Source organism: Mycobacterium colombiense, from assembly GCF_001665835.1.
In the GTDB taxonomy this organism is placed as follows: Bacteria; Actinomycetota; Actinomycetes; order Mycobacteriales; family Mycobacteriaceae; genus Mycobacterium; species Mycobacterium colombiense_A.
Map to the genome: position 1 here is coordinate 57,672 of NZ_LZSX01000025.1, position 57,671 is coordinate 115,342.

41 protein-coding genes and 1 pseudogene (2 of these 42 cut by a window edge) are annotated in these 57,671 nt (G+C 68.0%); 11 read left to right on the plus strand and 31 right to left on the minus strand.

Annotated elements, in window-relative coordinates; all coding sequences use genetic code 11:
* On the minus strand, positions 1-907 hold the 5' portion of the coding sequence (locus A5760_RS04765) for a deoxyguanosinetriphosphate triphosphohydrolase (RefSeq protein WP_064878174.1). The gene continues 359 nt to the left of window position 1, outside the view; the window shows 907 of its 1,266 coding nt (coding positions 1-907); the start codon lies at positions 905-907; the stop codon falls past the left edge of the window.
* An 88-nt stretch (positions 908-995) separates the two neighbouring features.
* Between A5760_RS04765 and A5760_RS04770 the strand changes: the two genes are divergently transcribed.
* The gene (locus tag A5760_RS04770; RefSeq protein ID WP_064878175.1) at positions 996-2,987 is read left to right on the plus strand and encodes a TPM domain-containing protein; all 1,992 of its coding nucleotides are present in this window, start codon (positions 996-998) and stop codon (positions 2,985-2,987) included.
* 187 nt (positions 2,988-3,174) lie between these two features.
* Here the strand turns inward: A5760_RS04770 and A5760_RS27750 are convergent.
* The 3 genes and pseudogenes from A5760_RS27750 to A5760_RS04780 all read right to left on the minus strand — a co-directional run.
* Positions 3,175-3,319, minus strand: a pseudogene (locus A5760_RS27750) (hypothetical protein); the annotation flags it as partial.
* A 515-nt stretch (positions 3,320-3,834) separates the two neighbouring features.
* Positions 3,835-5,064 carry a PPE family protein gene (locus A5760_RS04775; RefSeq protein WP_064878176.1) on the minus strand — a complete coding sequence of 410 codons (1,230 nt, stop codon included), beginning with the start codon at positions 5,062-5,064 and terminating at the stop codon, positions 3,835-3,837.
* A 251-nt stretch (positions 5,065-5,315) separates the two neighbouring features.
* On the minus strand, positions 5,316-6,707 hold the full coding sequence (locus A5760_RS04780; RefSeq protein WP_064878177.1) for a glycine--tRNA ligase: 1,392 nt from the start codon (positions 6,705-6,707) through the stop codon (positions 5,316-5,318).
* Positions 6,708-6,898: 191 nt separating this feature from the next.
* On the opposite strand from A5760_RS04780, the gene A5760_RS04785 reads away from it, so the two are divergent.
* Both A5760_RS04785 and A5760_RS04790 read left to right on the plus strand, forming a co-directional pair.
* A complete protein-coding gene (locus A5760_RS04785) occupies positions 6,899-7,327 on the plus strand; it encodes an ArsR/SmtB family transcription factor (protein WP_196771989.1) in 429 nt (142 codons plus the stop codon).
* Positions 7,324-7,719, plus strand: a complete 396-nt coding sequence (locus tag A5760_RS04790; RefSeq protein ID WP_064878178.1) for a Fur family transcriptional regulator — start codon at positions 7,324-7,326, stop codon at positions 7,717-7,719. The genes A5760_RS04785 and A5760_RS04790 overlap by 4 nt, the downstream gene beginning before the upstream one ends.
* 4 nt (positions 7,720-7,723) lie before the next feature.
* On the opposite strand, the gene A5760_RS04795 is transcribed toward A5760_RS04790, so the two are convergent.
* The 3 genes from A5760_RS04795 to recO are packed head-to-tail and all read right to left on the minus strand — an operon-like array spanning position 7,724 to position 9,859.
* Positions 7,724-8,152, minus strand: a complete 429-nt coding sequence (locus A5760_RS04795) for a hypothetical protein (RefSeq protein WP_064878180.1) — start codon at positions 8,150-8,152, stop codon at positions 7,724-7,726.
* Positions 8,152-9,069, minus strand: a complete 918-nt coding sequence (locus A5760_RS04800) for a decaprenyl diphosphate synthase (RefSeq protein ID WP_082279336.1) — start codon at positions 9,067-9,069, stop codon at positions 8,152-8,154. Before A5760_RS04800 ends, A5760_RS04795 begins: the two co-directional genes overlap by 1 nt.
* Positions 9,062-9,859: a DNA repair protein RecO gene (recO, locus tag A5760_RS04805; RefSeq protein WP_064878182.1), complete on the minus strand. Its 798-nt coding sequence runs from the start codon at positions 9,857-9,859 to the stop codon at positions 9,062-9,064. The genes A5760_RS04800 and recO overlap by 8 nt, the downstream gene beginning before the upstream one ends.
* 61 nt (positions 9,860-9,920) lie before the next feature.
* On the opposite strand from recO, the gene A5760_RS04810 reads away from it, so the two are divergent.
* Together A5760_RS04810 and A5760_RS04815 are read left to right on the plus strand one after the other, a co-directional pair.
* Positions 9,921-11,399, plus strand: coding sequence for an amidase (locus A5760_RS04810; protein ID WP_064878184.1), 1,479 nt, complete (start codon positions 9,921-9,923; stop codon positions 11,397-11,399).
* A 28-nt stretch (positions 11,400-11,427) separates the two neighbouring features.
* A complete protein-coding gene (locus A5760_RS04815; protein WP_064878186.1) occupies positions 11,428-12,885 on the plus strand; it encodes an aminotransferase class I/II-fold pyridoxal phosphate-dependent enzyme in 1,458 nt (485 codons plus the stop codon).
* Between the two features lie 153 nt (positions 12,886-13,038).
* On the opposite strand, the gene era is transcribed toward A5760_RS04815, so the two are convergent.
* The 8 genes from era to hrcA are packed head-to-tail and all read right to left on the minus strand — an operon-like array spanning position 13,039 to position 21,297.
* Positions 13,039-13,938: a GTPase Era gene (gene era, locus A5760_RS04820; RefSeq protein WP_064878190.1), complete on the minus strand. Its 900-nt coding sequence runs from the start codon at positions 13,936-13,938 to the stop codon at positions 13,039-13,041.
* Positions 13,931-15,241, minus strand: a complete 1,311-nt coding sequence (locus tag A5760_RS04825; RefSeq protein ID WP_064878192.1) for a hemolysin family protein — start codon at positions 15,239-15,241, stop codon at positions 13,931-13,933. Before A5760_RS04825 ends, era begins: the two co-directional genes overlap by 8 nt.
* 12 nt (positions 15,242-15,253) lie before the next feature.
* Positions 15,254-16,522, minus strand: coding sequence for a hypothetical protein (locus A5760_RS04830; RefSeq protein ID WP_064878193.1), 1,269 nt, complete (start codon positions 16,520-16,522; stop codon positions 15,254-15,256).
* Positions 16,519-17,052 (minus strand): rRNA maturation RNase YbeY, encoded by a 534-nt coding sequence (gene ybeY, locus A5760_RS04835; protein ID WP_064878195.1) that lies wholly within the window; start codon positions 17,050-17,052, stop codon positions 16,519-16,521. The genes A5760_RS04830 and ybeY overlap by 4 nt, the downstream gene beginning before the upstream one ends.
* 19 nt (positions 17,053-17,071) lie before the next feature.
* Complete coding sequence (locus A5760_RS04840; protein WP_064878197.1) at positions 17,072-18,130, minus strand: PhoH family protein; 1,059 nt, start codon at positions 18,128-18,130, stop codon at positions 17,072-17,074.
* A gap of 56 nt (positions 18,131-18,186) precedes the next feature.
* Positions 18,187-19,035, minus strand: coding sequence for a 16S rRNA (uracil(1498)-N(3))-methyltransferase (locus tag A5760_RS04845; RefSeq protein ID WP_064878199.1), 849 nt, complete (start codon positions 19,033-19,035; stop codon positions 18,187-18,189).
* A 23-nt stretch (positions 19,036-19,058) separates the two neighbouring features.
* On the minus strand, positions 19,059-20,207 hold the full coding sequence (gene dnaJ / locus A5760_RS04850; RefSeq protein ID WP_064878201.1) for a molecular chaperone DnaJ: 1,149 nt from the start codon (positions 20,205-20,207) through the stop codon (positions 19,059-19,061).
* 58 nt (positions 20,208-20,265) lie between these two features.
* Positions 20,266-21,297, minus strand: a complete 1,032-nt coding sequence (gene hrcA / locus A5760_RS04855; RefSeq protein ID WP_064878203.1) for a heat-inducible transcriptional repressor HrcA — start codon at positions 21,295-21,297, stop codon at positions 20,266-20,268.
* A gap of 248 nt (positions 21,298-21,545) precedes the next feature.
* Between hrcA and A5760_RS04860 the strand changes: the two genes are divergently transcribed.
* From A5760_RS04860 to A5760_RS04870, 3 genes are all read left to right on the plus strand, one after another.
* Entirely contained in the window at positions 21,546-21,860 is a 315-nt protein-coding gene (locus A5760_RS04860) for a type II toxin-antitoxin system VapB family antitoxin (protein WP_064878205.1), read from the plus strand.
* Between the two features lie 77 nt (positions 21,861-21,937).
* A complete protein-coding gene (locus A5760_RS04865) occupies positions 21,938-22,534 on the plus strand; it encodes a carboxymuconolactone decarboxylase family protein (RefSeq protein ID WP_064878207.1) in 597 nt (198 codons plus the stop codon).
* Positions 22,531-23,427 carry a sigma-70 family RNA polymerase sigma factor gene (locus A5760_RS04870; protein WP_064878208.1) on the plus strand — a complete coding sequence of 299 codons (897 nt, stop codon included), beginning with the start codon at positions 22,531-22,533 and terminating at the stop codon, positions 23,425-23,427. Before A5760_RS04865 ends, A5760_RS04870 begins: the two co-directional genes overlap by 4 nt.
* Here A5760_RS04870 and A5760_RS04875 read toward each other — a convergent pair.
* The 10 genes from A5760_RS04875 to A5760_RS04920 all read right to left on the minus strand — a co-directional run bounded on the left by A5760_RS04875 (position 23,421) and on the right by A5760_RS04920 (position 46,167).
* Positions 23,421-23,942, minus strand: coding sequence for a hypothetical protein (locus tag A5760_RS04875; RefSeq protein WP_064878209.1), 522 nt, complete (start codon positions 23,940-23,942; stop codon positions 23,421-23,423). The two genes, A5760_RS04870 and A5760_RS04875, sit on opposite strands and share 7 nt — an antisense overlap.
* Positions 23,943-24,261: 319 nt before the next feature.
* Complete coding sequence (locus tag A5760_RS04880) at positions 24,262-24,801, minus strand: hypothetical protein (RefSeq protein ID WP_064878211.1); 540 nt, start codon at positions 24,799-24,801, stop codon at positions 24,262-24,264.
* Between the two features lie 228 nt (positions 24,802-25,029).
* A complete protein-coding gene (locus A5760_RS04885) occupies positions 25,030-25,245 on the minus strand; it encodes an MbtH family protein (RefSeq protein WP_064878212.1) in 216 nt (71 codons plus the stop codon).
* A complete protein-coding gene (gene mbtG / locus A5760_RS04890; RefSeq protein ID WP_064878214.1) occupies positions 25,226-26,512 on the minus strand; it encodes an NADPH-dependent L-lysine N(6)-monooxygenase MbtG in 1,287 nt (428 codons plus the stop codon). The genes A5760_RS04885 and mbtG overlap by 20 nt, the downstream gene beginning before the upstream one ends.
* Positions 26,509-30,951, minus strand: a complete 4,443-nt coding sequence (locus A5760_RS04895) for a non-ribosomal peptide synthetase (protein WP_064878216.1) — start codon at positions 30,949-30,951, stop codon at positions 26,509-26,511. The genes mbtG and A5760_RS04895 overlap by 4 nt, the downstream gene beginning before the upstream one ends.
* The gene (locus tag A5760_RS04900) at positions 30,948-37,529 is read right to left on the minus strand and encodes a non-ribosomal peptide synthetase (RefSeq protein WP_064878218.1); all 6,582 of its coding nucleotides are present in this window, start codon (positions 37,527-37,529) and stop codon (positions 30,948-30,950) included. The genes A5760_RS04895 and A5760_RS04900 overlap by 4 nt, the downstream gene beginning before the upstream one ends.
* 1 nt (position 37,530) lies before the next feature.
* Positions 37,531-40,575: a mycobactin polyketide synthase MbtD gene (gene mbtD, locus A5760_RS04905; protein WP_064878428.1), complete on the minus strand. Its 3,045-nt coding sequence runs from the start codon at positions 40,573-40,575 to the stop codon at positions 37,531-37,533.
* Positions 40,575-41,894: a polyketide synthase gene (locus tag A5760_RS04910; RefSeq protein ID WP_196771990.1), complete on the minus strand. Its 1,320-nt coding sequence runs from the start codon at positions 41,892-41,894 to the stop codon at positions 40,575-40,577. Before A5760_RS04910 ends, mbtD begins: the two co-directional genes overlap by 1 nt.
* A gap of 5 nt (positions 41,895-41,899) precedes the next feature.
* Entirely contained in the window at positions 41,900-42,655 is a 756-nt protein-coding gene (locus A5760_RS04915; RefSeq protein ID WP_064878222.1) for a thioesterase II family protein, read from the minus strand.
* A gap of 8 nt (positions 42,656-42,663) precedes the next feature.
* On the minus strand, positions 42,664-46,167 hold the full coding sequence (locus A5760_RS04920) for a non-ribosomal peptide synthetase (RefSeq protein WP_064878224.1): 3,504 nt from the start codon (positions 46,165-46,167) through the stop codon (positions 42,664-42,666).
* A 107-nt stretch (positions 46,168-46,274) separates the two neighbouring features.
* Between A5760_RS04920 and A5760_RS04925 the strand changes: the two genes are divergently transcribed.
* Positions 46,275-47,942, plus strand: a complete 1,668-nt coding sequence (locus A5760_RS04925) for a (2,3-dihydroxybenzoyl)adenylate synthase (protein WP_064878226.1) — start codon at positions 46,275-46,277, stop codon at positions 47,940-47,942.
* A gap of 330 nt (positions 47,943-48,272) precedes the next feature.
* Here A5760_RS04925 and A5760_RS04930 read toward each other — a convergent pair whose 3' ends face one another.
* Positions 48,273-49,334: a 3-deoxy-7-phosphoheptulonate synthase gene (locus tag A5760_RS04930; RefSeq protein ID WP_064878228.1), complete on the minus strand. Its 1,062-nt coding sequence runs from the start codon at positions 49,332-49,334 to the stop codon at positions 48,273-48,275.
* A gap of 303 nt (positions 49,335-49,637) precedes the next feature.
* On the minus strand, positions 49,638-50,498 hold the full coding sequence (locus A5760_RS04935; RefSeq protein WP_064878230.1) for a LysR family transcriptional regulator: 861 nt from the start codon (positions 50,496-50,498) through the stop codon (positions 49,638-49,640).
* Between the two features lie 106 nt (positions 50,499-50,604).
* Here A5760_RS04935 and A5760_RS04940 point away from each other — a divergent pair, with 106 nt between their 5' ends.
* The gene (locus A5760_RS04940; RefSeq protein ID WP_064878430.1) at positions 50,605-51,315 is read left to right on the plus strand and encodes an SDR family oxidoreductase; all 711 of its coding nucleotides are present in this window, start codon (positions 50,605-50,607) and stop codon (positions 51,313-51,315) included.
* Positions 51,316-51,346: 31 nt separating this feature from the next.
* Here the strand turns inward: A5760_RS04940 and A5760_RS04945 are convergent, their stop codons facing one another.
* From A5760_RS04945 to A5760_RS04960, 4 genes are all read right to left on the minus strand, one after another.
* The gene (locus A5760_RS04945; protein ID WP_064878232.1) at positions 51,347-51,964 is read right to left on the minus strand and encodes a TetR/AcrR family transcriptional regulator; all 618 of its coding nucleotides are present in this window, start codon (positions 51,962-51,964) and stop codon (positions 51,347-51,349) included.
* 98 nt (positions 51,965-52,062) lie between these two features.
* The gene (locus A5760_RS04950; protein ID WP_082279337.1) at positions 52,063-52,809 is read right to left on the minus strand and encodes a maleylpyruvate isomerase family mycothiol-dependent enzyme; all 747 of its coding nucleotides are present in this window, start codon (positions 52,807-52,809) and stop codon (positions 52,063-52,065) included.
* Positions 52,810-52,982: 173 nt separating this feature from the next.
* Positions 52,983-54,311 (minus strand): PPE family protein, SVP subgroup, encoded by a 1,329-nt coding sequence (locus A5760_RS04955; RefSeq protein ID WP_064878236.1) that lies wholly within the window; start codon positions 54,309-54,311, stop codon positions 52,983-52,985.
* Between the two features lie 358 nt (positions 54,312-54,669).
* Positions 54,670-56,346: an NAD-dependent malic enzyme gene (locus A5760_RS04960; protein ID WP_064878432.1), complete on the minus strand. Its 1,677-nt coding sequence runs from the start codon at positions 56,344-56,346 to the stop codon at positions 54,670-54,672.
* An 820-nt stretch (positions 56,347-57,166) separates the two neighbouring features.
* Here A5760_RS04960 and A5760_RS04965 point away from each other — a divergent pair.
* Positions 57,167-57,671, plus strand: partial view of a condensation domain-containing protein gene (locus tag A5760_RS04965; protein WP_064878238.1) — the beginning only. Its footprint extends 887 nt past the window's final position; the window shows 505 of its 1,392 coding nt (coding positions 1-505); it begins with the start codon at positions 57,167-57,169; its stop codon lies off the right edge, out of view.

A 57,671-nucleotide genomic window follows, 5' to 3' on the forward strand; every position in this document is an offset into this window, starting at 1 on the left:
AGGCGAACCTGCCGACCAGCTCACTGGTCAACCGCTTCAGCGCGACCGAAGCGGCGAGCGTGGCGTCGTACTTGCCGACGGCGGCGACCACCGGCAGGGCGGCGAGCCGTCGCGCGGCCGCCATGAAGTCATCGGCACGCACCCGGGAGAATTCGGTCTCGCCCAGTTTGGCCAACGCGGCGGCCTCGTCGTCGTCGGCGAGCACCCGCAGGTCGATGCGTTGGGACACCACACCGTCCTCGACGTCGTGCACCGAATACGCCACGTCGTCGGCCCAGTCCATGACCTGCGCCTCCAGGCACATCCGGCCCTCCGGCGCGCCCGCCCGAACCCAGGCGGCCGGCTCGCGGTCGTCGTCGTAGAACCCGAACTTGCGTTGCCCTTCGCCGCGCGGCCACGGATACTTGGTGACCGCGTCCAGCGACGCGCGAGTCAGATTCAGTCCCGCGCTATTGCCTTGTTCGTCAAGGACTTTGGGCTCGAGACTGGTCAGGATTCGGAAGTTCTGGGCGTTGCCCTCGAAGCCGCCATAATCCGTTGCGACCTCATCGAGCGCACGTTCACCGTTGTGGCCATAGGGCGGGTGGCCGATGTCGTGGGCCAGTCCCGCCAGCTCGACCAGCTCGAGGTCGCAGCCCAGCCCGATCGCCATCCCCCGCCCGATCTGGGCGACCTCGAGCGAGTGCGTCAGCCGGGTGCGCGGCGTGTCCCCTTCGCGGGGCCCGACCACCTGGGTCTTGTCGGCCAACCGGCGCAGCGCGGCGCTGTGCAGAACGCGCGCGCGATCGCGGGCGAAGTCGGTGCGGTGCTGACCCTCGGTACCCGGCAGACCCGCAGTCTTCGGCGCTTCGGCCACCCGTCGCTGACGGTCGAAGTCGTCGTATGGGTCGTGCTGATTCCCGGTCACCGACGCACAGTCTGCCAGGGAATGCCCGCCGAAGTCTGGCTCGACTCAGGGCTACTGGCGTGTGTCGTCACGGGGCTAGATTGGCCCTATGCGTTGCACCGCTCGCATAATCGCCATGATCGCGACGATCCTCACGGTCGGCTTCGGCGGCAGCCTGCTCCTGGCACCGTCCGCCGGCGCGCAACCACCATTCCGGTTGGCCGACTACATCACTGATCCCGCGGGAGCCTTATCGAATTCCGGGCACAGCGCGGTCAACTCCGCCCTCAACAAGCTGTACACCGACCGCCACATCCGGCTGTGGGTGGTTTACGTCGACAACTTCTCCGGGCAGACCGCGGCCGAATGGGCACAACGCACCGTGAGCAGCAGCGACCTGGGCGACTACGACGCGCTGCTGGCCGTCGGCACCACCAGCCGCGAATACGCGTTCCTGGTGCCCTCCACGATCAAGAGCATCAACGCAAACCAGGTCGACAAGTTGCGGCGCAACAAGATCGAGCCCGCCCTGCACAACGGGGATTGGAGCGGAGCCGCCGTCGCGGCGGCCAACGGGCTCGACGCCTCCCCCGGTTCGTCGGGCCGGGCGGCACTGCTGGCCGTGCTGGCGGGCATCGTCGTCTCGTTGGCAGTCCTATTGCTGGTCATGCGTTATCGGGGCCGGCGCCGCCGCGCCGCGGCGTTGGCCGCGGCACGCCGGGTCGACCCCACCGACGCCGATGCGCTGGCCGCGGTGCCGCCGCAGGCGCTCGACGACCTGTCCCGCGCGCTGGTGGTGGACGTCGACAACGCGGTACGCACCAGCGCCAACGAATTGGACCTGGCGGTCAGCGAATTCGGCGAAGACCGCACCCAGCCATTCACCCAGGCCGTGACCAATGCGAAAGCTGCTCTGTCCCAGGCATTCACGATCCGCCAGCAGCTCGACGACGCGACGCCCGAGACGCCGGCGCAGCGCCGCGAGTTGCTCACCCAGGTGATCGTCTCGGCGGCGCGAGCCGACCGCGAACTGGAGTCACAGACCGAGGCATTCGAGAAGTTGCGCGATTTGGTGATCAACGCCCCCACCCGGCTGGACTCGCTGACGCAGCAGTACGTGGAACTCACCACCCGCATCGCCCCGGCCGAGGAACGACTTGCCGCGCTGCACAAGGACTTCAGTGCCGCGGCGTTGACTTCGGTGGCCGGCAATGTCACGGCGGCCAAGGAGCGCCTGGCGTTCGCCGACCGCAACATCGGCAGCGCCCGTGAGCTTGCCGCCCAAGCCGTCAGCGGGCAGCAAGCCGGTCTGGTCGATGCGGTCCGCGCCGCCGAGTCGGCGCTGGGCCAGGCGCGCGCGCTGCTCGACGCGGTGGACAACGGCGCCAGCGACATTCAGCACGCCATTGACCGGTTGCCGTCGGTGATGACCGACATCCAAAACGACATCGAGCGCGCAGACGAACTGCTGAAGAAGACACCGAACGCCAAAACCGCGCACCGCGGTGATCTGGTCGCGGCGCGCGACGCGGCCGTCCGGGCCGTCGAGAGCGCACGAGCCGGCGCATCCGACGATCCGTTGGGCGAGTTCAGTCAGCTGACCAAGGCCGACGCGGGCCTCAACGGGCGACTGGCCACGCTGGCCCAGGAGCAGGCCGCCGCCGAACAGCTGAACCGGTCATTGGAGCAGGCGTTGTTCACCGCGCAGTCGAGGGCGCGCGCGGTGTCGGACTACGTCGACACGCGTCGGGGCAGCATCGGCTCCGAGGCGCGCACCCGGCTGGCCGAGGCCAGGCGGCATCTCCAAGCCGCGGAGGATAAACGGTCGACGCTGCCGACCGAGGCGATCGCCCACGCCAATGCGGCGTCGACGCTGGCCGCCACGGCTCAGTCCCTGGCCAACGACGACGTGCAACTGGCGCAGCGTGCCTATATGGGTCGCGGCGGCGGCGACATGGGCGCGATGCTCGGCGGGATCATCATCGGCAACGTCCTCAGCGGAGGCATACGGGGCGGATTCGGCGGCTGGAGCCCGACCTCTTTCGGCGGCAGCCCGAGTTCGTCCGGCGGCGGATTCATGGGCGGCGGCGGCCGATTCTGAGCAGCGCTTGACGCCGGCGATCAGCTTTTGGCTTTGCTCCGGTCTCAGCCCGCTGCCGGGGAATGCGGTATCACGCCCGGGGCCCGCGGGACGGTGTCACCTTCCCACCCGCTCCACACACCGTCCGCAACGGCTGTCGGGCGGGGAACGTCGGCCATCTCTTCGGAAGCTTCGGCACTGACGTCCGACTTCGGCGCCCAGTGGTCATAGTCATCTGGTGGGACAACCACGCCCCACTTGAGTGGAACCGACAGGCCACCGAGCATGCCGGACTCACCTCGAACTGCCGACACCGTGTCATCCGGCAACGGCGAACCGAGAGGCAAAAGCACCCCTGCCCCCTTCCACAGCCGATAGAGCGTTCGGGCGCTGTGGCGAATCTATTTACACCAACCGGTCACATCGTAAGACAAAATGAAGAAAATATGCGGGAATTGCCAATGTTCATTTTTTGGGCACGCGCTCAACCGCGGGTGATCCGTCGCCGGGTCCACGACGGCAGCCGCCGATCACCGTCGCCCGCATCGACGGCGTCGTGTGCCGATGCCCGACTCGAGGCGCCATGCGGCGGATTGCCGAACCTATATCCGTTGGCGCGCAATATTTTAGGGCTATCATCGAAGTCGCACCCCGACGGCCGGACGAGGTTTTGCGGCGAGTCGCGGTAGTCGGTCTCGCCCGATTCGTCCCCTGAACGAGTAGACGGGCTGCGAATTTTTACAAGGCGCAACAGATGAATTCCGCCGCGCCATACAACGCTCATTGCCGCGTATGCCCGCATAACCAAAGTGTTGAATTCGCGCCCCATTGCACAACATTCACGACTGCAACAGCGGCACCGTCGCCGCTATCCCGGGCGGTTGCGCGGAACCACCTTGGGGCGAGACCTCACCACCTGAGCCCGGGTTCCGCGGTCCTCGCCCTCGGGGCCCTTCTCGCCGACCGGCATGGCGGCCATCGGCACGCCACTGCCCGACCCGGTAGTCGCCGCGGCGGCCGGCGCGCCAGAGCCCACGCCCGACATTGCCGGAGTGGCGATGTAGGCCGGCATCGACCCTTCCCACGCGGCGGGCACCGACATCGAGCCGATGAACCGCGCGCCACCCAGGCCCGCCGTGGCAACGCCCAAGGCGCCCAACCCCCCACCGGCCAACGGCTGCAGGTCGGATAGCGCGCTACCCGAACTGTGTGACGCACCGAGGGGCGCGCTGGTCGCGCCGACCAACGACGGCGCCAGTAACGGCGCAGCCGCGGGCGCCGCGGTGGGGCCGGCAGGACCCGCACTGTGGGCGAGCGTCGCCATGGGCGTCATCAACGCGGTGGCCGGGTACATCCCGGCCTGCGCCACCGTCGTCAACGTGGCCACCGGCGTCGACGTAAGCAACGAGACCGCCGGCGAGAGCGCCCCGAACACCGACTGCAGCTCGGAGGCGAACGCGGTCCCCAGCGAGGACAGGCCCTGGAAGAACTGCGACGCGAAACTCAGGGGCGCCGTCACCAATCCGGCCAGGCCCGCCAGGTCCGCGGATGGTGCGGCACCACCCCCCAGCGCCGCGGGCGGCACGCTGAACTCCGGCAATGCCTGCGCCATCGATTGAGCCCCGGCGTGATAGCCCAACATCGCGGCTACATCCTGCGCCCACATCTCGACGTATTCGAGCTCGGTCTGTGCGATGGCCGCCGTGTTGATGCCGAAGAAGTTGGTCGCGATCAGCACGAGCAGCCGGGCCCGGTTCGCGAGCACCTGCGGCAGCGGCACGGTCGCCACCAGAGCGCCCTCGAAAGCCAGCGCCGCAATCCGGGCCTGCAGGGCAGCCACCTCTGCTTGCGCCGCGGCGATAATCAGCCATTCCACGTAGGGCGCCGCGGCAGCGGTCATCGACATCGACGACGGCCCCGTCCAGGCGCCGCCGGCCAAATCGGAAACCGTGGTGTGAAACGACGACGCCGAGGATGACAGCTCAACCGCCAGACCATCCCAGGCCGAGGCCGCCTCGAACAGAGGTCCGGCCCCCGGGCCGCCAAATATCAAGGCCGAGTTGATCTCAGGAGGGAAGAACACAAACGCGGGAATCATTTGCAACCCCAACCGACCGAGTCAACGGCACCTACCCCGGACAGCCCGAAGTCCGCCCGCGGCCATTAGCTATCTACTTATGCCCCAGAGGGGATCCTAAGGCACCGGCACCACGAAAGGCCGAACTTTAAACAAACCTTATTTCGCAAATCCCGCGTCAATGATGGCGCATCGCCACCCGCGCGGGGCCTTCAGACGTGCGGCGGCGCAACGGGACAGACAATATACAAGACCGCGCCACAACTGGCCGATTAACAGCCCTTCAGGCGCGCCGCCAGATAATCCGCCACGGCATTCATCGGGACGCGGTCCTGGGACATGTCGTCGCGCCGGCGCACCGTCACGGCGTTGTCCTCGAGTGAGTCGAAATCGACCGTGACGCAGAACGGCGTACCAATCTCGTCCTGGCGCCGATAACGTCGCCCGATCGCACCGGCATCGTCGAAATCGATATTCCAGAACTTGCGCAACTCGGCGGCCAAGTCCCGCGCCTTGGGACTCAGGTCGGCATGACGGGACAGCGGAAGCACCGCAGCCTTGACCGGAGCCAGGCGCGGGTCCAGACGCAGCACCGTTCGTTTTTCCATCTTGCCCTTGGCGTTCGGGGCTTCGTCCTCCACGTAGGCGTCGACCAAGAACGCCATGAACGACCGCGTCAGGCCGGCGGCCGGCTCGATGACATAGGGCGTGTACCGGGTGTCGGTGACCTGGTCGTAGAAGGACAGGTCGACGCCGGAATGCTTTGCATGCGTCGACAAGTCGAAATCCGTGCGGTTGGCGACGCCTTCCAACTCGCCCCACGGATTACCGGCGAAGCCGAACTTGTACTCGATGTCGACGGTGCGATCGGAGTAGTGCGACAGCTTGTCGGCGGGGTGTTCGAATAACCGTAAGTTCTCCTGATCGATGCCCAGGTCGACATACCATTGCAGCCTGGTGTCAATCCAGTACTGATGCCATTCCTTCGCGGTCGACGGCTCGACGAAGAACTCCATTTCCATTTGTTCGAACTCGCGGGTCCGGAAAATGAAGTTGCCCGGGGTGATCTCGTTGCGAAAACTCTTGCCGATCTGGCCGATACCGAACGGCGGCTTCTTACGGGCGGTCGTCACCACGTTGGCAAAGTTGACGAAGATGCCCTGCGCCGTCTCGGGGCGCAGATAGTGCAGGCCCTCCTCGGTCTCGATCGGACCCAGGTAGGTCTTGAGCATCATGTTGAACTCGCGCGGCTCGGTCCACTGGCCCGGCTCGCCGGTCTCCGGGTCGCGGATGTCGGCCAGCCCGTTGGGCGGCGGGTGTCCGTGCTTGGCTTCGTAGGCCTCGATGAGATGGTCGGCGCGATAGCGCTTGTGGGTGATCAACGACTCGACCAGCGGGTCATGGAACACCTCCACGTGGCCGGAGGCCACCCACACCTGGCGCGGCAGGATGATCGACGAATCCAGGCCCACGACGTCGTCGCGACCGCTGACCACCGAGCGCCACCACTGCCGTTTGATGTTCTCTTTGAACTCCACGCCCAGCGGGCCGTAGTCCCACGCCGACCGGGTGCCACCGTAGATCTCCCCCGAGGGAAAGACGAAGCCGCGCCGTTTGGCCAGGTTCACTACGGTGTCGATGACGGACGCCACGGGGCGGTGCACTCCCTTTCCGGGTTCGGGCGGGCACGCGCGGCGGTCAACCGCGGTGCGCAGAGCATCAGTCATGGTAGCGATCGACGCAGCGCTCTTTGACATGCGTCATCATGCATGTGACAGTGGAGGGCAGCCGACAACGATATTCAACGGCGGATACTTTCCCACTACCTGGCAATTTTCGAGGTGATGCCGCTCCCATGATGACGTCCCCGTCACCATCCGCATCGATGCCGACCGCCGACGACGGCGACTCGGACCCCGGCGTGGTCGCCCACGACCACGACGCGCTCGGCGCCGCCGGGCACTCCGGCGTCTCCGCCTATCCGGTCCCGCCGCCGCGTGACATCCTCGATGCCGCAGGCGAGTTGTTGCGCGCGCTGGCCGCGCCCGTGCGGATCGCCATCGTGCTGCAGCTGCGCGAGTCCCACCGCTGCGTGCACGAGTTGGTGGATGCGTTGGGCGTCCCCCAGCCGCTGGTCAGCCAGCACCTGAAGATTCTGAAGGCGGCCGGGGTGGTCACCGGGGAGCGGTCCGGTCGCGAGGTGCTCTACCGGCTCGCCGATCACCACCTCGCGCATATCGTGGTGGACGCCGTCGCGCACGCCGGTGAGGAGCCGCGCCAATGACCGGAACCAGCGTCCGCTCCACCCGGCAGCGTGCAGCGATCTCCACGTTGCTGGAGACGCTCGACGAGTTCCGCTCGGCCCAAGAGCTGCATGACGAGCTGCGGCGCCGCGGCGAGAACATCGGCCTGACGACCGTCTACCGGACGCTGCAGTCGATGGCCGCGGCGGGGATGATCGACACGCTGCGCACCGACACCGGTGAATCGGTGTACCGCAGGTGTTCCGAGCACCATCACCACCACCTGGTGTGCCGCACCTGCGGCGCCACCATCGAGGTGGGCGATCACGAGGTCGAGGAGTGGGCGGCGGAAGTGGCTGCCAAACATGGCTTCTCCGACGTCAGCCACACCATCGAGATCTTCGGCACCTGTTCGGACTGCGGGGGCCGATAGCCGGTCAGGCTGTCAGCTTCCCGCGTATCCCGGCCCCGGTGTCCAGCACCAACAGGATCAGCGTCCGCAGGGCGTCATCGGTGAGGCCGCCGCCGGGGAAGTTGTAGCGCATCATCACGTCGGCGGTCTTCGAGGCGCCCTTGCCCGAATTGCGTTGCACGGCCTTCTCATTGACCTTTTCGATCAGGCTCACGCTGCCGAAATTGCTGTCGCGGGCCTCCTTGGCCACCTGCTCGCTGATTTTCTTGGTCAGCGGCAGGTCCCACGCCAATATCTGGGTGAGCGACACCAGGTCGAGGCCCTCGGCGATGTTGACCACCCGCAACGAGGCGATGGTGCCGTCGTGGCGGACCGTGATCGCGCCGTCGGTCTCCTCCTCGAGCGGGAGGACGTCGCCGAGTATCGACACCAGGCGTTCCTGCAGCGATGGCACTATGCGCTCCCGAATCTGCGGTTGCGGGAAGCGTATTCCTCACAGGCCGCCCACAAATCGCGGCGGTCGTAGTCGGGCCACAGCTTGTCCTGAAAGACGTATTCGGCGTACGCCGCCTGCCACAACATGAAATTGCTGGACCGGTGCTCCCCCGAGGTCCGCAGGAAAAGATCGACGTCGGGAATGTCGGGCCGCTGCAGGTGGTGCGCCACCGTCGACTCGGTGATGCGTTCCGGGTTCAGCCGGCCGGCGGCGGCCAACCGCGCAATTTCCTTTGTGGCCTCGGCGATTTCGGCGCGCCCACCGTAGTTGACGCAATAGTTGACCGTGATGACGTCGTTGTCCTTCGTCATGTCCTCCGCGATCGCCAATTCATTGATCACGCTGCGCCACAGGCGCGGCCGCGAACCCACCCACCGGATCTTGACCCCGATCGTCTTCAGGTTCACCCGGCGCATGCGCACCACGTCCCGGTTGAACCCCATCAGGAAGCGGACCTCCTCAGGAGAACGCTTCCAGTTTTCCGTGGAGAAGGCGTAGAGACTGAGCCATTTGATACCGAGTTCGATTGCGCCGCAGACGATGTCGATGACAACCGCCTCACCCGCCTTGTGGCCATCGGTCCGGGTCAGCCCCTGCTGGGTGGCCCAGCGGCCGTTGCCGTCCATCACGATAGCCACATGATTGGGCAGTCGATCGGCCTCGATTTTGGGCGGGGCCGCCTTGGAGATGTGCTGCGGCGGCCGGGACGGCCCACCGTCGGGGGACGGCGGCAGCTCCGGAAAGACGACCGGCCAGGCCGACTTGTCGGGAAACACCGGATAGTCGTCGGGCGCGGGTGGCAGCTGCGGGAAATCGGCTGACGCCGTGGCGCGCTCGGCCTTTCGACCAGAGTCGCCGGCCCAGAGTTTAGCCACAGTCCATATCCTGCCCGATCAGCGCCGCGCGCTGGTCGGCGATGGTCCGGTCGACGTGATACGTCCGTTCCACGAGTGGCAACGTCTTGAGCTGTCGCTCCAAATGCCACTGCAGGTGCGCGGCCACCAGACCGCTGACGTAGTTGCGGTGCGATTGCGGCGTCTGCTCGGCGAACTCCCAATCGCCGTCGTGCAGCGCGGACATCAGATCCAGCACCCCCGGCGGCGGCGTCGTCGAACCGGCCGGGCGGCAGTGTGTGCAGACGCTGCCGCCGGCGCCGACGTGGAACGCCCGATGGGGACCTGGCGTGGCGCAACGGGCGCACTCATTGAGCGCGGGCGCCCATCCGGCGATGCCCATCGCGCGCAGTAGGTAGGCGTCCAACAGGAGGTCCCGGGACCGGCGGCCGTCGGCCACCGCCCGCAACGCGCTCACCGTGAGCCCGTGCAGGGCCGGGGCGGGCGCGCGCTCCTCACCGGCGAGGCGCTCGGCGGTCTCCAGCATGGCGCAGCCGCAGGTGTAACGGCCGTAGTCGTTGACGATGTCGGTGGTGAACGCGTCAATGGAGACGACCTGGGTGACGATGTCGAGGTTGCGGCCCGGATGTAGCTGCGCGTCGATGTGCGCGAACGGCTCCAGCCGCGCACCGAATTTGCTGCGGGTGCGGCGAACGCCCTTGGCCACTGCGCGGACCAGCCCGTGATCACGAGTCAGCAGGGTGACGATCCGGTCGGCTTCGCCGAGCTTGTGCTGGCGCAACACAACAGCTCGGTCTCGGTATAGCCGCATCACAATAGTTTTGCACCCCGCCGCGACATTACGGGTATCCGCGCCGTTAGTCTCGTACCCCGTGATTGGCGCTTCTGGGTCGGGTCCTGGGTCCATTTCCGGATCCGGCCACCGGCGCCTGCCCACACTCACTGACCTGCTCTATCAGCTGGCCAGTCGTTCAGTGACATCCACCACCCTGGTGGGTCGCTCCTTGCACGCCATTCACGCCAGCCAGCCCACGCTGAACGCCTTCCGGGTGGTGCTCACCGAGTCGGCGCTGGCCGACGCGGCGGAGGCCGACCGGCGCCGCGCGGCCGGTGACACCGCCCCGTTGCTGGGGGTCCCGATCGCCGTCAAAGACGACGTCGACATCGCCGGGGTGCCCACCGCCTTCGGGACCGAGGGGTCGGTCGCCCCCGCCACGCACGACGCCGAGGTGGTGCGCCGCCTCAAGGCGGCCGGCGCGGTGATCGTCGGCAAGACGAACACCTGCGAACTCGGGCAATGGCCGTTCACCAGCGGCCCCGGCTTCGGGCATACCCGCAACCCCTGGTCGCGCCGGCACACCCCCGGCGGATCGTCGGGCGGCAGCGCCGCCGCGGTGGCCGCCGGACTGGTCACCGCCGCGATCGGCTCCGACGGCGCCGGCAGCATCCGGATTCCGGCGGCGTGGACGCACCTGGTGGGCATCAAGCCGCAGCGCGGACGCATCTCGACCTGGCCGTTGCCGGAGGCGTTCAACGGCATCACGGTCAACGGCGTGCTGGCCCGGACCGTGGCCGATGCGGCGCTGGTGCTCGACGCGGCGTCGGGCAACGTCGAGGGCGACCGGCACAAGCCGCCCCCGCTCACTGCGTCCGACTATGTGGGCAAGGCGCCCGGCCCGCTGAACATCGCGCTGTCCACCCGTTTCCCGTACACCGGCTTCCGGCCGAAGCTGCACCCGGAGATCCTGGCGGCGACGCGGGCCGTCGGGAAGCAACTCGAATTGCTCGGCCACACCGTGGTGCCCGGCAACCCCGACTACGGCATGCGGCTGTCCTGGGACTTCCTCGCCCGCTCCACCTCGGGCCTCCGCGATTGGGAGGAGCGGCTGGGCGACGGCGTCGTGCTGGACCCCCGCACCCTGTCCAACCTGCGCATGGGCGCGGTGCTGGGACAGGCGATCCTGCGCACCGCCCGCCGCCACGAAGCGGCCGACCAGCGCCGGGTGGGGTCGATCTTCGACATCGTCGACGTGGTGCTGGCGCCGACCACGGCGCAGCCGCCACCGCTGGCGCGCGCCTTCGACCGGTTGAGTGGCTTCGGCACGGACCGCGCCATGGTCGCGGCGTGCCCGCTGACGTTCCCGTGGAACGTACTGGGCTGGCCATCGATCAACGTGCCGGCGGGCTTCACCTCCGACGGCCTGCCGATCGGTGTGCAGCTGATGGGTCCGGCGAACAGCGAGGGCATGCTGATTTCGCTGGCCGCCGAGCTCGAGGCCGTCTGCGGATGGGCGAGCCAACAGCCCCAGTCATGGTGGGACCAGACCACCGATGCGCCCGGCGCCAATTAGCCACTGACAACCCGGGTACCCGTACGTCATGGACCAATCGACCGCTCCCCTGCTCGATGCGCTGGCCGATTATCGGAACCAGAACCGGTACGGATTCACCCCGCCAGGCCACCGGCAAGGCCGCGGCGCCGACGACCGGGTCCTGGCGGTCTTGGGCCGCGAGCCGTTCCTGGACGACGTGCTGGCCAGCGGCGGCCTGGACGACCGCAGAACCAGCAACGGATACCTCAAGCGCGCCGAAGACCTGATGGCCGAAGCCGTGGGCGCCGAGATCGCCTGGTTTTCCACCTGCGGCAGTTCACTATCGGTCAGGGCGGCGATGATGGCCGTCGCCGGTGGGGACGGCAGCCTCCTGGTCAGCCGCGACAGCCACAAGTCGATCGTGGCGGGGCTGATCTTCTCCGGCGTGCAGCCGCGCTGGATCACGCCGCAATGGGACGCCGAGCACCACTTTTCTCATCCGCCCTCACCGCAGCAGGTCGAGAAGGCCTGGGCCGAGCACCCCGACGCCTCCGGTGCGCTTGTCGTCAGTCCCAGCCCGTACGGCACCTGCGCCGACATCGCCGGCATCGCCGAGGTGTGCCATCGGCGGGGGAAGCCGTTGATCATCGATGAAGCGTGGGGCGCGCACCTGCCGTTCCATGAGGACCTGCCGACCTGGGCGATGGATGCGGGCGCGGACGTCTGTGTGGTGAGCGTGCACAAGATGGGCGCGGGTTTCGAGCAGGGCTCGGTGTTCCACGTGCAGGGCGACCTGATCGATCAGGAACGCCTTTCCGGTTGCGCTGATCTGCTGATGACGACCAGCCCCAATGTCCTGCTGTATGCGGCCATGGACGGGTGGCGCCGGCAGATGGTGCAGCATGGTCACGAATTACTGAGTGCCGCATTGGATTTGACACGGCAGGCGCGAGAGGAGATCGAACTCATCCCCGACGTGGAGGTGCTCGACGAGGAACTGCTCGGCGTGCAGGCCTCCCATGACCTCGACCGGATGCAGGTGCTGATCGACGTATCGGCCACGGGCACATCGGGTTACCAGGCCTCCGACTGGTTGCGCGCGAACGCGCACATCGACTTGGGCATGAGCGATCACCGTCGCATTCTGGCTACGTTGTCCATGGCTGACGACAAGGAGACGCTGGGACGTCTCACCGATGCGCTGCGGGCGTGGCGAACCGCGGCCGACGACTTCGAGCCGGCGCCGCGCATCGCGCTGCCCTCGCCGGCGGACCTGCAATTGGAAACCGTCGAACTGCCGCGGGACGCGTTCTTCGGGCGGGTCGAGGCGATACCCACCGAGAGCGCCGGCGGCCGGATCGCCGCCGAACAAATCACGCCCTATCCCCCGGGCATTCCCGCCGTCGTTCCCGGCGAGCGTCTCAACGATGCCGTGCTGGACTACCTGCGCTCGGGCGTCAACGCCGGCATGAACCTTCCCGACGCGGCCGACCCGTCGTTGCAGACGGTCCGGGTGCTGGCCTGACGAGGCGATCCAGCGCATTTCACATGAGCCACATGCGTCGCCTCTGCCTGGCATATGGTCTTTCCCAAATGCGCTAGCACCGGCGCTAGCACGAATGAAAGTCACCTATTGGTCGGGCGTGCGGCGGTCGGCCGCGCGGAACGGCTGTGACCGCTAAAAGCCCAGTCGGCCAAGCTGTTTGGGGTCGCTCTGCCAGTTCTTGGCAACCTTGACACGCAGGTCGAGGTAAATCTTGGTGCCCAGCAGCTTCTCGATCTGAGCGCGCGCGGCGGTGCCGACCTCCCGCAGCCGGGCACCACCCTTGCCGATGACGATCCCCTTCTGGCTGTCGCGTTCGACGTAGAGCAGGGCGTGCACGTCGATCAGGTCGTCGCGATCCTCCCGCGGATTGACCTCGTCGATGACCACCGCCAGCGAGTGCGGCAGCTCGTCCCGGACACCTTCCAGCGCGGCCTCCCGGATGAGCTCGGCCATCAGGACCTCTTCGGGTTCGTCGGTCAGTTCACCGTCGGGGTAGTACGCCGGGCCGGGCGGCAGCGCGGCGGCCAGCACGTCGATCAAGATGTCGACCTGCGCGCCGGTCACCGCCGACACCGGCACGATTTCGGCCGAGTCACCGACCAACTCGCTGACCGCCACCAACTGCGCGGCCACCCGGTCCTTGGGCGTCTTGTCGATTTTGGTGACGATGGCGACCAGCGTCGTCTTCGGTGCTGTCGCGCGGATCTGTTCGACGATCCACCGGTCTCCCGGACCGATCGCCTCATCCGCCGGGATGCACAGCCCGATCACGTCGACTTCGGAATAGGTATCGCGCACAAGGTCATTGAGCCGCTTGCCCAGCAGGGTGCGCGGCCGATGCAGGCCCGGCGTGTCGACCAGGATGATCTGAAAGTCGTCCCGGTGCACGATGCCGCGGATGGTGTGCCGGGTGGTCTGTGGCCGCATCGACGTGATCGCGACCTTGGTCCCGACGAGCGCGTTCGTCAGGGTCGATTTCCCGGTGTTGGGTCGACCGACGAAACATACGAAACCGGAACGGAATTCAGTCATGCTGCTCGGATTCCTCGCCATCGGATGAACCGTCTGATTCGGTCGGGCTGAGCAGGACGGTGTTGATCCGTACCCGGCCCCGGTGATCGGTGCCGCCTTCGGCCTGCAGCCGCAGACCGTGTGACACCACCTCGGCGCCCGGCAGCGGAAGCCGGCCCAATTCCAGGGCGAGCAGGCCGCCGACGGTGTCGACGTCGAGATCGTCGTCGAATTCCACGTCATACAGCTCGCCCAGGTCCTCGATCGGAAGCCGCGCCGACACCCGGAAGTGCTTGTCGCCCAGGTCTTCTACCGGTGCCGTCTCCGCCTGGTCGTACTCGTCGGCGATCTCGCCGACGATTTCTTCGAGCACGTCTTCAATGCTGACCAGGCCGGCGATCGCGCCGTACTCGTCGACGAGCAGCGCCATGTGGTTGCGGTCGCGCTGCATTTCCCGCAGCAGCGAGTCCAGGGGTTTGGAGTCGGGCACGAAGACCGCCGGCCGCATCACCTTCGACACCGGCGGGGTCCGGCCGCCGTCACCGGACAAAACCGTCTGCTGGACAAGGTCTTTCAAGTACACGACGCCGACGATGTCGTCGACGTTCTCGCCGATCACCGGGATGCGGGAATGCCCGCTGCGCACCGCCAGGTTGATGGCCTGGCTGGCGAACTTGTCGCTTTCGATCCAGATCATCTCGGTGCGCGGCACCATCACCTCGCGGGCCGGGGTGTCACCGAGTTCGAAGACCGACTGGATCATCCGGCGCTCTTCGGCGGCGACCACGCCGCGCTGCTGGGCCAGGTCGACGACCTCACGCAGCTCGATCTCGGAGGCGAACGGCCCGTTCCGCAGGCCTCGCCCGGGAGTGACCGCGTTACCCAGCACCACCAGCAACCGGCTGATCGGCATCAACAGCCACGAGATCGCCTGCAGCGGAAGCACCGTCGTCAACGCGATGGAGTAGGCGTTCTGCCTGCCGAGGGTGCGCGGCCCCACCCCCATCACGACGAAGCTGGTCACCACCATGATGGTTGCGGCGCCGAACAAGCCCCAGCGCAGCCCGAAGTTGTCGTAGAGGAACACCACCAGCAGCACGGTCGCGGTGATCTCGCAGGTGATCCGCAGCAGCACCACCAGGTTGATGTAGCGGGGCCGCTCCGACATCACCTTGGACAACGCCACCGCGCCGGGCCGCTCGTCGCGCACCAGCTCCTGAACCCGGGCCAGCGACACCGTGCTGATGGCCGCATCAATCGCCGCGAACAGTCCGCCCAGCGCGATCAGCGCGACTGCGCCGAGCAGCTCAGACCAGCCGGTCAATTGTCGACATACCTAGGTGTCAGCGTCCTGCTCCTCGGTCCGGCTCCGGCGAGCGAGCAGCCAGGCGATCAGGCACACCACGACCGCGAATCCACCGTAGCGCAGCGCCATAGTCCAGACGGACTGGTTGGCTTGACCGGGCTCCTGGTGGTGGACGGCGAGCAGCACCAAGAAGCTGCCATCGTCGGTCGGGCCGACGCCCGGCGTCGGCTGGGTCTTGATCACCCGGACCTGGGAGGGGGCGCTGGTGGAGTTGTCGATCTGCCCCCAGGCCAGGGTGGAGTCGTCGAGCAGGAAGGTGTCCTGGCCGCCCGCGGGTTGGCTGCCGTCGTGGCCCACCACCGACACGTGGCCCACTTCGACGGTCTCGCCCTTGGCGGGGACGAACACGGTGACGTTCTCGTACAGCTTCGGGGGCGCCGGCGGCTTGTAATCGGGCGGCGGCGGACCGTTGTACCCGTTCAGCGGTATCGAACCCCCGCCGTAGAAGCTGCCGGCCGCCACGTAACTGTCGCCGACCGCGGTGAACGGGACGACGCCGACGGTCGTCGTGTCGAGCACCATCCGCGCTCCGCGCGGCAGGTACGCCTGCTGGTAGCCGCCGTTGTAGAAGTAGCGGAACGTGATCGGCTGATTGAGCGGGTTGTAGATGGTCGGGCGGCGGTACGCGTCGTCGTAGTCGAGGTAGTCCCAGTGGCGCGGCCGGACGAACTTCTGGTCGTCAACCTTGAGGATGTCGACGTTGTCCCGGTGCGAACTCACGACGTTCTGCACCTGCTGGTCGAAATCGATCTGGGTGGGCGGCTTCGGCGGGTTGGCGGGGTCGACGCGCGTCACCGGCGCGGCCTTGGCGGCCGCGATCGCCAGCGACGGCGCATCCAGCCCGCGCGGCGGTGCCACCACCGGGGCGTTGCGTGGCGCGTCGGGCCCGGGCGGGTTGATCTCCAGCACCGGCACGTTCTGACCCGAGTTGGGCGGCGGGAGGACCAGCGGGTTCTGCGCCGGCGGCGGCATCGGCGGCGGCTCGTACACCGGGATGGGGACTTCGGGGGCCCGCGTGGGCGCGTTGCTCGCGGGCCCCTGCACCCCGCGGCGGTCCTCGTTGCACACGTTCGCCGTGTGATAGGCGTTCACGTAGAACATGCAGTGCTGGCAGGAGACGGGGTTGGATCCCGCGCCGGCGCACGGGGCCGCCTGCGCCGCCGGGGCGGAGGTGGCGACCAACACCGACAGCGGTGCGAACGCGATGGCGGCTGCCGCCAGGATCTTGAGTGGCCTCAATTGTCGAAATACCTTGACTTGTCGACCAATCGACGGTCCCGCTCCTCTTGGCGGTCCTGGCGGTAGGCCTCGACCTGATCGGCGACCCACTCTTCGAGCAGCCGGTCCTGCAGGGCGAACATCTCCTTCTCCTCGTCCGGCTCGCCGTGGTCGTAGCCGATCAGGTGAAGCACCCCGTGGATGGTCAGCAGCGCCAGCTCGTGCCCCAGGCTGTGCCCCGCCGAGGCGGCTTGGCCGGCCGCGAATTCCGGGCACAGCACGATGTCGCCCAGCATCGAGGGGCCCGGCTCGGGGGCATCCGGACGCCCACCGGGCTCGAGCTCGTCCATCGGAAAGCTCATCACGTCGGTCGGCCCGGGCAGGTCCATCCAGCGCATGTGCAGGTCGGCCATCGCGGCGGTGTCCAGCAGCACCATCGACAGCTCAGCCGCCGGGTTGACGTCCATCTTGGCGATGACGAACCGCGCGACGCTGATCAGCTCGGCTTCGGAGACGTCGATACCCGATTCGTTGGATACCTCGATGCTCATAAACCCGCTCACCGCACCATCATCGACGACCGCGCGAGCCCGTCGCCCGCCGCGACGCCCGGTTCATCGTCAGACCGGGCTCTTCAAACTTCGCATAGGCGTCCACGATCTCCGAGACCAGCCGGTGGCGGACCACGTCCACGCTGGTCAGCTCCGAGACGTGGATGTCTTCCACGCTGTCCAGGATTTCGATCGCCGAGCGCAGGCCCGACTTGGCGCCGCCCGGCAGGTCGACCTGCGTGATGTCGCCGGTGACAACGATCTTCGACCCGAAGCCGAGCCGGGTGAGGAACATCTTCATCTGCTCGGCGGTGGTGTTCTGCGCCTCGTCGAGGACGATGAACGCGGAATTGAGGGTGCGGCCACGCATGTAGGCCAGCGGCGCCACCTCGATGACCCCGGCGGTCATCAGTTTGGGGATCAGCTCGGGATCCATCATGTCGTACAGCGCGTCATACAACGGCCGCAGATACGGATCGATCTTCTCGCTGAGCGTGCCGGGCAAAAAGCCAAGGCGCTCACCGGCTTCCACGGCCGGGCGGGTCAGGATGATGCGGCTGACCTGTTTGGTCTGCAGGGCGTTCACCGCCTTGGCCATCGCCAGATAGGTCTTGCCGGTGCCGGCCGGGCCGACCCCGAAGACGATGGTGTTGGCGTCGATGGCGTCGACGTAGCGCTTCTGGTTGAGCGTCTTGGGCCGGATCGTCTTTCCGCGCCGCGACAGGATGTCCAGCGTCAGCACCTCGGCCGGTGACTCGTTGTCGGTGCCGGCCAGCATGGCGACGCTGTGCCGGACCACCTCCGGCGTCAACGACTGGCCCCCGGCGACGATGGCGATCAGCTCGGAGATCACCCGCTCGGCGAGCGCCACGTCGGCCGGCTCACCCGCGACGGTGACCGCGTTGCCACGCACGTGCAGGTCGGCATTGAGGCTGCGCTCCAGGGCCCGCAGGTTCTGGTCCGCCGAACCCAACAGGCCCATGACGACATCGGGCGGAACGTCGATGCTGCTGCGAACCTGAGCAGTGGCCGGGACGGCTCCGGCTGCGTCAGCAGCGCTGGTCTCGCGGGGCGTCACGTGGCTCTCGATGCCTGCTTTCTCGGCTTGTCGGTGGGTTGCTGGGCCGTCTCAGTCTACGCCGAGGGCCCGGGTTGGTCAGTGTTCAGCAACGTACTCGACGACGGTGTGGTGTCGCGAACCTGCAGCGTGAGGCCGTTTGCCGGGATCTCGCCGCGCCGGTCCCAACGCGGGGTCAGCACGCCGAGCGCGCCCAGGGCCACCGCCGCGGCGGTCGACGTCCGCAGCACCTGGGGACCGAGCCGCACCGCCACCGCGCCCGCGTCGGACAGCGCCGCAATCTCGTCGTCGGCGATCCCACCTTCTGGGCCGACGACGAGCAGCAGTGATTTCGCTTGTGCCAGCTCGATATCCGCGAGCCGGTCGGTGGCCGACTCATGCAAGGCCAGCGCCGTCGCGCCGGCGGCCACCTCGTCGCGAATCCGCCGCGTCAGCTCCACGGTGGACAGCACGCCGTCGACCGGCGGGATGTGCGCCCGGCGGGACTGCCGCGCCGCCGAACGGACGACGGCGCGCCACCGGCGCAGCCCCTTGTCGACCCGGTTGCCCTGCCAGTTGGCCACGCACCGCGCGGCCTGCCACGCCAGGAACGCGTCGGCGCCGGCTTCGGTGGCCAGCTCGATGGCCAGCTCCGAACGCTCCGACTTGGGCAGCGCCTGCACGATCGTCACGGCCGGGGATCCCGGCGGGACGCTCCAGCGCTCGAGCACCCGCGCGCGCAGACCGTCGCGCCCGGCGTGCTCCACCTCGCAGTGGGCCAAGGCTCCGGCGCCGTCGCCGAGCATGAGCCGCTCGCCGGGACGGATGCGTCGCACGGTGGCGGCGTGAAAGCCCTCGTCACCGCCCAGCACGGCGAGCGAGCCGGGCTGCGGCAGAGCATCGAGGTAGAACAGGGTCGCGACCATGTGCGCGCCTTCGCGGCTCCCGACTAGCGTCCGGTGAAGGTTTCGCGGAGCCGGCTGAACAGTCCGCCGCCGGCGTGGGTCGAGCGGACCTCGGGCACGTCGCGGCTGCGGCGCGTCTTGAGCTCGCGCAGCAATTCGGTGTCGCGGTGATCCAGCCGGGCCGGAACCACCACCTCGACGTGCACATGCAGATCGCCCCGGGTGCCGGACCGCAGGTGCGGCATGCCGTGGCCGCGCAGCGTGATGACCGACGCCGGTTGGGTGCCGGGCGGGATGGTGATCTCGCTGACGCCGTCCAGGATGGCGTCGACGGTGACGGTGGCGCCCAGCGCCGCGTCGACCATCGGCACCGAGACCGTGCAGTGCAGGTCGTCGCCCTCGCGGACGAAGACGTCGTGGGGCTGTTCGTGCACCTCGACGTACAGGTCACCGGCCGGCCCGCCGCCGGGCCCGACCTCGCCCTGGGCGGCGAGCCGCACGCGCATGCCGTCGCCGACACCGGCGGGGATCTTGACGCTGATCTCGCGGCGGGCCCGCACCCGGCCGTCGCCCATGCACTGGTGGCATGGGTCGGGGATGACGACGCCGACGCCACGGCAGGTGGGGCACGGCCGTGAGGTCATCACCTGTCCCAGCAGCGAGCGCTGCACCGTCTGGACCTCGCCGCGGCCACCGCAGGTGTCGCACGGCACCGGCGCCGAATCACCGTTGGTGCCCTTGCCCTGGCATCGGTCGCACAGCACCGCGGTGTCGACGGTGACCTGCTTGGTGACGCCGGTGGCGCACTCCTCGAGGTCGAGTCGCATCCGCAGCAGCGAGTCCGAGCCCGGCCGCACCCGCCCGATGGGGCCGCGGGAGGTCGCGCCGCCGCTGAAGCCGCCGCCGAAGAAGGCCTCGAACACGTCGCCCAGGCCGCCAAAGCCGGCCCCGAAGCCGCCGCCCGCCGCGGCCGCGCCCTCCATCGGGTCACCGCCCAGGTCGACGACCCGCCGCTTCTCGGGGTCGCTGAGCACCTCGTAGGCGACGGTGATCTCCTGGAATTTCGCCTGCGCGGCTTGGTCGGGGTTGACGTCGGGATGCAGTTCGCGCGCCATTTTGCGATACGCGCGCTTGATCTCCGCGTCGCTGGCGTTTCTGCTCACGCCGAGCAGCCCGTAGTAATCGCGTGCCACGCTTGACTCTCCTATACCTGGTCTTTACCCCGCGCCAACCGATCCTTCGGGTGCGCGTTCATCGAGCACCCAGGACTTCGCCGATATAAAGGGCAACCGCAGCAACGCTGGCGATAGTTCCCGGATAGTCCATCCGGGTGGGCCCCAGCACACCCATTCCCCCGTAAACGGTGTCGGACGTGCCGTAGGCGGTGGTGACCACGGAGGTGCCCAAAATCTGCTCGGCGGCCGTCTCGTGGCCGATGCGCACCGTCACTTTACCGGCTTCCTGCTGGGCGGCCAGCAACCGCAGCACCACCACCTGCTCTTCCAGCGCTTCCAGGATGGAGCGCAACGAGCCACCGAAATCGGCCGCGTTCCGGGTCAGGTTGGCGGTACCGCCCAGCAACAGGCGCTCTTCGGTGTGTTCGACGAGGGATTCCAGCAACACCGTCGCCGATCGGCCGACGGCGTCGCCCAGGCCGTCCGGGCTGCGCAGCTGTCCGGCGAGGTCGGCGACCGCGACCGAGGCGGCCGACAGCTTCTTGCCGACCAGCGCCTGGCCGAGCATCTCCCGCAGCTGAGAAAGTTCGTGGTCGTCGATGACGTCACCGAGTTCGACGACCCGCTGGTCGACCCGGCCCGAGTCGGTGATGACAACCATCAGCAGCCGCGCCGGGGTCAGGGCGATCACTTCGAGGTGGCGCACCGTCGACGACGACAGCGTGGGGTACTGCACCACGGCCACCTGCCGGGTCAGCTGCGACAGCAGCCGGACCGCCCGGCGCAGCACGTCGTCGAGGTCGACCCCGGACTCGAGGAAGCTCTGGATCGCGCGCCGTTCGGCCGAGGACAGGGGCTTGACGTCGTCGAGCCGGTCGACGAATTCGCGGTAGCCCTTCTCGGTGGGCACCCGCCCGGAACTGGTGTGCGGCTGGGCGATGTAGCCCTCGGCCTCGAGCACCGCCATGTCGTTGCGGACGGTGGCGGACGAGACGCCCAGGTTGTGGCGCTCCACCAACGCCTTGGAACCGATGGGTTCCTTGGTGGCGACGAAGTCGGCGACGATGGCGCGCAACACCTCAAACCGACGGTCATCGGCACTTCCCACCGGCCACCACCTCCTTCGATACCGTCTTGACCGGATTCATTTTACGGGCTCGGGCGGTGCCGATAGTTTTCAGCGGCGGTTCGGCGGACTCGGTGGCCGCGGGGATCACGGCCCGTCGTCGCCGCGAGGAAGGCGGGGGCGCTCGGCAGACTTTGTTCGCACGCGTCCGTGCTGACGAAAGTCGCTCCGGCTAGCCTTTTCAGAATGAACCGGTCGGGCCACAGCAATGAGCCGGGAAAGGTCGGCCGATGATTTTCAAGGGCGTACGCGACGGCAAGCCGTATCCCGAACACAACCTGTCCTACCGGGATTGGTCCCAGATACCGCCGCAGCAGATCCGGCTCGACGAATTGGTCACGACCACAACGGTGCTCGCACTGGACCGGCTGCTCTCCGAGGACTCCACCTTCTACGGCGATCTCTTCCCGCACGCGGTGCGGTGGAAGGGCATCACCTATCTCGAAGACGGCCTGCATCGTGCGGTGCGCGCCGCGCTGCGGAACCGCACCGTGCTGCACGCCCGGGTGTTTGACATGGATATGCCGCTGCGCGCGCCCGGGTAGTTGTCACGTTCGGGCCTCGCCGCGTGTCGACCTAGTAAGGACGTTGGTCAACAACACAACTTGCCAGGAGGATCGCCATGCCACGGCTGCACGGAGTCTCCGACCGCGACGCAGGCCTCGGCGCCAAGATCGCTTTCTTTTTCACCAAGCGCAAGCTCGCGCAGATGACCGGGCTGGAAACCGCGGGGATGCTGGAACCACTGCGGATGTATGCGCACATCCCGCGGTTACTCAACGCCTACGGCAAGTTGGAGCAGGCCGAGTCGAAGCTGGACGTCCTCAGTCCCCGCCAGCGGGCACTGGCCGAGCTGAAGGCGGCGACGACGGTGCGCTGCGAATACTGCATCGACCTCGGCTCACAGATCGCGCGCCGCTGGGGCATGACCGACCAAGAGCTGTTGGCCCTCGCCGATTATCAGAACGCGCCGTGCTTTTCCGACGTCGACAAGCTGATCCTGCGGTACGCCACGGCGATCAGCCGGACCCCGGTCGAGGTGAGCGACGAACTGTTCGACGCGCTGCGCGCGCATTTCGATACCCCGCAGCTCGTCGGCCTGACCCACGTGATCACGCTGGGCAACCTTCGGGCCCGTTTCAACATCGCGCTCGACATCGGGTCGTCGGGCTTTTCCGGTGACCGGGTGTGCGCCTTACCCGAGACCGATCGGCCGTGACGGCGGAGGCGTCACTGGCGGCACGCTTCGAGGCGGCCCGACCACAACTGGGCGCCATCGCCTACCGCATGCTGGGCTCGATCGACGACGCTCAGGATGCGGTGCAGGAGGCGTGGCTGCGGTTGAGCCGCACCGCGGAATCGGACGGCGGGGACGGCATCGCCAACCTGGACGCCTGGCTGACCACGGTGGTGGCGCGCATCTGCCTGAACATGTTGCGCGACCGCCGCACTCGCGGCGGCGAGGAGCTGATCGGTCACCTGCCGGATCCGATCGTGGAGGCAGAGGGTGAATTCGACCCCGAACACCGCGCGATGCTGGCCGACGCGGTGGGGCTGGCGCTGTTCGTGGTGCTGGATACGTTGCCGCCGGCCGAGCGGCTGGCGTTCGTCCTGCACGACGTGTTCACCGTGCCGTTCGATCAGATCGCGGCCATCGTCGACCGGACGCCCGAGTCGGCCCGCAAGCTGGCCAGCCGGGCACGACGCCGGATCGAGCAGGCCGATCCGGTTCCCGACGGCACGTTGGCCGCGCAACGCGAGGTGGTCGACGCCTTCTTCGCGGCGGGGCGCAGTGGCGACTTCGACCGCCTGGTCGCGGTCCTCCATCCCGACGTGGTGTTGCGGGGTGACTTCGGCGCCGCCGCGGCCGTCTTCCGCGCCCAGGGCGCGGCCTCGGTGGCCGAGCTGGCCCGCGGTTACGCGGGCTCGGAGCGCGAGGCGCGTGCCGCGACCATCAACGGCGCCGCCGGCGCGGTGATTTTCATCGCCGGCCGAGCGGCATCCGTCATGGGTTTCGTGGTGCGCGACGGCCGGATCCGCGCGATCGACGTGCTCGCGGATCCGGCGCGCATCGCCCGGTTAGACCTGCGCGCGCTGGGCGCCGATCACTGACCGGCGGCCTGCAGCAGTTCCATCGCCGACGCCCGCGACAGCACCCAACCGCCCTGATTGACGAAGGTGACGTTCTGCGTGACCGGCGACGTCAGCTTGGGGCCGGAGACCGCAACGTCGGCGGTCGCCGAACCGGCCGCGGCCGGCTGGATGTTCGTGACGTCGAACGACAGCGGCAGGTCGCCGTTCTTGGCGGCCTTCTGCAGCTTCTTGTCCGCGACGTGCGCTTCCATGCCACTGATGCCGCCCTGGACCAGATTGCCTTTGCTGTTGAACGACACGTTCGGGTCGGCGAGGCTGGTCAGCACGCCCGTCAGCTGATCGGGAGTCGGCACGTTGGCACCGGCGACCGGCTGGGCCGGGGGCGGATCCTGCGGAAGCGGCGCACCGACGGTGGCGAGCCGCACCCCGGCGGCCAGCGAACTCGGCGTCGCGACGGAAGCCACGCCGGCGGCGGCGCCCCCGACGATGGCCAGCGCTGCCACCGCGGTAGCAAGGGTCTTGACGGTCTTCATGGTTCCCCCTTCGGTGGGCACGAATTTCGACGCTCGGTTGGCAATCCGCGGCCGCCTCTCCTGGCGGCTCGGATGGTGTAGGCGTGCCCGTTGCGTCTGGTACTTCGTGTCTCGGCACCGATACGTTACGGCGATCCGATGTGGGAGAAACAAGAGCACACTGTGCGCCGGCTGTGCGAGGACGTGCATTGGAAGGCCGCTGGGCGGCTGGCCACCGCGAGCCGGGGGAATTGAAAGGCAAACCCCAAGCGCCGCCTCACGGAGGCGCATGGGGTCCGCTTGAAACGTCGGTGTTGCGAGACGAATTCGCCGAACTGTCTTAGTTGGTCGCCGTCGACGCCTGCAGCAGAGCAAGCGCAGCGTCGTGCTGCAAGACCCAGTTTCCGTTCTGGTTGACGAACACCAGGTGCTTGTTGACCGGCCCGGCGAACTTCGGCCCCGTGATGGCCACGTCGGCCTGGGCCATATTCGGGCCGGCCGGCGCGATGTTCGTCACGTTGAACTGCTCGGGGAAGTTACCGTTCCGGTAGGCCTTGCGCAGGTCGTGGTCAGCAACCATACCCTCGTTTTGACTGACGCCGTTTTCAACGAGGTTGTTTTTGTCCCTGTAGTTAACCCCGGGGTCGGTTACTTGCGTGCAGAGGTTGGCCAACTGATCCGCCGTCGGCAACTGCCCCGGCGCTCCCGGCGGCGGGGGCGGAGGAGGCGGCGGCGGGTCTTGCGGCAGTGGCGCGCCGACTGCAGCCAGTTGCACCTGATCCAGGCCGATCGGTGCTGCAATGGAAGCCACACCGGCGGCGGCGCCGCCAATGGCGGTCAGTGCCGCCACGCCCGTGGCAATGGACTTCACGGATTTCACAGGTCCCCCTTCGATGCACATGGACCGTGGCGGAAATCCTGCGGATCGCCGCACACGGTCACACGTCTCCTTGGTTGAAGATGGTGTAAGTGTGCCCCGTGACTCCGGAATTTGTGTCTCAGGTCGGTCACGTTACGACGACGCTACGGCCGCGACGTGTGAAATCACGCTAATTATTCTGTGCCGCAAGCGTGTAGCGGCAAAAATCTCGCCCCCGGCAGACCCCTGCTACTCCCCGGCGAGCGCCTCGATCAGGCTCTTGGGCCGGATGTCGGACCAGTTCTGTTCCACGTACTGCAGGCAGTCCGCGCGGCTGGCTTCACCGAACGCCACCCGCCAGCCGGCCGGCGCGTCAGCGAAGGTCGGCCACAGGCTGTGCTGGTCTTCATCGTTGACCAGCACCACAAAGGTCGCGTTGTCGTCGTCAAAGGGGTTCGCGCTCATCGTGTCTCCTTCTCACGGGATACTCGGACGGGCTGACGGTGGATCCCAACACCCGGTCGGATAGCAGCCCAAGGCAGCTCAGGTTGGGAAACCCGGGCCCCTGGGTAAGTCCTGACAGGTTCGGCAGGAACAACTTGGGTGTCACGTCTGGGACGGCCAGGTCATAACCTATCGCCTCCTGCAGCCGTTCCGAAGTCAGGGGCCCACCCAGACCGAGTTCTAGCAGATCAAGGGCTTCTTGGCTGAATAACGGTGCGAACCAAAGCGAGTCAGCGCCGGAGCCGTCGATGACGAGATCAAAACCGTGTACCGTCTCCAGATTCTCGCTGCCGCGATTGGTGGACAGCGTCAACCGGATCTGCCCCTCCTTGCCCACCGCGTGGGCTACGCGGCCACGCAGGTGGTGGATGCGATCGTCGGCCAGCAACGCTTCCTGCACATGGGACGAAAACACCCCACGGTCGGTGCGCGCCAACGCATCACGGCGTTCGGCAAGCGTGAGGGCCGGCCAGTTGGTGGGATCGGAGAACAGCGAGTTCTCGAAGAACCCCTCGCCGCGGGTGAACAATGTGGCTTGTGGCGAAATCACGGTGATGCTGGAAACCCGGTGCCTGAACAGCTCATAGAGCATCGCCGCGGCCGTCTCGCCACCGCCGATCACCGCCACCCGCTCCGCATGGATCCGGTCGTGATTGGCCGCGCGGTCCCAGAACTGGGCGATCGACAGCACGCGCGGATTGCCTGGAAGCAACGACTTTTCGGCCTGGCCGGGACCGGTGATCATCAACGCGTCGGCGTGCACGGCGGTCTCGTGCGTGTGCAGCGCCCAGCGGTCTCCGGCGATCGCCAATCGTTCGACATCACCGTGCACCACGTTCATGCCCACGTGGTGCGCGACCCAATTCAGGTACTGACTCCACCGGCGATGCGTCGGCGCCGGCCTGCCGCGGTCGATCCACTCCGCGAACGAGGCCGTCGCGATGAGATAGGACTGCCAGCTGTAGCGGGTCATCCGCTCGTCGAGTTCGGCGTTGCGGCGCGGCACCAGCGCCGAGCGGTAGGGAAACCCGACGTCTTTTTCGGGACTGGTGCCCAACCGATGCGCGCCATCGGTCCAGCCGCCGCTGGCCTGCCAGTTCGCCGCGACGCCGATCCGCTCCACCGCGACCACGTCGGGAACCTCGACGCCCATTTCGCGCAGCGCGAAGGCCTTGGCTGCCACAGCCACCGCCTTGGCGCCGGCACCCACGATCGCAAGTGTGCTCATTTCACCATCTCCCGCAGCGAATCAACCCAAATCTCCTGCAGCGCAGCAATATCCGTGTAATCGAGAATGTCGGGCAGGGCGCGCCACTGCGCGGCCAGAACCCGCTCCCCGTCATAGCTCAGCACCATCGCGGCGATGGTCAACTCGTGGCGCACCGCCAGTTCCGGCTCCGGCACCGGCGACGACCCGGCGAGTAGCTGGCGCTCGAGCCGCAGCCCCGTACCGCCGTCGGTGTGCGCGGCGCCGAGATAATTCAGCAGCAGCTGCGGAGGTGAATAACCGGCGAGCCGCTGAGCGGTGTCGTCCCGCAAGTAGCGCAGCAACCCATAGTCGAGTCCATCGCCGGGGATGGCCGCCAACTTCTCCCCCACCTCGTGCGGATCCGTCGAGTCGAGCCGCACCGGGTAGATGGAGCTGAGCAATCCGACCGTGTCGCCGGTGTCGATGGTGTGTGCGCCCGGTCCGTCCACCAAACTGTCGGCGCGGCCGTGTGTTTCGAGTGCCAGCAGCGGCGGCGGAGTGGCCTGTCTGCGCATCTCGCGCCAGCGCGTCACCGTCGCCGCGGTCGCGGCGACCAGCAGCGTGGGCAACGGCAGGCCCGAATCCAGCAGCCGGCGGGTGACGTCGGCGTCGGTGGCGGCGTTGCGGACGATCAGGTCGCGAGCCCGATCGCGGCTCGGATCGAGCCTCCTGGCACCGAGGTCGGGATCGTCGCCGTCCAGTTGGGACGCCCAGAATTGCACCGTGTCCAACCGGTGCGCCCGCGCGGTCAGCGCTTCCGCCCAGCGCCGATAGCTGGTGTGTTCGCGGATGGGCGCCGGCGAGTGGCCGGTGGCCGAGGCCGTCAGGGCGGCACTGAGTTCACCGAGGATCACGCGCCACGACGCCGGGTCCAGCGCGACGACGTGCGCGGACAGCAGCAGAACGCTCTCCCCCGCCTGCGGCCGCAACCACACCGCGGACAGCAGCGTTCCGCGCTCGGGGTCCAGGCGGTCGACGGCCCCGGCGACGTGGGCGGGTACCGCCGCGGCCAGATCGCCAACCACCTCAACCTCTTTGAGCGTGCCGACGACGTCGGCCGTGGGCACCGGCACCAGGGTCATGGTGGAGCGGTCCACCCGGGTGCGCAGCACCTCGTGACCCTCGACGATGCTTGCCAGGGCCGCGTCCAACTCCTCGCGGCGCAGCGTCTCGGGCAATCGGATGGCTTCGGTCTGTGCCAGCCGGCGCGGGTTGCCGAATTCGTAGAGCCACCGGCCGTTGGGCAGCAACGGCATTGGTCCGGATCCGGTGTCCGCCTGCTGGCCGGCGGCCGTGGTTTCCGAGTCGATCGCCTCGGCCAGTTCGCGGATGTTGCTGCACTCGAGGATGAGCCTGGCGCGCAACGCAATTCCGTGTGCGCGGGCCGCTTGTACCACCGACAACGCCATGATGCTGTCCAGGCCCTGCTGCAGGAAATCCGCGGTGACGTCGATGCGCGGCTGCCCGAGCAGCTCGGCCAGCAGCTCGGCCAGCGCGGATTCCGTGGCGGTCTCGGGCGTCGCCGCCCCGGCCTCGGACTCGGCGTGGTCGAAGGCGGCCAGCGCGGTCTCGTCCAGCTTTCCGTTGGGGGTCAACGGGATTTCGTCGACCAGGATGATGCGTTGCGGAACCATGTAGCGCGGCAGCCGGGCGCTGAGCATGCCCCGCAGCTCCGACGTGGTGGGCCGGCCGGCTGCCGGGTCGGTGGCAACGTACGCGGTGAGCCGCGCGACGCCCCGGCGCTGCTGCACCAGCACCCCCGCGTGTCGCACGGCCGGGTGCGATTCGAGGGCGGCCGCGATCTCCCTGGGTTCAACGCGGTGGCCGCGGATCTTCACCTGGGCGTCGGCGCGTCCCACGTATTGCACTGAGCCGTCGGGCAACCGGCGCACCAGATCGCCGGTGCGATACATCCGTTCGGCCGCCGCAAACGGGTCGGCGACAAAGCGCGCGGCGGTCTCCGGAGCGCGGCCCAGGTAGCCGCGGGCCAGCTGGGCACCGCCCAGATACAGTTCGCCCGTCGCCCCGCACGGCACCGGGCGCAGCGCGGAATCCAGCACGTAGCCGCGGGTGTGCCGGGTGGGCCGCCCGATGGCCGGTTCGTCGTGCTGGGCGATGGCGGCGACCACCGCCTCCACCGTGGTCTCGGTGGGCCCGTAGCAGTTGTATGCCGTCATCGACGAGGTGCTGCAGGTGTTGCGGATCCGGGCCCAGGCCGCGCTGCCGACCGCCTCGCCGCCCAACGCAAGCACGGTCAGCGGCGCCTCGCTCAGCAACCCGAAAGCCTGCAATTGGGCGAACATTGACGGCGTGGTGTCGATCATGTCGATGCCGTGCGCGGCGATCAGCGCGACGAGCGCCTCGGCATCGGTCTGGGTCTGCTCGTCGACGACATGCACGCCGTGCCCGTCGAGCAGGCCGACCAGCGGCTGCCACGCGGCGTCGAAGGCGAACGACCAGGCGTGGGCGATGCGCAGCGGCCGGCCGAGTTTGGCTGCCGCGGGCCGCAGTACGCGGTCCAGATGATCGTCGGCGTAGGCGCCCACCGCGCCGTGGGTTCCGATGACGCCCTTGGGTTCTCCGGTCGTACCCGAGGTGAACACGACATACGCGGCCTGCGCGGCTGGAACGTCGACGGGGTTGAACTCGTGGTCGTGCGGTTCGCCGGCCTCCAGCAGCTCCTCGGTCAGCTCGTCGTCCAACACGATCGACGCGCCCGATTGGCGCAGGATGGAGTCCACCCGCTCGGGGGGCATTCCCGGTTCCATCGGCACGCACATGCCGCCGGCCTTGAGCACCGCGAATATCGCGATGATGTACCGCGGGCCGCGGGACAGCCTGATGCCCACCGGAGTTTCGGGCTTGACCCCCTTGTGGGCGAGTCGCGCCGCCAGCCGGGTGGCATGAAGATTCAGTTCGCGGTAGCTCAGTGCGCCACCCGCCCAGCTGACCGCCCGGCTGTCCGGTGTACGGGCCGCAACGTCGGCGAACCGGGCGTGGATGCTCAACGGCGACACCGGTATTGATGCACCGCTTTCGGCCCGCAGCGGGTCGGCCTCATCGCCCAGCAGTACGCTGACGTCGCGCAGCGGACGCTCCCAGCCCTGCAGCAGCCTCTCTGCGGCGGTGAGCACCCGCCGCCCGAATGTGGCGGCGGGTATGGCACCCAGCGCTCCGTCGATCGCTTCGATCAGCACCACCAGCTCGCCGCCTTCCATGTGGGCGGCGATCGCGATCGGGAAATGCGACAGAGTTTGCAGGGCGGACGGCCGGAAAGTCGCACCGCCGGCGGTCAATTCGCCACCCGCGGTCAGCCCGTCCATCGGGAAGTTCTCGTAGACCAGCAGGGTGTCGAACATCTCCCCGACCCCGCCCAGGGCGCGGAGTTGGGCATGCCCGACATAGCTGTGCTCGCGCAGCAGCGCCGCGTCGCGCTGCACGGCGCGGCACTGCTCGCCGGCCGTCGCGGCCGGGTCGAGCCGCACCCGCAGCGGCACGGTGTTGATGAACAGACCGACCATGGTCTCGACGCCGGTCAGTTCGGGCGGCCGACCGGAGACCGTGACCCCGAAAACCACATCGCGGGTGTCGGTAAGCCGCGACAACACCAGCGCCCACGCCATCTGCATCAGGGTGTTGACAGTGATGCCGCGCGATCGGGTGTCCTCGACCAAGCGCGTGGTGATCTCGGCCGGCAGTCGCAGCTTGGTGGTGCGGGGCAACGCCGTCTGCTGTCCGTCAGCCGTCTCGATGGACCCCAGCGAGGCGGCAAGCAGGGTGGGGCCCGGCAGTCCGGCCAGGTGCTCGCGCCAAACCCGTTGGCTGGTTTCCGGGTCGCGGCTCGCCAGCCAGCCGATGTAGTCGCGGTAGGGCCGAGGCGCTACGGGCAACGCCGACGGGTCGCCGCCGGCCTGATAGAGGATCATCATCTCGTTGACGAACACCGGCAACGACCATCCGTCGATCACGATGTGGTGCGCGGTGAGCACCAAACGCCATCGCGCGCCGGGCAATTCGATCAACAGGAAGCGAATTGCCGGTCCACGTTCCAGATCGAACGGTCGTCGGCGTTCGCCGGTTTCCAGCGTGGGCACGGCCGCCGGTGCGGCGGCGACCAGTCGCCACGGCAGTTCGACGCGGGACGGCACGATCTGTACCGGTCGCGGGATCCCCCGGCTGAAGAAGCTGGCCCGCAGATTCGGGTGCCGCACCAACATCTGTTCCGCGCACTCACGTAACAGCGCGACGTCGAGTTCGCCGGAGATGTCCGCCGCGATCCCGATGACGTACGGGTCGTCCGCCGCTTCACCGTCGGCGAATTCGGCGAGCGTGGTCAGCGAATACAAGCCCTCCTGCAGCGGGCTCAGCGCCATCACGTCCTCGATGTCGGGTGCGACATCGGTTTCGGCAGCTGTCATGTCGTGCCTTCGCGCGACGACGAGAACAGTTGCGTCACGGCAGCCAGGTCCGAGGGCGACAGTCCGGAGGTACTCATCGGCTCGAAACGGGTGTCGGTCGGCTGCTCGTCCTCTTCGATGACTGCCCCTTCGTCGCCCAGAGCATCGAGTGCGGCGGCCAGCTGCTGCACCGTCGGGTTCTCGAAGATCATCCGCGGGCTCACGGCCAGGCCGGTCGCCCGGGCCCGTGACGCGAGCTGCACGGACAGGATGCTGTCGCCGCCGAGGGCGAAGAAGTCATCGAAGCGCCCCACCTCCGGGGTGGACAGCAGTTCCGCGAACACCTTGGCCAGCGCCCGCTCGGTAGCGGTGCGCGTCGGTTCAGTCTGCCCGCCGGTGCTGACCGCCGTCCGCGGCAGCCCGGGCCGGTTCAGCTTGCCCGATTCGGTTTTCGGGAGGACGTCGAGCACGGTCAGCGACGACGGCAGCATGTAGCCCGGCAGGGTCGTGGCGATCGCCGCGCGCACCTCGCCCGCGAAGGTCGCCTTCGCGGCGTCATCGGTGATCGGGCGTTGCGGCACAACATATCCGGCCAGCGAGGTGCCGCCGTGCACCTCCCACGTGCGGGCCGCCGCGGCGGCGACGCCATCGGCGCCCGCCAGGGCCGCCTCGACCTCGGCCAACTCGACGCGGAAACCGCGGACCTGCACCTGGTGGTCGGAACGTCCGACGAATTCCAGTTGGCCGTCCTCGGTCCACCGGGCCAGGTCGCCGCTGCGGTACAACCGCGAACCGGCCTCGGCGCCATAGGGATTGGCGATGAACCGCGTCGCGGTCAGGCCCGGGCGTTTCCAATATCCGCGACCGAGCTGATCACCGGCGTAGTACAGCTCGCCCACCACGCCGACCGGCACGGTACGCAGCCCCTCGTCGAGCAGGTAGGCCTGCGCCCCCGGGACCGGCTTTCCGACAAGCGGATTCGGCAGGCCCAGCCGCCCGCGGGACACCGCGCCGGAGGTCTCGGTGGAACCGATGTTGTTCAGCAGCTCGGTGCCGGCGCCGCCCTGGTCGGCGCACACCGATACCAGCCGCTGCAGCAGCGCCGTGCTCACCGGTTCCCCGCCGCACACCAGCCGCGACAGCGCGCGCACGGCGTCGGGCCGGCTGTCCACCAGCGCCGACACCAGGCTGGGCACCGCGGTCACCTGGGCGACCGAATACCGGTTCATCAGGTCCCCGAGGGCTTCCGGGTCACGGTGCTCGGCGTCGTCGGCCAGGATCATGGTCGCGCCGGCAGCCAGGCCGGCCAGCATCTCCATGCCGCCTTCGAGGAAGGTGATCGAGGCCTGCGCCAGTCGCACGTCGTCGGTTCGCGGCGGGTAGTGCCGCAGCTGCCAGTCGAGCCGCGCGGCCATCGAGCGATGCGTTCCCACCGCGCCTTTCGGCTTGCCGGTGGACCCGGAGGTGAAGACCAGGTACATTGGGTCGTCGGGGTGCGGCAGTCGCACGTCCCTCGACAGCGTATCCACGTCGTCGCTGAGGATCAGGGCGCGTACCTGTGGATCGTCCAGCGAGATCAGCTCGACCCCGGGCACCTGCGGCATGGTGTCCACGGCTTCGACCGTCGCGACCACGACCGGCGGTTGCACGTCGTCGAGCATGAATTGCTTTCGCGCCAGCGGATATCCGGGATCGATGGGGAAGTAACCTGCGCCGGCTTTCATGATGGCCATTAGCGCCACCACCAGCTCGATGCTCCGCCGGGTCGACAGCCCGACCAGCGACCCGGGGCCCACTCCGTTCTTGACGAGCAGCGCGGCCAGGTTATCCGAACGGCGATGCAGCGCAGGGTAATCGATGCTCTGCTCGCCGCAGCGCACCGCGACCCGGTCGGTGCCCCACGCCCGGCTGGGTTCCAGCAGTTCCGGGATGGTGCGCGGCCGGTCGTGCGGCGGCTGCTCGCCGCGGCTCCAGTCCTGCAGAATGCGGTGCTGTTCCGCGGTATCGATCAGCCGGACATCGCGCAGAGTCTGATCGATGTCATCGGCGAACTCGGTGAGCGCGCGGGCCAGCCATTCCGCCATCCGCTCGATCGTGGTCCTGGCGTACAGCTCGGTGCGGTAGATGACATTGCAGTTGTAGCCGATGTCGTCGGAGCCGTCGGTGCCGAAGAAGTTGACGCTCAGATCGGCGTGCGCCATGTCGAAGACGGGGTCCAGCGAGGTGCACACGGTGTCCTGCTCGCCGCTGCCCGCGGCCGCGGTCTCGATGACCCGGGTGGCGGACAGGTGATCCCGGACGTGCACGACAACCTGGAACAGCGGGTTGCGTGACAGCGAGCGCACCGGGCTGACGCTGTCGACGACACGGTCGAACGGCAGGTCCTGGTGAGCGTAGGCGGCCAGCGCGGTCTCCCGGGCACGCTTGAGTAGTTCGCGCAGCGTCGGATTGCCGTCCATGTCGTTGCGTAGCACCAAAATGTTGACGAAGAATCCGATCAGCTGGTCCAATTCGGCTTCGGTGCGGCCGGCGACCGGGGTTCCCAGCGGAATGTCGGTTCCCCCACCGGCTTTGTGCAAGACCACGGCGACGGCCGTTTGCAGCAGCATGAATTCGGTGATGCCGAGCTCGCGGCACAGTTCACCGAGCTTGGCGCGGGTGGCCGAGTCGATCTGGAAGTCGACGGACTCCCCTTCGCCGCTGGGCACCGGCTGGCGCGGGAAGTCCGGGCGCAGCCCGGTGTCCTCCGGCATCCCGGCCAGCTGCCGGGTCCAGTACTCCCGCTGGCCGCCGGCGATGGCGGACTCCTGGCCGCCCGCGTCGCCCAGGAACGTGCGCTGCCACGCCGCATAGTCGGCGTACTGCACACGCAGCGGGGCCCAGGACGGGGCCTCTCCGCCGCGGCGGGCCCGGTAGGCCGTCATCACGTCGGAGAACAGCACGCCCGCCGACCAATGGTCGGAGGCGATGTGGTGCACGACCAGCGACAGCACGTGCTCCGCGGTGTTCTCGGTGCGCAGCACCGCGACCCGGATCGGTAATTCCGCGTCCAGTTCGAAGCAGTGGCACCGCTCCACGTCGAGCTGCTGTCGCAGCCAGGCCTCGTCGGGCCCCTCCTCGCGGCGCACCGGAACCTCGACGCCGGCCGGTTCAACGACTTGGTAGGGCACGCCGTCCAACTCGACGTAGCTGGTGCGCAGGATCTCGTGCCGGGCAACGACGTCGCCGACGGCAGCGATCAGCGCATCGATGTCCCACGGCCCGGTCAGCTTCGCCGCAAAGGGAATGTTGTTGACCCGGCTGGGCCCGTCCACGCGGTAGGCGAACCAGCTGCGCAGCTGCGACGCCGACAGCGGCATGGGTTCGTCATGCGCGGTGGTGATCAGCCTGGGCCGCGACTGCGCCAGTCCGCCCGAACCCTGTTGGTCGATCCGCTCGGCCAGCGCCCCGACCGTCGCGAGTTCGAACACGTCGCGGATGCCGATTTCCACCCCGCACTCCGCGCGGATCGCGGTGACCAGTTTGGTGGCGACCAGCGAGTGGCCGCCCAGATCGAAGAACGAGTCGTCGACGCCCACGCGTTCGTGGCCGAGCAAGCCCGAAAACAGTTGGGCGATGCGCTGTTCGGTGGGGGTGGCGGGGTCGCGGTATTCGGTGGCCGCGGCGATCTGCGGCTGTGGCAGCGCGGCGCGGTCGATCTTCTGGTGCGCGGTGATCGGGATCTCGTCGAGCACCACGTAGACGGCCGGGGTCATGTAGTCCGGCAGCGCGGCGGCCACCCGGGCCCGGATGCGCTCGACGTCAACCGTTTCCGTGCCGGCGCCCTGGGCCGGCGTCACGTAGCCGACCAGGCTCCTGCCCAACTGGGGCAGGTCCATGGCCAGCACGACCGCTTGCCCGACGCTGGGGTCGACCGAGATGGCGGCCGCGATTTCGCCCAGCTCGATCCGGAAACCGCGGATCTTCACCTGCTCGTCGGCGCGACCGACGAACTCGATGTCGCCGTTGGCGTTGCGGCGGGCCAGGTCACCCGAGCGGTACATCCGGCCACCGGGCGTGAACGGGTCGGCGACGAAGCGCTCGGCGGTCAGCTGCGGCCTGCGGTGATATCCGTGCGCGACATGTGTTCCGGCGATGTAGATCTCGCCGATCACGCCGACGGGCACCGGCTGCAGCGCGTTGTCGAGCAGATACACCTGCGTGTTGATCTTGGGCCGGCCGATCGGCACCACCCGGGTTCCCTGGGTGCCTTCGACGGGGTAGCTGGTGCAGTTCACCACCGTTTCGGTCGGTCCGTAGAAGTTGTGCAGCGACGCGTCGAAGGTGGCGTGGAACTTGTCGGCGATCTCGCCGGGCAGGGCCTCCCCGCCGATGGGCACGCGTCGCAGGGTCCGCCACTGGCTGACGCCGGGCAACGACAGGAAGAGCCCCAGCAGCGACGGCACGAAGTGCATCGACGTGATGCCCTCGCGGGCCAGCAGGTCGGTGAGGTAGCCGATGTCGCGCAGCCCGTCGGGGCGCGGAATCACCAAGCGGGCACCCATGATCAGCGTGCCGAAGATCTCGCCCATCGACACGTCGAAGCTGGGCGAGGCGACCTGGAGCAGCCTATCGGTGTCATCGATCCGGTATTCGTCGCCGAACCAGACGAAGTACTCGGCGATGGGTGCGTGCGGCACCGGAACGCCCTTGGGCAGCCCGGTGGAGCCCGAGGTATAGATCAGGTAGGCCGTGTTCTGCGGGCTCAGCGGTCGGATCAGCCCGGCTGGCGCGCTGGCCGGATAGCGCGCGGCGTCGGTAACCGGTTCGCGCAGCACCAATTTCGCGTCCGCGTCCTCGAGAATGAAGCTCAGCCGGTCCTGCGGGTAGGTGGGATCCACCGGCAGATAGACCCCGCCCGCTTTGAGCACGCCGAGCGCGGTGATGACCAATTCGGGGGACTTGTCCAGCAGCACCGCGACGCGATCCTCGGTGCCGATCCCCTGCTCGATGAGCCAGTGCGCCAACCGGTTCGACTCTTCGTCGATTTCCCGGTAGGAATAGGCGCGCCCCTCGTAGACCACGGCGACGGCATCGGGGGTGAGTCCCGCCCTCCGGCTGACCAGCTCGGGCAACGTGCTGGCTGGGGTGACGAATTCCTCGCCGGTCGACACAGCGCGCAACCACTCGGCGTCCTCGTCGCTCATCAACGCGCACGCCGACAGCTTCACGTCGGGGTCGGACAGCAGGCCGTCCAGCAAGGCGGCGTAGTGGCGCAGCAATTGCTCGACCAACTGCTGATCCATCACCTCGACCAGGTACTCCGCCTCGACCAGGCCGCCGCCTGAGCCGTCCGGTGCCCGATCCAGCTCGACCATCAGACTCAACGGCAATTGATTGAAATGGCCACGCAATTCGCCGCGCTCGCAGCGCACCCCGGGCGGGCAGAAGCCGGCGCCGTCGGGCTCCCGTTGCCCGAAGCTCACCCGGGTCATGCGGTCCGCGCCATGCCGGCGGTCGGGATTCGACTCGCGCACCAGCCAGTCCAGGTCGGCGCGCGAATGAGCGAAGGCGCCCACCGCATCCTCACGGGTTTGGGCCAGCAGCTCGCGGAACGTCTGGTGCGACCCAGGCCGCAGCCGGATCACCACGGTGTTGCCGTAATACCCGATGACATCCTCGGTGCCCACGCCGCGGTTGAGCACCGGGGCCGCCACCAGGAAGTCGGTCGACTGCGTGTAGCGGTGCACCAGCGCGGCGAACGCGGCCATCAACACCATGTACGGGGTGGCGCCAGTCTCGCGGGCCAACGCCGCCGCCCGCTCGACGGTGTCCGCCGACAACGGCGCGAACGCGCGCTGTGCGCGCCAGGTGCTGGGCACCGCCGAACCGTTGGCCCCGGGCAGCTCGAGGGGATCCGGGAGGTCGGCCATCCGCGGCCGCCAGTAGTCCAGGTCCGCCTGACGAATGGCGGTCGCATCGGCGGCAACGTCCCTGAGCACCCGGCCATCGGCGAACTCGGCCGGGTCGGTGTATGCGCGGGTCAGATCGGCGAAGAAGGGCGCCCACGAGCCGTCGTCCCAGGCGATGTGGTGCGCGGTTATCAGCAGCATCAGTTCGTCGTCGGCCAGCCGCGCCGCCGTGACTCGCAGCGGTGAATCCTTGCTCAGGTCGAATGGCCGGCGAAAGTCCCGCTGCGCCAGCACATCCAGCCGCAGCCGACGCGCCTGATCGGTCATCCCGGTCAGGTCGTGTTCGGCCCATTCGGGCCGCAGGTCCTCGCGGACCACCGGGCGCGGATCGCCCTCGCCGTCGGTGGCGTACGTCGTATGCAGCACCGGGTGTCGCGCGGCGACGGCATCGACCGCACGGTGCAGCTGCGCGGTGTCGACGGTGCCGGACAGGCGGTAGGAGACGCAGATGTTGAGCAGCGCGCTGTCGGGATCGACGGACTGCACGAACCACATCCGGTGCTGGCCGACCGACATACGTGGTTCGTCGTCGGTCGCGACGGGCACCGCGGCCGTCGTCTTGGCCAGGCCGCGTTCAGCGAGCTTGCGGCGCAGTAATTCCAGCCGCTCATCGTCGAGACGGGTGCTGACGCCGGTGGTGTCTGTCACGCTAGGAGTCCAACCTTTCTAGCATCGCGAGCGTTGAGTGGTGCGCACCGTTGGCGGCTCCGGCGCGCTCGAATGACGGCGGCGCGGCGGGCCCGCCGGTTGAGTCGGCACGCAGCGCGTCGATCAGCTCGGTCACCGTGATGCCGCCGAGCATGCGGGATACCGGAACCGAGTTGCCTACCGTGCGGCGCAGCCGCTTACGTAAATCGAGCGCGAGCAACGAGTCCACACCCAGGTCGATGAGCGGCGTGCCCGGGTCGATCGACAACGAATCACCCAGGTGCAATGTCGCGGCCAATTCGGCCCGCACGATGTCGGCGAGGGGCTTCCCCGCCGCGGCCTCGTGCGCCTCGTCCCCGCCGGCGCGTGAGACGGTGAACGGCATTGGCATTCCCTGGCTTTCGAAGAACACCTGCAGCCGCTCGAAGTCCGCGTCGAAAATCAGTGGATCGCCCTCGTAGCGATATAGGCTGGCTTCGATGGCCTGTTCCGGCTCCATCGCCACCAGACCGGAGCGCTCGGTGCGGGTGATCTCGTTGCCGACCACTACCCCGGCGCCCTGCCACAGGCCCCATCGGATCGCCGTGCAGTCGCGGCCCGTGGCGCGCAACCGGGCGGCCAACACGTCGAGCATCCGGTTGGACGCCGCGTACGCCGCGTGGGTGTAGCCGCCCCAGACGCCGAATACCGAGGAGCAGGCCAGGATCCGGCAGTCCGGCCGCAGCGGCCACACGTCGGCCAGCATCGCCAGTCCGCGGACCTTGGCCGCGCAGACCTCCGCCACATCGGAGCCGGTGAGCTCGGCACGCGGACGCGCCCGCGCGATGCCGGCGGTGTGGATCAGCAAGGATGCGCCCGATCCATAGTCGGCGGCGACGGCGGCCAGCGCGGCGCGATCGGTGATATCGCATTGCGGCGCATGAACTTCGGCGTCGTACCGGTCGGCGAACTCACGCAGTGCGGCCGGGTCAACGCCGTTGCGGCTCAGCAGGGTGACGGTCCGGGCGCCGCGTTCCAGGCAGTACCGGGCGTACTGCAGTCCGATGGCTCCGCTGCCGCCGGTGATCACCACGTCGTTCAGGGCGGCGGCATCGAGGGGCCGCGGGGTCGCCGGTTCGCGGCACGCGCGGAACGTCCGGACGTGGCGTCGCGGCGATTCGGTGCCCCGCAACGCGACCTCGGCCGCCTCGCCGAGCAGCACCTCGACGACGGCTGGTGCCGTGGCGGCATCGATGTCGCGGCGCGCGAGGTCGAGATGCCCGAATGCCTGGTCCGGGAATTCGAAGCCGACGCTGCGGTGCATGCCGGCCAGCGCCGCCTGTGCCGGAGAGACGTTGGCGTCATTGCGGTCGACCTGTTCGGCACCGGCGGTGAGCAACCAGACGGCGCGGCATCGCGGGCCGATGAGCGCGGGGTAATCGGGTAGGCCCGCATCGGGCCGGCCCGCGATCTGCTCGATCGTGGCGATGACGTCGAGCCGATCGAGTTCCGGGGCGACCACCACGAGGATTTCCGCCTCATGCGGTGGCACCGATCGGCAGCCGCCGTGTGCCGCAACGACTTCGACGAGCCGCTGCGTCAGCGCGCCCGTACCGAAGAAGCCGATGTCGACCGAGCTCGCGCTCGGTGTGATCGGCGCCGTCGCCGGCTGCCAGTCCTCGACGGCCACGGTGAGCGCCGGCGCTGGCGCCGCTTCGGTCGGTCGTTCAGGCGCCGCCCACAGGTGCACCGCCCGCATCGGCGCGTTCGGGAACCCCCGCAGCGCAGGCCGGTCGGCCATCGGGACGGCGTCGGCCCACCTGCGGCCGGGGTCAGCGGTCGCGACGGCGGCGATGCTCGCGGACAGCGAATCGCTGATGGGTCGGTCGCGATGCCCCGAGCCGACGATGACGGTCGACTCGTCGTCGACGATGTCGCCCAGCGGGTAGAGCAGTGACGGGTGCGCGGACAGCTCCACGAACGCGTCGGCCCCGCAGGCACGGGCGTGCTGTACGGAGAGGTCGAATCGCACCGTGCCACAGAGGTTTTCATACCAGTACTCGGAGAAGTCGGTGGTGCCAGCCAATTCGGTGCCCAGCGTGGAGCCGATGAACCGCACCGGGCCGTCCCGGAACGCCGACTTCGGCGTCAGCTCGGCCAGGCTCGCCCGCAACGGTCGTAGCGCACTGGTGTGGCCGGGATAGTCGACGGACAGTAGCTGGCTGAAGATCCCCCGCTGTTGGGCCAGCCGTGCCGCGGCGGCCACCGCCTCGTGATCGCCGGCGACCACGGTCGACGACGGCCCGTTGACCGCCGAAACTTCCAGCCAGCCCGGCGTCTCGGCCAGCAGCGCCTCCGCGATGTCGAGGCCGGTGCCGAGCACCGCCATCGCGTAGCGGCCGGTCAGCCGACCGACGACGGCGGCGCGGGCCACCACTAAAGCGACCGCGTCCTGCAGCGAGATCGCTTCCGCCACATAGGCCGCCGCCACCTCGCCGAGGCTGTGCCCGATGGTGATGTCGGGCAGCACCCCGCAGAATCGCCACGCTCCGGCCAGGCTCACCGCGTGGGTGAACTGCGCGCCCTGGATCTCGGGTCGCGACCAGTCGCGCTTCTCGTCGCCCACCAGATAGGGCAGCGGAGAAGGAAATCCACCGGACGCGAACGCTTGCGCGCACCGGTCGGCCGCCTCGCGGTAGGCCGGCAGTCGCCGGTAGGCGTCAGCCCCCATCGCCTGCCACTGATTGCCCTGCCCCGGGAATACGAATGCGATACGCGGCGGCGTCGCCATGGCGGAGTGCGAGACCAACTCGTGTTCGTCGCCGCGAGCGATCGCGGACAGCCCCGCGAGCAGTTCGGTGCGGTCGGCGGCTCGCAGCACCGCGCGGTGACGTCGCACCCGCCGCAACCGCAGCAGGGTGGAGGCGACCGCAGCGGTCGGGTCTGGCGTGTCGTCGATGCGGCCCAGGTAGGCGGCGATCGCCGCGGCGTCTTGGCGGATCAGCTCGGGGTGGTGGGCGCTGAGCAGCACCGGGACGCGCCCGTCCGGCAGTCGACGGTTCAGCATCATGCGACCTCGGGGACGGAGACGATCAGATGGGCGTTGGTGCCGGCGATCCCGAACGCGGACGCCGCTGCGGTGCGCTGCCCGTCAACGGCCGGCCACGGTGTCAACGTCTGCGCCAGCCGCAAACCCTGTTTGTCCCATTCGATTTCGGGGCTGGCGTCGCCGGCGTGCAGGGTGGCTGGCACGGCGCCGTGTTCGGCGGAGACCAGCACCTTGGCCAGCCCCAGCGCGCCGGCGGCGGCCAGCGAGTGGCCCAAGTTGGATTTCACCGATCCCAGCAGTGCGCCGGCGCCGGGTTCGGTTTCGCCGTAGGTCTGGGCCAGCGAGTGCAACTCGGTCCGATCGCCGAGGCGGGTGCCCGTGCCGTGTCCCTCGATCATCCCCACCTCGTCGGGCTTGATCCCGGCCTGGCTGATGGCCCGCCGGAACAGCCGCACCTGGGCGTCGCCGCTGGGTGCGCTCAGACCGGCGCTGCGCCCGTCCTGATTCATGGCGGTGGCCCGCACCTCGGCCACGATCGGCCGACGGGCACGCAATGCTGCCGACTTCCGTTGCAGCACAAACATCGCCGCCCCCTCGGCCCACACGGTTCCGCTGGCCTGCGCGCTGTAGGGACGGCAGTATCCGTCGTCGGAGAGCGCATGTTGTTTGGAGAACTCGACGAAGAACCCCGGTGACCCCAGCACGTTGACGCCACCCGCGATGGCCAGATCGCAGTCCTCGTTCTGCAGGGAGCGCACCGCGACATGGAAGGCCACCAGAGCCGATGCGCACGACGAGTCCAGGGTCAGCGCCGGCCCGGTCAATCCCAGGGTGTAGGCGATGCGGCCCGAGATCACACTGAGTGCGGTACCGGCCAGCAGATGGCCGCTGTGTTCGGAGAACTTGGCCATCTGGGGCCCGTATCCCGTGGCCGAGGCGCCGACGAAACAGCCCACATCGTGCCCGGCCAGGTCGTCGGGATTGATGCCGCTGTTTTCGCACGCACGCCATGCCACCCGAAGCGCGACCCGCTGCTGCGGATCCATCACGACGGCCTCGCGGGGTGAGATGCCGAAGAACTCCGGATCGAAAGTGGTCGCCCCGGTGAGAAAACCGCCGCGGTCGTGAATCTCCTTGAAGCCGCTGCGGCGCGAGCCGGTAAGCAGTTCGCGCACCGCCCAACCGCGGTCGGTGGGAAACGGGCCCAGTGCCTCACGGCCGTGTGCCAGCAGATCCCAGTAGTCGTCCGCGGTTTCGATGCCGCCGGGCGCTTCCACGCCCATGCCCACGATCACGACCGGGTCGGCGCGCTCGGCGTCGAACCCGTCCTCAGACATTGGTATCACCCGGCATTCACCTGCGCGGCGATCGCGTCGACATGGTCATAGACGTAGAAGTGGCCCCCCTCATACAGCGACACGGCGAAGGATCCGGCAGTGTGCCTTTCCCACTGCCGCAGCATGCCGGCGGCGATGCGGTGGTCATCGTGGCCGCCCAGTACGTGAATGTCGACGCCGATGCGGACATCGGGGCTTGGGTTATACCCGTTGAAGGCCCGGTAGTCGGCGCGCACCGCGGTGGTCAGTAACTCGGAGAACTCTTCGTCGGCAAGCAGTTCGGGGTCCGTACCGCCCAAATCGGCGATGTCGGCCAGCAACCCGTCATCACTGGTCGGGAGTTCGGGCATGTCGGCGACGACGCATGGCGGCGGACCGGCCGACACCCACAGCTTCTGCACTGCCGTGCCGTGCGTTTCGGCGACGCGGGCGAACTCGAAGGCGACGACGGCCCCCATGCTGTGCCCGAATAGCTTCAGCGGCGCGACGCTGGGCCATGGCGCGGCCTGGAAGAGGCTGGCGGCCAGGTCGTGCACGCTGTCGTGAGCGGGTTCGCTCAGGCGGTCCGCCCGCTGCGGGTACTGCACGATGTACGTGTCACCGCCGGCGGCCAGCGCCGTTGCCAGCACCCGATAGCTCGCGGCGGCGGCGCCGGCGTGCGGAAAGACCACGGTGGCACCGGTGGATGGCATGTTGTTGCGGCCCCGTGTCAGTTTGATCCAGGACGGGAACGTGGCGGTGATCAGATTATTCAATGCCATTGCGCTATCTACGATTTCGCGGTTCGCTGGGAGTCGGCCAGAACCGATTCGGCATCCATGCCGATCACTTCCAGGTACAGCTCGGCGACCTGGTCGAGCCGGCCGGGGTCGTTCTCGCCGGCGCTGAGCACCGCGGCCAGCGCCGCCACGGTTCGGTTGGCGAAGATGTCGGCGACCATGATGTCCGGCGCGTCCAGCCAGGCCCGAATCCTCGCCACCGCCTGCGTGGCGAGCACCGAATCGCCACCGAGGGCGAAGAAGTCGTCGTCGACTCCGACGTTGTCCCGGCCGAGCAGGTCACCGACGATCATTGACAGTGCGGATTCCAACGGCGTCGATGGTGGGCGGTGACCGGGCCGCTGCGCTTGCGAGACGGCGGTTTCCAATTCGCGTGCGACGGCCCGGCGGTCGAGCTTTCCGGCATCGGTGAAACCGATCCGCTCCACCACCGTGATGTGGCGCGGGACCATGTGCGCGGGAACCAGGTCTCTGAGACGCTGCCGAATCCGCTCGGCGGTCAAAGAAGTGTCATCGGTACACACCTGCGCGGCTAGCATGTCGGGTTCCCCCGACACGGCGAACAACGCGGCCACCGCAGTCCGCACTCCGGGCACTCGCCGCAGCGCGGTCTCGATCTCGCCCAGCTCGACGCGATACCCGCTGATCTTGACGCGGTGGTCGGCACGGCCGACGAATTCGAGGGTGCCGTCCGGCCAATAGCGCACCAAATCGCCGGTGCGGTACCAGATTCGGCCGTCGTGCTCGACGAAGCGTTCCGCGGTGAGATCGGGACGTCCGCGGTAGCCGCGCGCGATGCCGCGCCCGGACACCCAAAATTCCCCGGCAACCCAGTCGGGGCAGTCGGCGCCGGTGTCGTCGACCACGCGGCAGGCGTTGTTGGGCAGCGGGACGCCGAAGGGCAGGGCCGTCCAGTCCTCGGGTATCGCCTCGGTGACCTCGAAAATGGTGTTGTGCACCGGGGTTTCGGTCGCACCGCCGAGGCCGGCAAAGCGCAGGTTGGGCGCCTCGGCTTGGAGGCGGCGCACCACCTCGGGTCGCACCCAGTCGCCGCCGGTGGGGATCACCCGCACCGAGGACAGCCGAGCGCGGCCGACTTCGATCAACATCTCCAGCCAGCCGGGCATGAAGTGGAGCACCGTGACTTTGTGAGCGTCGATGAGCCGGGCCCAGGCGTCGGGATCACGGCGCTGCGCCTCGTCGACCACCACGATGGCCCCGCCGGTGCGCAAGGTGACGAACACGTCCATCACCGAGATGTCGCCTTCCAGGGTGGACAGGGCCAGGCATCGGTCCGCGGGGCCGATCTCGAAATGGCGGCCGATGAATTCCACCGTGTTCATGGCGGCGTCGTGGGTGACCTCGACACCCTTGGGCTCGCCGGTGGAACCGGAGGTGAACAACACGTAGGCCAGTTCGTCGGGATCGATTCTTGCTGAGGCGATCTCGGCACCGGCACGCACGTCGCGAAGCACCTCGGCGATGACCAGTTCGGGCACCGGCAACGACAGTCGTTGTCCGCCGCATACCAGGGCCAGGCTCACCGCACCGGTGTCGAGGATGCGCTCGGCGCGATCGCGCGGCTGGTCGATGCCGATGGGCAGATATGCGGCGCCGACGGACAGGATGCCCAGCAACGCGGGAATCTGCTCGGCGGTCTTCGGGCCCATCACCGCAACGGTGTCGCGGGCCGTGATGCCGGCGGTTCGCAACGCCGCGGCCACCGCCAGCGCCTGGTCGCGCAGTTGCGCGTAGCTGAGGTCGCCGGATCTCGCGAGCACCGCGGGGGCGTCGGGCTGCCGCTCGGCTTGGCGGAAGAACCCGTCGTGCAAGGCTTCTCCGCTGGGTTGGGCGGTGCGAGCGTTGGCCTCCTCGCGCACCGATCGCTGTGCTTCCGGCAGTGCCGCGGGGCCCGGCGCGTCCCAGGAGTCGTCGGCGTAGGCCAACCGGAGCAGCTCGTCGATGTGGTAGCCGAACATGGCGTCGATGACGCCCGGCGGGAACATGCCTTCGCGCACATCCCAATTCACCAGGACACCGCCGTTGAACTCGGTGACCTGCGCGTCGAGCAGCACCTGCGGCCCCTGGGAGATGATCCAGCCCGGTGTGCCGAATTGGTCGGTCACGTCGGGGCTGAACAGTTCGCCGAGCCCCAGCGCGCTGGTAAAGACCACGGACGCGAGCACCTGGGTCCCGCGGTGACGGCTGAGGTCGCGCAGCACCGACAGCCCGGGATAGGCGGAATGGGCTGCGGCCGTGCGCATCGCGTCCTGCACCACCCGCGCCCGCGCGGCCGCGGTGTCCGCGCCGACGAGATCGATGTCGAGCAGCAGCGAGGAGGTGAAGTCGCCGACCAACGAGTCGACGTCCGGGTGCAGGGCCTGACGCCCGAACAGCGGGACGTTCAGCAGAAAGCGCGAGGTGGTCGACCAGCGCGCCAGGGTGTTGGCGAATCCCGCGGCCAGCGCCATCGCGGGGGTGATGCCGCGCGCCTGGGCGCGGGCAAACAGCGCGTCGCGGGTTTGCGGGTCCAGCCAGTGCCAGCGCCGGGTGCTGTGGTTCGAGGCGCCGCCACCCGTCGACGGCAGCGCCGGCGGGTCCGGCAGCTCGCCGACGCGCTGCGCCCACCACGCCCGGTCCGCCTCGCGCGCGGGTTGCGGCTGCGCGTCTTCGGCTTCGATGGCTTGCCGGTACTGCCGGTAGGTGTAGCTCAGCTCCGGGAGATACTGGCCACCGTAGACAGCCGCCAGATCGGCCATCAGGGTGCGATAGCTCATCGCGTCGGCGGCCTGCATATCCAGATCGACGTGCAGCCGCGACCGCTCAGCCGGTAGCAACGTCACGGCCAGTTCGAACACCGCGCCGTCGAGCTGCTGGTGCGATTTGGCAACGCGGATCGCGGCGAGACGCTGCTCGACCTTGTCGGCGCTCAGCGAGCGTAGGTCCTCGACGCTGACCGGGAAGTCGCCGCTCTCGTCGGCCGGGGCGATGCGCTGCGTGCCATCGGGAAGGAACCGCACCCGCAGCATCGGGTGGCGACGCGCCAGCGCGGTGGCCGCCGCGCGCAGCCGATCGGCATCGATCGGGCCGCCGTCGAATTCTACGTAAAGGTGCCCGGCAACCCCGCCCAGCTGCTGGTTGTCTTGGCGACCGACCCACATCGCGTGCTGCATCGGAGCCAGGGAAAACGGCTCGTCCCCGCCGGACAGCTCCGCGCCGCCGGGCGCTCCGGCCGAAACGGTTTGCCGGTCGGCGTCCTGTCCGCCGGCGCAGACCAACCCGGCCCAGGCCTCGACCGTGGGGGTTTCGGCGAGCGTCGCGAAGTCGATGTCGATGCCCTGGCGGCGCCAGCGGCCGGCCAACGTCATGATCCGGATGGAGTCCAGGCCCTGGCCGATGAGGTTGCTACCCGGCTGAACTTCATCGACGTCGACGCCGAGCAATTCGGCCACCTCCGCCCGGATGTCCTCCGAGCGTGCCGAGGCGTGCACCACAGACCCTCCCTGAATTAGCACAGGCTGCCCTAATTTTTTGGTTACCCTATCCTTACTCCCTGCATCCCCGCTACTAGCCCCGTTCGAAGCCCCCCGCTAGAGGAGCCATGAGCCCGAACACACCGCAGCCGCCGGCCGAAGTCCTCGACGGGTTCGTGCCGTTTCCCGCTGAGCGGGCCGCCGCCTACCGGGCGGCCGGCTACTGGGCGGGACGGCCGCTGGACGCGATCCTGACCGACGCGGCCCAGCGATGGCCCGGCCGGACTGCCGTCCTCGACGCCATGGGCGACACCGGCCTCAGTTATGCGGACCTCGACGACCAGGCTAACCGCGCGGCCAGTGGGCTGCGGAGCGCGGGTGTCGCGCCGGGAGACCGGGTGTTGCTGCAGCTGCCGAACGGTTGCCAGTTCGCGGTGGCGCTGTTCGGGCTGTTGCGTGCGGGGGCGATCCCGGTGATGTGCCTGCCCGGCCACCGGGCCGCCGAACTGGGGCATTTCGCCGAAGTGAGCGAGGCCACCGCACTGCTGATCGCCGATACCGCAGCGGGTTTCGACTACCGCACGATGGCGCGAGGGCTCGCCGAGCAACACGCCGCGCTCGAGCACGTCATCGTCGACGGCGACCCGGGACCGTTCACCTCATGGGCACAGCTGTGCGACCGGGCGACCGCCGGCACGCCATCGTCGGCGCCCGACCCGGGATCGCCTGCGCTACTGCTGGTTTCAGGCGGCACCACGGGCACACCCAAGCTCATCCCCCGCACCCATAACGATTACGTTTTCAACGCGCGGGCCAGCGCCGAACTCTGCGGGCTCACCTGCGACGACGTCTATTTCGCGGTGCTGTCGGCCGGCCACAATTTCCCGCTCGCCTGTCCGGGCCTGCTCGGCGCGATGACCGTCGGTGCCACCACCGTTTTCGGCACCGATCCCAGCCCCGAAGCGGCATTTGCCGCCATCGCACGCCACGGCGTCACGGTGACCGCCCTGGTGCCGGCGCTGGCCAAGTTGTGGGCGCAAGCCTGCGATTGGGAACCCGTGACACCAAAGACATTGCGCCTCTTGCAGGTTGGTGGCGCCAAGCTGGAACCCGAGGATGCCCGCTTGGTGCGCGGCACCCTGACCCCGGGGTTGCAACAGGTCTTCGGGATGGCCGAGGGGCTGCTGAACTACACCCGGCCCGACGATCCCCCGGAATTCACCGAACACACTCAGGGGCGACCGATGTCGGCCGCCGACGAATTGCGCGTCGTCGACGCGGCGGGCGAACCGGTGGACCCGGGCGAGGAAGGCGAACTACTGGTCCGCGGGCCGTACACGTTCAACGGCTACTTCCGCGCCGAGCGCGACAACGAACGCAGCTTCGACCCCGACGGCTTCTTCCGCAGCGGCGACGTGGTGCGGCTGCGCAACGACGGCTATCTGGTGGTGACCGGTCGGGTCAAAGACGTGATCTGCCGTGCCGGGGAAACGATTTCCGCGGCCGATCTCGAGGAGCAGATGCACAGCCACCCGGCGATCTCCTCGGCCGCCGCGGTCGCGCTGCCCGACCCATACCTGGGCGAGAAAATTTGTGCGGCAGTCGTTTTCAATGCTCCCGAACTGACGCTGGCGGAATTGAACGGCTATCTGGACTCCCGTGGTGTGGCCGCGCACGCCCGCCCCGACGTCCTGGTTGCGATGTCCTCGCTGCCGACCACGCCGATCGGCAAGATCGACAAAAAGGCTATCGCCAGCCAGGTTTCGGAGCAACAGACATCAGCCAGTCCGAGCTGAACAACTCCGCTTCCGGGAACATCCGCGCCAGCGGCTATTCCAGGATTTCGCCGACAATGCGAGACAGTTCGGCCGCCACCTGATCGAGGGTGCGCGAAAATCGCTCTCCCGAACCACTTTTCGCCACATCGCCAGGAATGCCTGCAGCCCGGCCAACGGTCCGGCTTTCAGTTCTTTGCCCAGGATGCGCGTGGTGACGTCGTCGGTCCATCGAACAGCCTCGGTCGTCAGGTCGTATTTGCCGCCAGGCATCCTGACTTCACATGAGGCAGGTAGCAAGCCCATCTTCGTCCTGGACAGCTGACCCCGCCGCCGGATGGCGGTCCGCCATCAGCCCATCGCGGCGTTGAGGTCGGCGAGCAAGCCCGCCGTGGTCCCGAAGTCCATGCACTGATCGGTCACCGATTGGCCATAGGTCAGCTCGCCGCCGAGCGATTGCGCACCGGCCACCAGGAAGCTCTCCAGCATCAGACCGGCGATACCGCGCTCGCCGGCGGCCAGGCGTGCGGCCACCTCGGCTGTGACTTCGGCCTGCCGCACATGGTCTTTGGCGGAGTTGGCGTGTGAGCAGTCGAGCATGACCTGTGCGGAAAGCCCCGCCTTGCTCAGCCGTTCGATGGCGGTCGCCACCGAAGCGGTGTCGTAGTTGGGCCCAGCGGTGCCGCCCCGAAGGATCACGTGGCAGTCGGGGTTGCCCATGGTCTGCACAACGGCCGCGCGACCCACGTTGTCGGTGCCGAAGAAATGGTGCGGCGCGGCCGCGGCTTTGACGCCGTCGATGGCGACCTGGATATTGCCGTCGGTGCCGTTCTTGAATCCAACCGGCATCGACAGCCCGGACGCCAACTGGCGGTGCACCTGCGACTCGGTGGTACGGGCGCCGATCGCACCCCAGGCGACGGCGTCGGCGATGTACTGCGGACTGGTGGGCTCCAGGAATTCACATCCCACCGGCAGGCCGACGTCGATGATGTCGAGCAGCAAACCGCGCGCGATGCGGATGCCGCGTTCGACGTCGAAGCTGCCGTCCATGTTGGGATCGTTGATGAGTCCCTTCCAGCCGATGGTGGTGCGCGGCTTCTCGAAGTAGACCCGCATCACGATCTTCAGCCGGTCGGCGTACTCGGCGGCGAGCGGCGCGAGCCGGCGCGCGTAATCGAGTGCGGCGACGGGATCGTGCACCGAGCAGGGGCCGACCACCAGTAACAGCCGGTCGTCACCACCGGCCAGGATCGCCGAGATCTCCTCGCGATCGCGCTGCACGGCCTGGGCACGCCGGGCCGTCAACGGCAGCTCGGTGCGGATCGCCGCCGGCGCCGAGAGCTCCCGGAACGAAACGATCCGATGATCGGACGTATCGATAGCCGCCGTCTCGCAATTGATGATGGACATGGAGGGTGTGTGCCTTTCTCTGCTGGCTCCCAGGGCACGCCCGCTGGTTCCCGATGCCCTGAAAAACGAAAAGCAGCGACCTTGTGGTCACTGCCGGGCTCCGGGTATCAGTCGTGCGGTTGCGTCAACCAGACGCTGCATCGCTGGCTCCACCCGGAGCCACGATAAAGCGCCAATACGCGCGCACGCCGATATTCACGTCGGCGAAGATACCACGCCGGGGCGGCACCGCCGAAAGCGGCGTCGCGGTAACGCCCGGCGCGACCCAGGTCTGGGATCGGAAACCGTGGTCGCCGAACCGAATCAGTGCAGACCGAGCGCGGCGATCTGATCGAGGAACGCGCGCGCGGGCGCCGATGCGCTCGCGGAGATCGCCAGGCCGAGGCGTCGCACGGTCTGGGGCAGCAGCGGTCGCACCGCGACGCCGTTCAGTTCGGGCAGGCCGGCGCTGGGCAGGATGCTCACCCCGAGCCCGGCGCGCACGATCTCGAGCGTCGCGGCCATCTCGCGCGCTTCGAAGGCCAGGTCGAATTCGATCCCGGCGCGCCGCGCGATCGGCATGAACACCTCCGCGCAGCCACCGGTGCTACGGACGAACGGTTCCTTGGCCAGGTCGGCGTAGGTGATGGTGTCGTTGGACGCCAGCCAGCTGTCGGCCGGCACTACGGCAACCATTTGCTGTTCGCCCAGGACCGCCACGTCCAAACCCTTGACGGGCAGGCTGACCACACCGGCCTCGGCGGCCCCCTGGTCGAGCCAATCCATAATCTCGTTCTCGCTGCCCTCCAGCAGCCGGATGGTGACGGCCGGATGCCGCTGGGCGAACGCCCGTAGCTGCGGAGCGACGAGCGAGGCGGTGGCAGACGGCACGCTGGCCAGGCTCAGCGTCCCGGTGACGTCGCCGGCCAACCCGGCGACCTCGGTGCGCATCAACGTCAGCTGGCGCACCGCCTCTCGCGCATGCGTCAGCGCGATGGCACCGGCTTCGGTGAGGGCCAGTCCGTCTCGGCGACGGAGGAACAGCGGCAGCCCCAGCTCCTTTTCCAGTGTGGCGACCGTGCGGCTGACGGCCGGCTGCGACAACCCGAGCCGACGGCCCGCCGCCGTGAAGCCACCCTGATCGACCACCGCAATGAACGTTTTGAGCTGCGACAACGTCGTCATCGATCCTCCATAAGACCAATGTCATCGCCCATACCAACAAAGTTATTAGCTATCCGCTTTCCAAAACGTTTAAGTAATCATACGAATGCTTTCGAAGGAGGACACCATGACCGCACGGCGAGTACTGATCACCGGGGCATCGAAGGGAATCGGGCGCGCGGTCGCCGACCGCATCGCGGCGTCCGGCGACATCCCGATCGGCCTCGCCCGCACCCGGCCCGACGACTTCCCGGGCGAGTTCTACGAGGCGGACCTCGCCGACCGGGCGGAGACGGACGCCGTGCTCGAGCGCGTCCTGACGAACGGGCGCGTCGATGCGGTGGTCAACAACGTCGCCGTCGCCCGGTTCGGCCGGATCGGCTCGATCGATTTGGACGACCTGTTCACCACGTACGACCTGAATGTGCGCACCGCCGTGCAGGTGGTCCAGGCGGTGCTACCCGGCATGCTCGCCGCCGGGTGGGGGCGCATCGTCAACGTCACCAGTCTGACTACCCTGGGCACCGCGGAGCGCACGCCCTATGCGGCCACGAAGGCGGCGCTGGAAGCGTGCACCCGAATCTGGGCTGGTGAGCTCGCGCAGTCCGGCATCACGGTCAACGCGGTGGCGCCCGGACCCATCGAAACCGAGATGTACCGCGAACTCAGCCCAGCCGGGTCCGAGCGGGAAGCTCGTGTCCTGCAGACCATTCCGCTGCGCCGTGTCGGCACGCCGCGCGAGATCGCACACGCGATCTGCGCGCTGCTCGATGAGGACGCGGGCTATATCACCGGTCAGATCATTCGGGCCGACGGCGGCGGAAGCATCGCCGCTTGACGAAGCTCATCGCCGCGCAGCTGGCAACGAACTAGCCAATATGGTTGGCGCGCAACGCCTCGAGCAGTCGGTCCATCACCGCGCCGGCGTCCGCACGCGCCTGCCGCTGATCGTCGGCGCGGGCAATGTAGAGCGTTGCCTCGCGCAGCGCGCCCATGATCGTCAGCGCCGTGGCCTCGACGGGCTGACGGGGGATGCTGCCGGACTCGATGGCCTCGGTGAGCAGCCCTGTCACGAATCCGATGTTGTAGCGGTGCCCGATGTCGCTCCAGCGTTCCCATCCCAGCACCGCCAGCGCCTCGAGCAAGACGATGCGCTGAATCTCTGGTTCGGAGCACGCGTCCAACCAGAGCCCCGAACACAGTCTCATGATCTCGACCGGATCCGAGTGCCCCGCGTCGGCGACGGCCTCCCCCAGCCGCGCGGCCATCTCGCCCTCCACCTGCTCGAAGACCGCCGCGAACAGCTCTGTCTTGTCGGCGAAATGGTGGTACAGCGCTCCGCGCGTCACCCCCGCGTCGCGGACGATGGTTTCCAGGGACGCGTCGGCGAATCCCACCGACGCAAACAGTGGCCGTGCCGCGCCCATCAGCGCATCACGCGTCACGGCCGCGCGTTCGGCCTGCGTGCGGCGACCGCCCTTCGCCATCAACCCTTACCTTTCACACCGCCCCATGCATTCTCATACATACCGTATGCAGGTCGCGGATTGTGGTAGCGCCGACCGGGCGTCGCGGTCTGCGTTCCTCAGAACACCCTGAGCCGGCGCACGATATCCAGCGCTGACGGATCACCCTCGGCCTGCACGCCCAAGCCCTCCCAGGTGCCGCGCTGGGTGACCCACCGCACGAAGGCCTGGGAATCGGACGTGATGCGTGCCGCGGCGTCGGACTGGCCGCCGAGACGCAGGGTCCGGGCACACAGACCGTCGAGGCGAACCTCCACGCCCGCGGGTAAGTCGTTGAGCAGGTTGACATTCTGCTGTGGCAGTGCCGCTTCGATCCAATCGAGCGTCGGGGCAAGCCGCAGCTCGTCGACGGGTGGCGGGCCTCCCCCCAACGGCCCGTCCGGCGCAAACAGGTCGTATCGAGTGTGAATGAAGGCCTCGAAGACGAACGTTGTCGGCACCACCCAGGCCGGGTAGGTGCCGACGTCGCCTATGGGTATGTCGACGTCCTGACCCTCGATTGCCGCGAGCACCTCCAGCCCCCGCGCGCTGACCGATTCATAGTCCGCCACAACCTCTTCGGGGGTCATCGAGCGTCGCGAGTCGACATAGAGGTCCGCAGCGCGTTCGGCGGGCATGCCGCCTGGGCTGGGCAGCGTCGACGGATCGACCGCCAACCAGAAGCTGCACGCCATGTGCGACACAAGGTCCTGCACCGACCAGCCGGAGCAACCACTTTCCTTCGCCCACAACGGTTCCGGCATCTGCGAGCAAAGTTCCAGCACGATTCTGCGTTCTTCCGCTATAGCGTCGAGCGTGGCACTCATGAGACCCCTACCTTCCAGATACATACCGTATGTATGAACATACACACTGTATGTATGAAGTCAAGCCGCAGAAGACAGGAGCCGGAGCGGCAGGAAGACTCGCCGCCAACCGCGGGCGGTAGGACATGAACCGCAAACCCGCCGATCCGACGAGGACCGGCGGGCAGGATCGGCTAGCCGGTGCCGAGCAGGCGTTGCTTTTGTTCGGCGAATTCGGTGTCGGTCAGCGCGCCGGTGGCTCGCAGTTCCGCGAGTTTGCCTAGCACGTCGGTGATTTCGCGCAGTTCGGCGGCGGTTCCGGTCGGCGCGCTGCGCGGCGACTGTGCACGCTCTTGCGGAGCCGCCCCCGCGGGGACCTGGCGACCGGGCGCGTGGCTCGTGTCGGCCGGTTGGCGACCCCGGGAGTCGGGTGCGCCGCGGCCGGGCATCGCCATCAATGGCGCACCACCGAACAGCGGCATCTGGCCGCTGAACAGCCCGGAACCCGCACGACTCGCCGGAACGGCGCCGGCGGCGGGCGACTCGAGCGCGGTCAGACGCACTTCCGGCGCCGCCGTGGACCAACCTTGCGGCACCGACATGCTGCCCAACGAGTTCGCACGTCCCATGCCCGCGGACACCGTCGCCGCCTTTCCGGACGAGCGCGAAACTGCGGGCTTTTCCGGCACGGCCTTCAACTTGGTGCCCGGTTCCGCGATCTTGTGTTCAGTGTCGGAAATGAACCCCGCGGCACCCGATACCCCGATCAGCCCCGTGCCATTGCCGAGGAATGCAGAGCCGAGCGACACCAGGTTGTAGGGGTTCATGAAGCCGGAGAAGTCGCTCAGTCCCGAGGACGCCGTCGACGACGTTGTGAGGCTTTGCAGCGCGTTCGGCACCGCGGACATCGTATTGCCCGATAGCGCCGACTGCACCTGTCCGGCCGACGTACCGGCGGCCTGTGTGGTCGCAGCAGTCTGCGCGGCCAGCCCGCCCTGATTGGTCGTCTGCTTGGGCGGCGTGAACGGTGTCACCTGCGAGGCCGCCTGGGACGCGCCCGCATAGCCATACATCGCGGCAACATCCTGGGCCCACATTTCGCCGTAGGCGACCTCGGTGGTTGCGATCGCCGGCGTGTTCTGGCCCAGCAGATTCGTGGCGACCAGTGACGACAGCTGTGAACGGTTGGCCGCGATCACCGACGGGTGCACCGTCGCCGCATACGCCGACTCATAGGCAGTCGCAGCGGCTTTGGCCTGCGTGCCGGCTTGCGTGGCCTGCTCAGCGGTGGCGTTCAGCCAGGCCACCTGCGGTGCGGCCGCGGCCGCCGTCGCCGCCGCAGACGGCCCCTGCCACGGCTCGCTGGTGAGCCCCGAGATCACCGACTCGATGTTGGCCGCCGTGGTGTGCAGCTCACTGGCCAGCTCATCCCACGCCGTGGCTGCGGCCAGCAGCGAGCCCGCGCCCGGGCCTGCATACATGCGGCCGGAATTGACCTCCGGCGGCAGTACCGCGAAGTGCATTGAGTTCCTCTGGGATCGTGGGGGCGTCGGTCATCTGACCCCGGTCACGCTCCCTTTGGTACCACGCGCTCTCAATTCTCAATCCCGCGCGCAAAATCGGCGCCAGGAGCAGCGTTCCCTCGTCACGGTTTGTCGATTGCCCTGCTGCGCTGGCATTTCGGGCGGCCACCAAAGTCGTTGCCCACAGCCAGGACTGGTGCGCGAGCGGAAAGTGAACATATTCACACCGCGCTCCAGTACCCGTAACCCGCGGTACGTCGCTTCGACAGCCGAAGTGTTTGCCGGATGAGCTCTCAAGCCGTAGCGGATCGACTCCATTGCGGGTCGTCGATCTCGGACGTCGTCAACGAGTACAGGTCTACGAGCCACCGTTGTTCACGGGGGTCGCGGATTCGGGGTATTCGGGGAGCCAATGCACCCGCGTGATGCGTTCGGTGAGTTCAGCGTCGCTGCGCGTCGGGGCGACGCCGTCCGCGACGGCCTGCACGGCGACGGCGTGCGCGATCCGCACCGCGATGTCGGGCACGTCCGACCATGCGGGCAGCAGCGGCTGGTCGGGCGCGGCGAGTGCCGGCGACGCCTCGCCCAAGGTCTCGGCGGCCACCCGCATCATCTCGTCGGTGACCCGCGTCGCCTGAGCCGCGGTCACCGCCAATCCCATCGCGGGGAAGATATAGACGTTATTGCATTGGGCCACTGGGCGTTCCACGCCGTTTCGGTGGAGCGGCGCGAACGGTGATCCGGTAGCGATCAGGGCGCGCCCGTCGGTCCAATGATCCAACTCCGCGGGGTGCGCCTCGGCGCGGCTCGTCGGATTGGAGAGCGGGAAGATGATCGGCCGCTCGGTCTTGCCGGCCAGCTCGCGCACGATGCTCTCGGTGAAGGCACCCGCGGCGGTCGACAGGCCGAGCAGCACACCGGCGTCGACGTGGTGAACGACGTCGGCGAGCTGGGCGGGCCCTGAAAGACCCCAATCCGCAACGCGACCGGCCGGCTGGGCGAATCCGCGCTGCGCGTCGGATAGGTCGGTGCGGTCATCGGTAAGCAGGCCGACTACGTCGACGACCCAAATCCGCTGCGAGGCCTCCTGTTCGGACAGGCCCTCGGTCATCATTTGCCGGCGAATCATGTCGAGCACTCCGATGCCGGCGGAGCCAGCGCCCAGCATGACGACATGTTGCTGCGAGAGCGGGCGGCCGGCGACTTTGGCGGCGCCGTGCAGCGCTCCCACGGTGACCGCGGCCGTCCCCTGGATGTCGTCGTTGAAAGTGAGGAGCTTATCGCGGTAGCGGGCCAGGATCGGCAGCGCATGCGTGGTGGCGAAGTCCTCCCACTGCAGCAACACATTGGGCAGATGCTTGCGTACCGCGGTGACGAACTTGTCGATGAATGCGTAGTAATCGTCGTCGTCGATGCGCCGATGCCGCCAGCCGAGGTATTGGGGATCGTCGAGGAGTTCGCTGTTGTCGGTACCCACGTCGAGCACGATCGGAAGGGTGCGCGCCGGATCGATTCCGCCGATCAGGGTATAGAGGGAGAGCTTTCCGATCGGGATACCCATCCCGCCGATGCCCTGATCGCCCAGGCCGAGGATGCGCTGCCCGTCGGTCACCACGATCACATCGACGTCGCGCTGCGGCCTGTTGTCCAGCACCTCGTCCAGACAGTCACCCTCGGCGTAGGAAACGAACAATCCTCGCGGCCGCCGGTAGATCTCACTGAAACGCTCGCAGGCCTCACCCACGGTGGGGGTGTAGACGATCGGCAGCGCCTCGGGGATGTGGTCGCGCAACACCCGGTAGAACAGTGTTTCGTTGCGGTCCTGCAATGCCCGCAGGTAGATGTGTTTGTCGAGATCGTCGCGCCGAGTGGAGAATTCGTGCCAGCAGTGCTGGGCTTGCTGCTCCAAAGTCTTCACCGTCGTCGGCAACAGACCCAAGAGCCCCAACCGCTGGCGCTCGGATTCGGTGTAGGCGGTGCCTTTGGTGGTCAACGCATCGAACAACCTGGCCGTACCGCGGAGCTCATCGGGCATCGTCAACATCCGTTCTTGCGAAGATTCACGGTGACGAGAAACGACGGGTTGTCCCGGCTATCATCGACCATCCCGGGCGCTTTGTCTGCGCGCAGCCGCTGTCGGCACCTGAATTCAACCTGAAGATCGCGACTCCATGCCGGATTCCGACTGAGCCGCAGTTTGCTTCCGCTTCGGCGTTCTCCCCAAGCTCCCGTGCGAGCGTTGGTATCGACAGGAGCGTAGGACGCAGTGCTGCGGCACTTTTGGCGATCTTTTGGTCGTTTGCCCCGGTCACCGCCGCGAGAAATCTTTGGCTGACACTATTCCAATACAGCCATACATCACGATATGGTAACCGGGGCGCCGTTTCGGCAGGTCCGCAAGCGTCAAGCGTGGGCTCGCCATGATAGCGCCCGCTCTGTGGGTGGGAATCGACAGGTGGGGTCATCACGTCGAGATAAATGCTTGTTTGGGTAGTCCCATTGTGAATTCTGCATGAATTAAATGACCCTGGAGGTTGACTACCTCACACTGAGCATGCATTCGGTTGGCGGAACTTCCCGGGCGATTACTCAAGCCCGAGAGAGGAATTTTATGATTGCGCCGCGGGAGCGTCGGCGACTCATTTATTTGCGCAGCTCAACAGCATGCAGGCGACCAACTGAAACCACGGTGAGCTCAATCCGTGGTGTGCATTGGTCGACAAAGGGGGCCGTAGGACACCTGCCAGGCCCACGAGACAGGGCCGTTTCAGCGACCGACTCACTCAGCAATACGAGGGCGTTGCCATTAAGGTCATCCGGACCGGCGTCGCCAGCTGACGGACGAAAGGTAGCGCATGTTCTTGGGCACGGTTGAGGACTGGACAGCCGAGGGCACCGTCGTCTCCTGGTATCCCACTGCGGCAACCTATCGGCGCGCCGCAGAAGCGCAATGCCACCCCGCCCCGGTGAGTTATCAGCAGGAGCAGCATCTTCGCTATTACCGTCGTCAGGTCAGCCGGGGCCGTGATATCCCCCGGCTGTGCATCGGGGCCTGGGAAATCAGCGGCATCTGCGATATCGATGCGATGACGCAGGCCGTGAATAGTCATCTGCGGCGGCACGACACCTACCACGACCGCTTTGCCTTCGGCGACAACGACGAGATCCTTCGCTATGTCATTCCCGACCCGGAGGTAATCACCTTGGCGCCAACGGATCTCGGGCGAATGGCGCCGAACCAGATTCGCAAACTGCTTCTCGATACACCGGACCCGCTGCAATGGGACTGCTTTACCTTCGGCATCATTCAGGCCCAAGACCGGTTCACCATCTATATCGCCGTCGACCACTTGCGCGCCG

Coding starts and splice junctions, on each gene's coding strand:
- A5760_RS04930 (WP_064878228.1), bottom strand. CDS start 49,334: ATGTCCATCATCAATTGCGAGACGGCGGCTATCGATACGTCCGATCAT.
- A5760_RS04845 (WP_064878199.1), bottom strand. CDS start 19,035: ATGGTCGCGACCCTGTTCTACCTCGATGCTCTGCCGCAGCCCGGCTCG.
- A5760_RS04915 (WP_064878222.1), bottom strand. CDS start 42,655: ATGGCATTGAATAATCTGATCACCGCCACGTTCCCGTCCTGGATCAAA.
- mbtD (WP_064878428.1), bottom strand. CDS start 40,575: ATGCTGAACCGTCGACTGCCGGACGGGCGCGTCCCGGTGCTGCTCAGC.
- A5760_RS04865 (WP_064878207.1), top strand. CDS start 21,938: ATGCCACGGCTGCACGGAGTCTCCGACCGCGACGCAGGCCTCGGCGCC.
- A5760_RS04910 (WP_196771990.1), bottom strand. CDS start 41,894: ATGTCTGAGGACGGGTTCGACGCCGAGCGCGCCGACCCGGTCGTGATC.
- A5760_RS04790 (WP_064878178.1), top strand. CDS start 7,324: ATGACCGGAACCAGCGTCCGCTCCACCCGGCAGCGTGCAGCGATCTCC.
- A5760_RS04785 (WP_196771989.1), top strand. CDS start 6,899: ATGATGACGTCCCCGTCACCATCCGCATCGATGCCGACCGCCGACGAC.
- A5760_RS04935 (WP_064878230.1), bottom strand. CDS start 50,498: ATGACGACGTTGTCGCAGCTCAAAACGTTCATTGCGGTGGTCGATCAG.
- ybeY (WP_064878195.1), bottom strand. CDS start 17,052: ATGAGCATCGAGGTATCCAACGAATCGGGTATCGACGTCTCCGAAGCC.
- A5760_RS04950 (WP_082279337.1), bottom strand. CDS start 52,809: ATGAGTGCCACGCTCGACGCTATAGCGGAAGAACGCAGAATCGTGCTG.
- A5760_RS04875 (WP_064878209.1), bottom strand. CDS start 23,942: ATGAAGACCGTCAAGACCCTTGCTACCGCGGTGGCAGCGCTGGCCATC.
- A5760_RS04860 (WP_064878205.1), top strand. CDS start 21,546: ATGATTTTCAAGGGCGTACGCGACGGCAAGCCGTATCCCGAACACAAC.
- recO (WP_064878182.1), bottom strand. CDS start 9,859: ATGCGGCTATACCGAGACCGAGCTGTTGTGTTGCGCCAGCACAAGCTC.
- mbtG (WP_064878214.1), bottom strand. CDS start 26,512: ATGAGCACACTTGCGATCGTGGGTGCCGGCGCCAAGGCGGTGGCTGTG.
- A5760_RS04925 (WP_064878226.1), top strand. CDS start 46,275: ATGAGCCCGAACACACCGCAGCCGCCGGCCGAAGTCCTCGACGGGTTC.
- era (WP_064878190.1), bottom strand. CDS start 13,938: ATGACTGAATTCCGTTCCGGTTTCGTATGTTTCGTCGGTCGACCCAAC.
- A5760_RS04770 (WP_064878175.1), top strand. CDS start 996: ATGCGTTGCACCGCTCGCATAATCGCCATGATCGCGACGATCCTCACG.
- A5760_RS04945 (WP_064878232.1), bottom strand. CDS start 51,964: ATGGCGAAGGGCGGTCGCCGCACGCAGGCCGAACGCGCGGCCGTGACG.
- A5760_RS04940 (WP_064878430.1), top strand. CDS start 50,605: ATGACCGCACGGCGAGTACTGATCACCGGGGCATCGAAGGGAATCGGG.
- A5760_RS04895 (WP_064878216.1), bottom strand. CDS start 30,951: ATGACAGCTGCCGAAACCGATGTCGCACCCGACATCGAGGACGTGATG.
- A5760_RS04885 (WP_064878212.1), bottom strand. CDS start 25,245: ATGAGCGCGAACCCCTTTGACGACGACAACGCGACCTTTGTGGTGCTG.
- A5760_RS04960 (WP_064878432.1), bottom strand. CDS start 56,346: ATGCCCGATGAGCTCCGCGGTACGGCCAGGTTGTTCGATGCGTTGACC.
- A5760_RS04815 (WP_064878186.1), top strand. CDS start 11,428: ATGGACCAATCGACCGCTCCCCTGCTCGATGCGCTGGCCGATTATCGG.
- A5760_RS04775 (WP_064878176.1), bottom strand. CDS start 5,064: ATGATTCCCGCGTTTGTGTTCTTCCCTCCTGAGATCAACTCGGCCTTG.
- A5760_RS04955 (WP_064878236.1), bottom strand. CDS start 54,311: ATGCACTTCGCGGTACTGCCGCCGGAGGTCAATTCCGGCCGCATGTAT.